The 56870-nt window shown below is 75.3% G+C and carries 53 protein-coding genes, 2 pseudogenes and 1 riboswitch (1 of these 56 running past the window's edge); of the genes and pseudogenes, 20 read left to right on the forward strand and 35 right to left on the reverse strand.

All coding sequences use genetic code 11. From position 1 onward, the window contains the following. Positions 1-182, reverse strand: a pseudogene (locus tag AB0G08_RS06780) (hypothetical protein); the annotation flags it as partial. A gap of 165 nt (positions 183-347) precedes the next feature. On the opposite strand from AB0G08_RS06780, the pseudogene AB0G08_RS06785 reads away from it, so the two are divergent. Continuing rightward, positions 348-695: pseudogene (locus AB0G08_RS06785) on the forward strand (GNAT family N-acetyltransferase); the annotation flags it as partial. A 168-nt stretch (positions 696-863) separates the two neighbouring features. Next, positions 864-1706 (forward strand): SAM-dependent chlorinase/fluorinase, encoded by an 843-nt coding sequence (locus tag AB0G08_RS06790; RefSeq protein WP_358084684.1) that lies wholly within the window; start codon positions 864-866, stop codon positions 1704-1706. 159 nt (positions 1707-1865) lie between these two features. Here the strand turns inward: AB0G08_RS06790 and AB0G08_RS06795 are convergent, their stop codons facing one another. Then, positions 1866-3074: a hypothetical protein gene (locus tag AB0G08_RS06795; protein WP_358084215.1), complete on the reverse strand. Its 1209-nt coding sequence runs from the start codon at positions 3072-3074 to the stop codon at positions 1866-1868. Positions 3075-3184: 110 nt separating this feature from the next. Between AB0G08_RS06795 and AB0G08_RS06800 the strand changes: the two genes are divergently transcribed. Further along, positions 3185-4105, forward strand: a complete 921-nt coding sequence (locus AB0G08_RS06800; protein WP_358084218.1) for a zinc finger domain-containing protein — start codon at positions 3185-3187, stop codon at positions 4103-4105. Between the two features lie 204 nt (positions 4106-4309). Then, positions 4310-7957 carry a hypothetical protein gene (locus AB0G08_RS06805; protein ID WP_358084221.1) on the forward strand — a complete coding sequence of 1216 codons (3648 nt, stop codon included), beginning with the start codon at positions 4310-4312 and terminating at the stop codon, positions 7955-7957. Between the two features lie 123 nt (positions 7958-8080). Here AB0G08_RS06805 and AB0G08_RS06810 read toward each other — a convergent pair whose 3' ends face one another. The 7 genes from AB0G08_RS06810 to AB0G08_RS06840 form a co-directional block, all read right to left on the reverse strand. Beyond that, positions 8081-8860 carry a hypothetical protein gene (locus AB0G08_RS06810; RefSeq protein ID WP_358084224.1) on the reverse strand — a complete coding sequence of 260 codons (780 nt, stop codon included), beginning with the start codon at positions 8858-8860 and terminating at the stop codon, positions 8081-8083. Positions 8861-8883: 23 nt separating this feature from the next. Further along, the gene (locus AB0G08_RS06815; protein ID WP_358084227.1) at positions 8884-9756 is read right to left on the reverse strand and encodes a PspA/IM30 family protein; all 873 of its coding nucleotides are present in this window, start codon (positions 9754-9756) and stop codon (positions 8884-8886) included. Between the two features lie 204 nt (positions 9757-9960). After that, positions 9961-10395: a helix-turn-helix transcriptional regulator gene (locus tag AB0G08_RS06820; RefSeq protein WP_121396018.1), complete on the reverse strand. Its 435-nt coding sequence runs from the start codon at positions 10393-10395 to the stop codon at positions 9961-9963. A 145-nt stretch (positions 10396-10540) separates the two neighbouring features. Then, entirely contained in the window at positions 10541-11098 is a 558-nt protein-coding gene (locus AB0G08_RS06825; protein WP_358084231.1) for a CinA family protein, read from the reverse strand. A gap of 231 nt (positions 11099-11329) precedes the next feature. Continuing rightward, positions 11330-11923 carry a CDP-diacylglycerol--glycerol-3-phosphate 3-phosphatidyltransferase gene (gene pgsA / locus AB0G08_RS06830; RefSeq protein ID WP_358084235.1) on the reverse strand — a complete coding sequence of 198 codons (594 nt, stop codon included), beginning with the start codon at positions 11921-11923 and terminating at the stop codon, positions 11330-11332. Between the two features lie 77 nt (positions 11924-12000). Next, on the reverse strand, positions 12001-13560 hold the full coding sequence (rimO, locus tag AB0G08_RS06835; RefSeq protein WP_358084238.1) for a 30S ribosomal protein S12 methylthiotransferase RimO: 1560 nt from the start codon (positions 13558-13560) through the stop codon (positions 12001-12003). Between the two features lie 87 nt (positions 13561-13647). Then, the gene (locus AB0G08_RS06840; protein ID WP_358084241.1) at positions 13648-14571 is read right to left on the reverse strand and encodes an ornithine cyclodeaminase family protein; all 924 of its coding nucleotides are present in this window, start codon (positions 14569-14571) and stop codon (positions 13648-13650) included. 92 nt (positions 14572-14663) lie between these two features. Beyond that, positions 14664-14727: riboswitch (guanidine-III (ykkC-III) riboswitch) on the forward strand. Between the two features lie 63 nt (positions 14728-14790). Between AB0G08_RS06840 and AB0G08_RS06845 the strand changes: the two genes are divergently transcribed. Next, a complete protein-coding gene (locus AB0G08_RS06845; protein ID WP_358084244.1) occupies positions 14791-15105 on the forward strand; it encodes an SMR family transporter in 315 nt (104 codons plus the stop codon). 90 nt (positions 15106-15195) lie between these two features. After that, positions 15196-15438, forward strand: a complete 243-nt coding sequence (locus AB0G08_RS06850; RefSeq protein ID WP_358084247.1) for a hypothetical protein — start codon at positions 15196-15198, stop codon at positions 15436-15438. Between the two features lie 167 nt (positions 15439-15605). Here AB0G08_RS06850 and AB0G08_RS06855 read toward each other — a convergent pair whose 3' ends face one another. Further along, on the reverse strand, positions 15606-18053 hold the full coding sequence (locus AB0G08_RS06855) for a DNA translocase FtsK 4TM domain-containing protein (RefSeq protein ID WP_358084249.1): 2448 nt from the start codon (positions 18051-18053) through the stop codon (positions 15606-15608). Positions 18054-18167: 114 nt separating this feature from the next. On the opposite strand from AB0G08_RS06855, the gene AB0G08_RS06860 reads away from it, so the two are divergent. Next, positions 18168-18647 (forward strand): YbjN domain-containing protein, encoded by a 480-nt coding sequence (locus AB0G08_RS06860; protein WP_358084252.1) that lies wholly within the window; start codon positions 18168-18170, stop codon positions 18645-18647. Then, positions 18644-20290, forward strand: a complete 1647-nt coding sequence (locus AB0G08_RS06865) for a YbjN domain-containing protein (protein ID WP_358084255.1) — start codon at positions 18644-18646, stop codon at positions 20288-20290. The genes AB0G08_RS06860 and AB0G08_RS06865 overlap by 4 nt, the downstream gene beginning before the upstream one ends. A gap of 70 nt (positions 20291-20360) precedes the next feature. On the opposite strand, the gene AB0G08_RS06870 is transcribed toward AB0G08_RS06865, so the two are convergent. From AB0G08_RS06870 to AB0G08_RS06890, 5 genes are all read right to left on the reverse strand, one after another. Further along, positions 20361-22049, reverse strand: coding sequence for a ribonuclease J (locus tag AB0G08_RS06870; RefSeq protein WP_357872224.1), 1689 nt, complete (start codon positions 22047-22049; stop codon positions 20361-20363). Between the two features lie 52 nt (positions 22050-22101). Then, the gene (gene dapA / locus AB0G08_RS06875; RefSeq protein ID WP_358084257.1) at positions 22102-23028 is read right to left on the reverse strand and encodes a 4-hydroxy-tetrahydrodipicolinate synthase; all 927 of its coding nucleotides are present in this window, start codon (positions 23026-23028) and stop codon (positions 22102-22104) included. Positions 23029-23074: 46 nt separating this feature from the next. Beyond that, positions 23075-23818, reverse strand: a complete 744-nt coding sequence (gene thyX, locus AB0G08_RS06880; RefSeq protein ID WP_357872338.1) for an FAD-dependent thymidylate synthase — start codon at positions 23816-23818, stop codon at positions 23075-23077. Positions 23819-24382: 564 nt separating this feature from the next. Beyond that, positions 24383-24886, reverse strand: a complete 504-nt coding sequence (locus AB0G08_RS06885) for a DUF2752 domain-containing protein (RefSeq protein ID WP_357872341.1) — start codon at positions 24884-24886, stop codon at positions 24383-24385. 83 nt (positions 24887-24969) lie between these two features. Then, positions 24970-26199, reverse strand: a complete 1230-nt coding sequence (locus AB0G08_RS06890; RefSeq protein ID WP_358084259.1) for a crosslink repair DNA glycosylase YcaQ family protein — start codon at positions 26197-26199, stop codon at positions 24970-24972. 78 nt (positions 26200-26277) lie between these two features. Between AB0G08_RS06890 and AB0G08_RS06895 the strand changes: the two genes are divergently transcribed. Further along, a complete protein-coding gene (locus AB0G08_RS06895; RefSeq protein ID WP_358084261.1) occupies positions 26278-26829 on the forward strand; it encodes a GNAT family N-acetyltransferase in 552 nt (183 codons plus the stop codon). On the opposite strand, the gene AB0G08_RS06900 is transcribed toward AB0G08_RS06895, so the two are convergent. Beyond that, positions 26728-28035 (reverse strand): glycosyltransferase 87 family protein, encoded by a 1308-nt coding sequence (locus tag AB0G08_RS06900; RefSeq protein WP_358084264.1) that lies wholly within the window; start codon positions 28033-28035, stop codon positions 26728-26730. The genes AB0G08_RS06895 and AB0G08_RS06900 overlap by 102 nt on opposite strands. Before the next feature lie 35 nt (positions 28036-28070). On the opposite strand from AB0G08_RS06900, the gene AB0G08_RS06905 reads away from it, so the two are divergent. Continuing rightward, a complete protein-coding gene (locus tag AB0G08_RS06905; RefSeq protein WP_358084267.1) occupies positions 28071-28718 on the forward strand; it encodes a GNAT family N-acetyltransferase in 648 nt (215 codons plus the stop codon). A 148-nt stretch (positions 28719-28866) separates the two neighbouring features. Continuing rightward, entirely contained in the window at positions 28867-29247 is a 381-nt protein-coding gene (locus AB0G08_RS06910) for a VOC family protein (protein ID WP_358084270.1), read from the forward strand. 78 nt (positions 29248-29325) lie between these two features. On the opposite strand, the gene AB0G08_RS06915 is transcribed toward AB0G08_RS06910, so the two are convergent. The 7 genes from AB0G08_RS06915 to truB form a co-directional block, all read right to left on the reverse strand. After that, complete coding sequence (locus AB0G08_RS06915; protein WP_358084273.1) at positions 29326-29808, reverse strand: GNAT family N-acetyltransferase; 483 nt, start codon at positions 29806-29808, stop codon at positions 29326-29328. Positions 29809-29855: 47 nt separating this feature from the next. Continuing rightward, complete coding sequence (dapB, locus tag AB0G08_RS06920; RefSeq protein ID WP_358084276.1) at positions 29856-30629, reverse strand: 4-hydroxy-tetrahydrodipicolinate reductase; 774 nt, start codon at positions 30627-30629, stop codon at positions 29856-29858. A 72-nt stretch (positions 30630-30701) separates the two neighbouring features. Next, the gene (locus AB0G08_RS06925; protein WP_358084279.1) at positions 30702-32126 is read right to left on the reverse strand and encodes a pitrilysin family protein; all 1425 of its coding nucleotides are present in this window, start codon (positions 32124-32126) and stop codon (positions 30702-30704) included. Positions 32127-32175: 49 nt separating this feature from the next. After that, the gene (locus tag AB0G08_RS06930) at positions 32176-34560 is read right to left on the reverse strand and encodes a polyribonucleotide nucleotidyltransferase (RefSeq protein WP_358084281.1); all 2385 of its coding nucleotides are present in this window, start codon (positions 34558-34560) and stop codon (positions 32176-32178) included. A gap of 226 nt (positions 34561-34786) precedes the next feature. Beyond that, positions 34787-35056, reverse strand: a complete 270-nt coding sequence (gene rpsO / locus AB0G08_RS06935) for a 30S ribosomal protein S15 (protein ID WP_121396038.1) — start codon at positions 35054-35056, stop codon at positions 34787-34789. Positions 35057-35237: 181 nt separating this feature from the next. After that, positions 35238-36167, reverse strand: a complete 930-nt coding sequence (locus tag AB0G08_RS06940) for a bifunctional riboflavin kinase/FAD synthetase (RefSeq protein WP_358084284.1) — start codon at positions 36165-36167, stop codon at positions 35238-35240. Between the two features lie 57 nt (positions 36168-36224). Then, positions 36225-37109, reverse strand: a complete 885-nt coding sequence (gene truB, locus AB0G08_RS06945) for a tRNA pseudouridine(55) synthase TruB (protein ID WP_358084286.1) — start codon at positions 37107-37109, stop codon at positions 36225-36227. Between the two features lie 242 nt (positions 37110-37351). On the opposite strand from truB, the gene AB0G08_RS06950 reads away from it, so the two are divergent. Both AB0G08_RS06950 and AB0G08_RS06955 read left to right on the forward strand, forming a co-directional pair. Then, a complete protein-coding gene (locus AB0G08_RS06950) occupies positions 37352-37663 on the forward strand; it encodes a hypothetical protein (protein ID WP_358084289.1) in 312 nt (103 codons plus the stop codon). Positions 37664-37858: 195 nt separating this feature from the next. Beyond that, positions 37859-38791: a hypothetical protein gene (locus AB0G08_RS06955; RefSeq protein WP_358084291.1), complete on the forward strand. Its 933-nt coding sequence runs from the start codon at positions 37859-37861 to the stop codon at positions 38789-38791. Between the two features lie 3 nt (positions 38792-38794). Here the strand turns inward: AB0G08_RS06955 and AB0G08_RS06960 are convergent, their stop codons facing one another. The 11 genes from AB0G08_RS06960 to rimP all read right to left on the reverse strand — a co-directional run bounded on the left by AB0G08_RS06960 (position 38795) and on the right by rimP (position 50040). Continuing rightward, positions 38795-40120 carry an MATE family efflux transporter gene (locus AB0G08_RS06960; protein WP_358084293.1) on the reverse strand — a complete coding sequence of 442 codons (1326 nt, stop codon included), beginning with the start codon at positions 40118-40120 and terminating at the stop codon, positions 38795-38797. A 46-nt stretch (positions 40121-40166) separates the two neighbouring features. After that, the gene (locus AB0G08_RS06965) at positions 40167-41144 is read right to left on the reverse strand and encodes a DMT family transporter (protein ID WP_358084296.1); all 978 of its coding nucleotides are present in this window, start codon (positions 41142-41144) and stop codon (positions 40167-40169) included. An 882-nt stretch (positions 41145-42026) separates the two neighbouring features. Then, positions 42027-42236 carry a DUF6186 family protein gene (locus AB0G08_RS06970; RefSeq protein WP_357872344.1) on the reverse strand — a complete coding sequence of 70 codons (210 nt, stop codon included), beginning with the start codon at positions 42234-42236 and terminating at the stop codon, positions 42027-42029. Further along, positions 42236-42643, reverse strand: coding sequence for a hypothetical protein (locus tag AB0G08_RS06975; RefSeq protein ID WP_358084299.1), 408 nt, complete (start codon positions 42641-42643; stop codon positions 42236-42238). Before AB0G08_RS06975 ends, AB0G08_RS06970 begins: the two co-directional genes overlap by 1 nt. An 86-nt stretch (positions 42644-42729) precedes the next feature. Further along, positions 42730-43707, reverse strand: coding sequence for a bifunctional oligoribonuclease/PAP phosphatase NrnA (locus tag AB0G08_RS06980; RefSeq protein ID WP_358084688.1), 978 nt, complete (start codon positions 43705-43707; stop codon positions 42730-42732). A gap of 101 nt (positions 43708-43808) precedes the next feature. Then, on the reverse strand, positions 43809-44306 hold the full coding sequence (rbfA, locus tag AB0G08_RS06985; RefSeq protein ID WP_358084302.1) for a 30S ribosome-binding factor RbfA: 498 nt from the start codon (positions 44304-44306) through the stop codon (positions 43809-43811). A 157-nt stretch (positions 44307-44463) separates the two neighbouring features. Further along, a complete protein-coding gene (locus tag AB0G08_RS06990) occupies positions 44464-44757 on the reverse strand; it encodes a DUF503 domain-containing protein (protein ID WP_101414636.1) in 294 nt (97 codons plus the stop codon). An 87-nt stretch (positions 44758-44844) separates the two neighbouring features. Then, a complete protein-coding gene (gene infB / locus AB0G08_RS06995; RefSeq protein ID WP_358084304.1) occupies positions 44845-47853 on the reverse strand; it encodes a translation initiation factor IF-2 in 3009 nt (1002 codons plus the stop codon). A 93-nt stretch (positions 47854-47946) separates the two neighbouring features. After that, a complete protein-coding gene (locus AB0G08_RS07000; RefSeq protein ID WP_091620735.1) occupies positions 47947-48279 on the reverse strand; it encodes a YlxR family protein in 333 nt (110 codons plus the stop codon). A 16-nt stretch (positions 48280-48295) separates the two neighbouring features. Beyond that, the gene (gene nusA / locus AB0G08_RS07005; RefSeq protein WP_358084307.1) at positions 48296-49339 is read right to left on the reverse strand and encodes a transcription termination factor NusA; all 1044 of its coding nucleotides are present in this window, start codon (positions 49337-49339) and stop codon (positions 48296-48298) included. Continuing rightward, the gene (gene rimP, locus AB0G08_RS07010) at positions 49336-50040 is read right to left on the reverse strand and encodes a ribosome maturation factor RimP (protein ID WP_357872274.1); all 705 of its coding nucleotides are present in this window, start codon (positions 50038-50040) and stop codon (positions 49336-49338) included. Before rimP ends, nusA begins: the two co-directional genes overlap by 4 nt. A gap of 229 nt (positions 50041-50269) precedes the next feature. Between rimP and AB0G08_RS07015 the strand changes: the two genes are divergently transcribed. The 7 genes from AB0G08_RS07015 to AB0G08_RS07045 all read left to right on the forward strand — a co-directional run bounded on the left by AB0G08_RS07015 (position 50270) and on the right by AB0G08_RS07045 (position 56532). Then, the gene (locus tag AB0G08_RS07015) at positions 50270-50719 is read left to right on the forward strand and encodes a hypothetical protein (protein ID WP_358084310.1); all 450 of its coding nucleotides are present in this window, start codon (positions 50270-50272) and stop codon (positions 50717-50719) included. Then, complete coding sequence (locus AB0G08_RS07020; RefSeq protein ID WP_358084313.1) at positions 50716-51162, forward strand: ferritin-like domain-containing protein; 447 nt, start codon at positions 50716-50718, stop codon at positions 51160-51162. Before AB0G08_RS07015 ends, AB0G08_RS07020 begins: the two co-directional genes overlap by 4 nt. Positions 51163-51226: 64 nt before the next feature. Beyond that, the gene (locus AB0G08_RS07025; RefSeq protein WP_357872283.1) at positions 51227-51814 is read left to right on the forward strand and encodes a PadR family transcriptional regulator; all 588 of its coding nucleotides are present in this window, start codon (positions 51227-51229) and stop codon (positions 51812-51814) included. Then, positions 51811-52569: an ABC transporter ATP-binding protein gene (locus tag AB0G08_RS07030; RefSeq protein WP_358084316.1), complete on the forward strand. Its 759-nt coding sequence runs from the start codon at positions 51811-51813 to the stop codon at positions 52567-52569. The genes AB0G08_RS07025 and AB0G08_RS07030 overlap by 4 nt, the downstream gene beginning before the upstream one ends. After that, positions 52566-55268, forward strand: coding sequence for an FtsX-like permease family protein (locus AB0G08_RS07035; RefSeq protein WP_358084318.1), 2703 nt, complete (start codon positions 52566-52568; stop codon positions 55266-55268). The genes AB0G08_RS07030 and AB0G08_RS07035 overlap by 4 nt, the downstream gene beginning before the upstream one ends. Before the next feature lie 28 nt (positions 55269-55296). Beyond that, entirely contained in the window at positions 55297-55797 is a 501-nt protein-coding gene (locus tag AB0G08_RS07040) for a nitroreductase/quinone reductase family protein (RefSeq protein WP_358084321.1), read from the forward strand. 9 nt (positions 55798-55806) lie between these two features. Then, positions 55807-56532 carry a nucleotidyltransferase domain-containing protein gene (locus AB0G08_RS07045; protein ID WP_358084325.1) on the forward strand — a complete coding sequence of 242 codons (726 nt, stop codon included), beginning with the start codon at positions 55807-55809 and terminating at the stop codon, positions 56530-56532. 3 nt (positions 56533-56535) lie between these two features. On the opposite strand, the gene AB0G08_RS07050 is transcribed toward AB0G08_RS07045, so the two are convergent. Next, a protein-coding gene (locus AB0G08_RS07050) for a VIT1/CCC1 transporter family protein (protein WP_358084328.1) crosses the window boundary here: on the reverse strand, positions 56536-56870 show its 3' portion. The gene runs 382 nt beyond the window's last position; only the last 335 of its 717 coding nucleotides appear in the window; its start codon lies beyond the right edge, outside the window — the gene reads right to left on this strand; it ends in the stop codon at positions 56536-56538.

The following is a 56870-nucleotide window of genomic DNA, read 5'->3' on the forward strand; positions in this document are numbered from 1 at the left end:
GGCGGCGTCGCCGTTGCTCCGGGCGCGCCGGTCGGGCCCGGCGACGGCACGTCGGCCGGGGTCGGCGCCGGGGCGGCCGGGGGCGCGGCGCGCGGCGGCTCCTCCGCGTCGTCGCCGCAGGCGGCGGTGAGGGCGGCGGCGATCACGAGGACCGCGACGGCGGGCAGGCTCCGGTTGGTCACCCCTGGCAGTCTGCCCAACCGGCTCCCGTCCCGGCAGTGGCCGGTCGGTCAGTGCCATTGTCCCATTTCTGCCACCCCGCCCCGGTCGGCCGGGTGGCGCGGCCGGCACCGGTACGATCCCGACCCGGTCGACGAGGGGAGCCGAGGATGACCGGGACGAACGGGATGACCGGGGTGACCGTACGGCCGGCGCGGGCCGGGGACCGCGCGGCGGTCGACGCGCTGCACGAACGCGAGTGGGGTGGGCCGTACGTCGTCGCCCACGACACCCGCCACGACCTGCGTACGCTGCCCACGCTGGTGGCGACCGACGGGGCCGGGGCGGTGGTCGGGGCGCTCGCCCACCACGACGACGCCGACGGGCTGGAGGTGGTCAGCGTGGTGGCCGCGACGCCCGGCGGCGGCGTCGGCACGGCCCTGCTGGCGGCGGCCGAGGAGGTGGCCCGGGCCGCTGGCCGGTCCCGGCTCTGGCTCGTCACCACGAACGACAACCTGCGGGCGCTGCGGTTCTACCAGCGGCGCGGCCTGCGGCTGGTGCGCGTGGACCGGGGCGCGGTGGACCGGGCGCGCCAGCTCAAGCCGAGCATCCCGGCAATCGGCGAGGACGGCATCGCGCTGCACGACGAACTGGTCCTGGAGCTGCGCCTCAGCGCGGACGAACCGGTCCCCGCCGGCCGTCCGGTGCACGGTCGGCAGGCCGCCGACCCACCCGCCGGCGCGGCCCGCGCCCCGTGGATCTCGCTGACCACCGACTATGGCCTCGCCGACGGATTCGTCGCCGCCTGCCACGGGGTGATCGCGCGGCTGGCGCCGCAGGCCCGGGTCGTCGACGTGACCCATCTCGTCCCGCCGGCCGACGTACGCCGGGGCGCGGCGGTGCTCGCGCAGGCCGTGCCGCACCTGCCGGAGGGGGTGCACGTGGCCGTCGTCGACCCGGGCGTGGGCACGACCCGCCGGGGTGTCGCGCTGGCCACCCCGCGCGGGCTGCTGGTGGGGCCGGACAACGGCCTGTTGGTGGAGGCCGCCGAGGCGCTGGGCGGGGTGCTCGCCGCCGTCGAGCTGACCGATCCGGCCTGGCTCGCGCCCGAGGTGTCCCGCACGTTCCACGGCCGCGACGTCTTCGCGCCGGTCGCCGCGCGGCTGGCGCTGGGCGCGCCGCTGGCCGGGATGGGCCCGGCGGTCGACCCGGGGTCCCTGGTCCGGCTGCCGGCGCCGGTGCTCCGCCGGGAGGCGGACGGCTTCACGGCCGAGGTGCTGACCGTCGACCACTTCGGCAACGTCCAGCTGGCCGCGCCGGCCGACCTGCTGGCGCCGCTGCCGGCCCGGGTCCGGGTGCGGCCGGGCAGCGGTCCGGAGCCCGGCCGGGAGGCCGTGCACGGACGTACCTTCGGCGACGCCGCGGCGGGCGGGCTGGTGGTGCACGCCGACTCCGCCGGCCGGGTCGCCGTGGCGGTCAACGGCGGCCGGGCGGCGGACCTGCTGGCGGTGGCTCCCGGCGACCTGCTGCGGATCGCGGCCGGCTGAGCGCCGGCCCCGGCCCGCGGAGCGCCGCGGTGGCCGGGACCGGGCCGGCGCTCCAGCTCGGCCGCCGGGGCCGGCCACCCGGGCCGCCGGGCCGGCCAGCCGGTCACCGGGCCGGACCGGAGGCGCCCGGCCGGCCCGGTGGGCGCACGGGGGCGGTGGTCAGCAGAGCGGCACCGTGCCGCCGTAGACCGCCGAGACGTACGCGTGGCTGACGTACTGGCCGCTGGCGAGGCGGTTCCACCGGTTGGTGGTCCGGTACGGGCCGACCACGGTCTGCCCGGTCACGTAGCACTCGATCGGCACGTTGGCGTACCGGGCGGCCAGGCCCCGCACCGCGTACCCCGTGCCGGCGCCGGCACGGACGTTGAGCGGACCGTCACCGACCACGCCGCGCGGGCCACTGCCGGTCCACAGGTACGCCACGTCCACCCAGGCGTTGGTGGTCAGCTGCAACCCGTCTGAGAAGGTCCCGTCGGCGAGGTCGACGCCGGCCGGGTTCAGCACCACCCGGCCGAACTGGTCCCGCCCGCCGTTGTAGCCGTACTGGTAGGCCGCCTGCGCCTGCGGCCGGCCCTGCGGGAGGTCCTTCCAGTTCTCCCGCACGGCGCTGAGGTTCCAGTAGTCGTCGCGGGTGTTCCACGGGCCGACGTCCCAGACCGGGGCGTACTCGCAGCGGCTGCCGGTGGTGGTGCAGACGCGGGCGGTGTAGTCGCCGGTGTTCGCCGGGGCCAGGCCGCGCCGGGAGGGCAGCGCGACGAAGTGGTCCCCCGCCACGATCGTGTGCCCGTTGGCGGTCACTTCGCCGACCAGCCCGATCCGGGTCGCGTACACCCGGTAGGTGAGGCCGGGCGTGGCGGCGGAGACGGCGGCGCCGGCGTCGGCGGTGAGCCGCACGGCGCGCACCTCGGCGGTGGCGCCGGACCGGCTCGCGGTGAGCACCACCCGGGTCTGCACGCGCGTGACCGGCCGGTCGAAGACCGCCCCGCCGGTGGCCTCGCGCCACTCGGTCCAGCCCGCCGCCCGCCAGCCCCGCACCTGGGCCTCGGCGGTGGCGCCGGCGGCGGCGCGGGCGTCGACGGTGGCGCGGACCCGGGTGGCGGGCCGGGCCAGGGTGCGCGGCGGCGCGAGGAAGATCCCCTCGGCGGCCACGCTGCGGGGCGCGCGGGCCGGCGCGGGGCGGGGGTCGGCCAGGCGGAGCCCGGCGCGGGTGTGCCGGACGTTGACGTCCTCGGCGTCGACGCGGGAGAGGTCGGTCGTCCACCGCTCGCCGTCGGCGGCGGCGAGCGCGGGGCTCGGGGAGGGTAGGAGGGCGAGGGCGAGGATCACGGTCAGGGCGGCGGTACGGGTGCGACGTTGGGGCAGAATCATGGGCATTCTCCTCAGAACTCCCTGATCCTCCCCTTGTCAGTAGATCGACAGGAACCTCCATACAAATAGCGACACATGCGAATTCGGCTCGGACGAGGAAGGATGGACGGGTGCCCGAAGGCGACACCGTCTGGAACACCGCCCGCGTGCTGCACCGCGCCCTGGCCGGCACCCGACTGACCGGCAGCGACTTCCGGGTGCCGCAGCTCGCCGCGACCGACCTCGCCGGCTGGACCGTGCGGGAGTCGGCCAGCCGGGGCAAGCACCTGCTGCTGCGCCTCAGCGCCCCACCCCACGCCGCGCCACCGCCCGACGCCCCGACCGGACCGGAGGGCGGCGCGGCCCCGGCGCCGGCCGGTGCAGTCTCGGCGCAGGACGGTGGCGCTGCCGGCGGCGCGGCCCCGGGAGACGACGGCGGGGCGCGCTGGACGCTGCACTCCCACCTGCGGATGGACGGCGCCTGGCGGGCGTACGGGCCGGGGGAACGGTGGACGGCCCGGCCGGCGCACCTGATCCGCGTCGTGCTGCGCAGCGCGCGGGCGGTCGCCGTCGGCTACCACCTGCACGAGCTGGCGCTGGTGCCGACCGCCGAGGAGGAGTCGCTCGTCGGGCACCTCGGCCCCGACCTGCTCGGCGCGGACTGGGACCCGGCGGAGGCGGTACGCCGGTTGGCCGCCCACCCGGACGCCACCATCTCCGAGGCGCTGCTGGACCAGCGCAACCTGGCCGGCGTCGGCAACCTCTACAAGTGCGAGGTGCTCTTCCTGCGCGGCGTCTCGCCGTGGACCCCGGTGCGCGCGGTGCCGGACCTCGCCGGCACCGTGGCCCTGGCGCAGAAGCTGCTCGCCGCCAACCGGGGCCGCTGGACGCAGAGCACCACCGGGTCGTTGCACCGGGGGCAGACCAGCTACGTCTACGGCCGGCGCGCCCAGCCCTGCCGTCGCTGTGGCACCGCGATCCGCAAGGAGGAACTGGGCGAGCGGGTCACCTACTGGTGCCCCGTCTGCCAGCCGGAACACCCCACCGGCTGACGCGGCCGGCCGGCGTGTCGGGCGGGACACTCCGGCGGGGCGGCGGCGAGTCGCATCCCCGCCACAGATACGGACGATTGGGTACTTCCTAACCCGCCGTCGAGGTCGCATGCTGCGGTTGACTCCTCACGCATCGTCAACGAAGCGCGACCGGGTCCGCCACGCCGCCGTGGCGGCCACCGCGCCCGGACACCGGGGAGAGCCATGGAGCTGTTCCGCAGACTCCGGATCCCGTGGGCGGAGCGGGCGACGGCCCGCGCCGGGGACGACGCCGCCGACGGGACCGGGCCGACGCCCGTCCCGGCGGCCCGGCGCGCGGCGGAGCCCGTCGTCGCGCCCGCCAGCCTCGACCCCGCCGCCGTCCCGCGCCACTTCGGTCCGGTGCCGAACCACGCCCGCAGCCCGCTGCCGGTCGTCGACGCCGACGGTCGCGTGGTGCCCGGCACCGGCATCCGCAAGTTCGTCGACGCGCTGCCCCGCCCCGGCGCGCCCGGCCGCACCGAGCTGGGCGCCCACCTGCCGGTGGCGGTGCCGGACACCGTCAGCTACCCGGGCTGCGACTACTACGAGATCGGCCTGGAGCAGTACGCGCAGCGGCTGCACCGGGACCTGCCGGCGACCCGGCTGCGCGGCTACCGGCAGCTCAACCTCGGCACGGACACGCACGGGCACAACACGGTCGTGCCGGCGGGGCGTCCCTGGCACCTCGGCCCGCTCGTCCTGGCCCGGCGCGGCCGGCCGGTCCGGGTCAAGTTCATCAACCAGCTCCCCACCGGCCGCTCCGGAGAGCTCTTCCTGCCGGTCGACGACAGCGTCGACGGCGCCGGGGCCGGCCCGCTCGACGGTCCCGCACCCTATCCGCAGAACCGGGCGGTGCTGCGGCTGGCGGGCGCGCACGCCGGCTGGACCAGCGCCGGCAACCCCTGGCAGTGGGTGACCCCGGCCGGCGAGATCACCCCGTACCCGACGGGGCCCGGCCTCGCCCACGTGCCCGACATGCCGCCGCCCGGCGCGGGCGCGACGACGCTCTACTACCCGAACGAGCAGAGCGGGCGGCTGTGCTGGTTCCACGACAACACCATCGGCCTGTCCCGGCTCACCGTCTACTCCGGGCAACTCGCGCTCTACCTGCTCACCGACCCGGCCGAGGAACGGCTCGTCGCCGACGAGGTGCTCCCCGCCGACCAACTACCCCTGGTGATCGAGGACAAGACCTTCGTGCCGGAGGACACCCAGCTCGCCGGGGAGGACCCGACGTGGGACCGGGACCGCTGGGGCTCCCGGGGAAGCCTCTGGCACCCGCACGTCTACCAGCCCCGGCAGAACCCGCACCGGGCCGACGGGACGAACCCGACCGGCCGGTGGGACTACGGCCCGTGGTCGCGTACGGGCGACGACGCCGGGGAGCGGGAGCACGGCGGCGTGCCCCACCGGGCGGGGCCGGTGCCGAACCCGCACCACGACCCCGTCGCGGCACCCGACGAGCCGCCGCTCGCGCCCGGCGTCCCGCACCCCTCGGCGGTGCCGGACGCGTTCGGCGACACCATGCTCGTCAACGGGATCGCGTACCCGTACCTGGAGGTCGAGCCGAGGACGTACCGGTTCCGGATTCTCAACGCCTGCCTGGACCGCGGCCTGAACCTCCAGCTCTACCGGGCCCGCGCCGACGGCCCGATGTGGGATCCGGACGGCGCGCTGGCCGACCCCGACGCCGGCGAGGTGCCGATGGTGGAGGCGGTCCGCGCGCCGGACCGGCCGGCCGGCTGGCCGACGGACGGGCGGGACGGCGGGGTCCCGGACCCGCGCGCCGCCGGCCCGGAACTCGTCCAGATCGGCAACGAGTGCGGCCTGCTCCCCGCGCCGGTGGTGGTGCCGAACCAGCCGGTCGGCTACCGGTACGACCGGCGCGACCCGACCGTGCTCAACGTCGACGCGCACGCGCTGCTGCTCGCCCCGGGGGAGGTCGCCGACGTGCTGGTGGACTTCTCCGCCGTCCCGCCCGGCGGCACGCTGATCCTCTACAACGACTGCCCGGCGCCGCTGCCCGGCTTCGACCCGCGCGCCGACCACCACACCGGCGCCCCGGACCGCAGCGCCGAGGGCGGGGCGCCGCCGACCCGCCCCGGGTACGGGCCGAACACCCGCACCCTGCTCCAGTTCCGGGTCGCCGGCACCCCGGCGCCGCCGTACGACCTGGCCCGGCTGCGCGAGCGCCTGCCCGGCGCGTACGCGGCCAGCCAACGCCCGCCGATCGTGCCGCAGCCGGCGTACGACGCGGCGTTCGGCACCCGCACCGCGCGCGACACGGTGGTCCCGGTGCACGCCGCGACGGTCAGCTTCCTCCCGGCCGGCGCCGCCGCCCCGGTGCACCTGCCGATCGAGGTCAGGGCGGTGCAGCAGGTCTTCGAACCGGAGCACGGCCGGCTCGTCGGCCGGCTCGGCGTCGGCCACCCGCACGCCGGGCCGCTCTCCCCCACCGTCCTGCCGCTCGGGCCGACCGACCCGGCCACCGAGGTGCTGCACGTCACGGACCCGGCCGTCGCGGTGGGCGGCCCCGCGGACGGCACCCAGCTCTGGCGGATCCGCGGCAACAGCCGGCAGACCCAGCCGGTGCGGTTCACCGGCTGCGACGTGCAGCTGGTCAACCGGGTCGGCTGGGACGGCGCCACCCGAGCGCCGCACCCCGCGGAGCGGGGCTGGAAACAGGTCGTCCGGGTCGACCCGCGCGAGGACGTGATCGTCGCGATCCGGCCGGTCGCGCCGCCCCTGCCGTTCAAGATCGGCGACAGCGTACGGCTGCTCGACCCGCTCCGGCCGGCCGGCGCCCGGACCGGCTCGACCCCGGTCAGCCCGATGGACGGCCGGCCCGCGGTGGTGGTGAACCAGCTCGTCAACCTCGGTTGGGAATACCAGTGGCACAGCCAGCTCGGCGGCCACCGGGACCAGGGCATGACCCGGCCGCTGGTGCTGCGGGTGTCGCCCCGGGCGCCGACCGGGCTGACCGCGACGCCCGCCCCCGGCTCGGCCACCGCGCTGCCGGCGATCGCGCTGACCTGGACGGGCAACGGCAGTCGCCCACCGGCCACCAGCCACCTGCTCCAGCGGGCCACCGACGCCGCCTTCACGCAGGGGCTCACGGCGATCACCGTGGCGGCCACGGCGACCCGCCACACCGACGCCACCGTCACCCCCGGGGTGACCTACCACTACCGGATCCGGGCGGAGAACGCGGTGAGCTGCTCCACGTGGTCGAACAGCGTGCCGGCCTCGGTGCAGCTCACCGCGCCGACGGGGCTGACCGCGGCGATCCCGCCGGCCGCGCCGCTGCGGATCGCGCTGCGCTGGGCCAACCGCTCCTTCGCCACCGGGATCGACGTGCAGCGGGCCACCAACCCGACGTTCAGCAGCGGACCGGGCACCACCGCGATCGGGGTCGGCGACAACCACCTCGACGCCGCCATCGCCCCGGACACCACCTACTACTACCGGGTGCGGACCACCTATCTCGGCGCCGCGTCGGCCTGGTCGACGGTGGCCCGGGCGACCACCCCGCCGGCGCCGGGCCCGCCCACCGGGGTGACCGCCACGGCGACGGCGTCCGGGCCGGACACGGCGACGGTGATCCTCGCCTGGGCGGCGAACACCCCGGCCGCGCCGGGCGCGGGGTTCGTCGTGCAGCGGGCGCTGGACCCGGCGTTCAGCCGGGCAGTGGCGGCCTTCACCGTCACCGGGCGGGGCTTCACCAACACCGGCCTGGCGCGCGGCGTCACCTACCACTACCGGATCCGGTCGTTCAACGTCGTCGGCAGCTCCCCGTTCACCGGCCCGGTCCCGGTGACCACGCCCCCGTGACCGGCCCGCGTGGCCGCGCGGCCCGCGCCGATCATGCAGTTGTGGTGGGGTGCGAAACGCCCGAACGGGTGCCGAGCCGGCACCACAACTGCATGATCGACCGGGATCGTGCGGCGGGGCGCGTCAGGGCGTGCGCAGTGGGGCGCCGACGCCGCGCAGCTCGGTCAGCGCCGAGGCGACGCCGTGCAGCAGGTCGGTCGCCTCGGTGAGCCGGGAGGCGGCCGGGTGCGCGGCGTCGGGGTGGGCGTCCCCGGCCACGTAGCCGGCGGCGGCCACGACCAGCCGCTCGTACGCGGTGACGCCCTGCTCCAGCTGTGCGGTCAGGGCCCGGTGCGCCTCGGCCAGCGGCGGCCGGGCCTCGGCCGGGGCGAGCCGCAGCGTGCGCTCGACGCTGGCCACCCGGTCGGCGAGGTCCCGCAGCGACCGGTCGGCCTCGGCGGCCTCCAGCACGGCCGGCGACGCCAGCCCCGTCAGCCGGCCGGTCATCCCGGCGAGGGTCAGGGCGGCCCGGTCCAGCCGGGCCCAGGGCTCGGCGGCACTGGTGCCGCGCAGCGCCACCCGGGAGCGCACCCGGCGGACCTCGGCCAGCACGCCGGGGCCGACGGGGAGCCGCTCGACGGCGGCGACCAGCCGGGCGCGGGACCGCGCGGCGGCCTCGGCCGGGTCGAGCGCCGGCGGTGCCGGCTGGGCGGCCAGCGCCCGCAGGTCGACCCAGCGCCAGGCGGCGAGCACCAACGCGCCGCCCGCCCCGGCCGCCCAGGCCGCGTCGGGCAACCCCAGCCCGGCGTACGGGGTCAGCACGGCGGCGGCACCGCCCAGGCCACCAGCCGTGACGCTCCACCGGCGTGCGGACCGCCGCAACCGGCTCAGGCTGCGGAAGTACCGCGTGCGCTCGTCTGCCACCTCTGCCTCCTCGACCCGGCCGCTCAGCCGGCGGCGGTGGTGTCCCCGGTGCCGCGCTCGCGGCCCATGCTGGCGCGGATCTCGTCCAGCCGGGCGGCGGCCGCCGGGTCGGCGGCCGGCGCGGCGGGCTGGGCCTGCTGCGCGGCCGGTCGTTCCTCCCTGCCGCCGAGCTGCTCGCCGGCCATGCTCGACCGGATCTGCTCCAGGCGGGAGGAGCCGGCCGAGTCGAGGGTCGCCTTCTGGATCTCCAGCATGCGGCCCTCGACGGAGTTGCCGGCCAGCTCGGCGCGGCCCATCGCCGTGGCGTACCGCTGCTCGATGCGGTCGCGCACCTCGTCGAGCGAGGGCGTGTTGGCGGGGGCGGTCAGGGCCGACATCGACTCCAGCGAGCGGGCCACGCTCTCCTGCATCTTGGCCTGCTCCAGCTGGCTGAGCAGCTTGGTGCGCTCGGCGAGCTTCTGCTGGAGGATCATCGAGTTGTTCTCGACCGCCCGGCGGGCCTGGGCGGCGGCGGCGAGCGCCTGGTCGTGCAGGGTCTTGAGGTCCTCCGTGGCCTGCTCGGCCGAGACCAGCTGGGTGGCGAGGGTCTGCGCGGACTGCTCGTAGCGGCCGGCCTCGGCCTCGTCGCCCCCGGCGCGGGCCTTGTCGGCGAGGACCAGTGCCTGGCGGACGTTGGCCTGCAACCGCTCGACCTCGGACATCTGCCGGGACAGCTTCATCTCCAGCTGCCGCTGGTTGCCGATCACGGCGGCGGCCTGCTGGACCAGCGCCTGGTGCTGGCGCTGGGCCTCCTCGATGGCCTGCTGGATCTGCACCTTCGGATCGGCGTGCTCGTCGATCCTGGCGCCGAAGAGCGCCATCAGGTACTTCCACCCCTTGACGAACGGGTTCGCCATCTTTGCGTTGTCCCCTCAGTAGCGTCGCTCCGCCTCGACCGCGCCAGGTGCTCCCGGCCGGCTCCGGCGCGGCAGTGGCTCCATCGTCCCAGCCGGACGCCACCCGGGCATCCGTACCGGCGAGCGAAGCGAGCGCCGACGCCGTCCGCGATCAAGGGTACGCGGCGCCGTCGAGGCCGACCACGTGGCGAGAAAGGGGGTGGCTCAGGCGGCGCAGACCACGTCGCGCTCGCTGCCCCGGACCCGGGAGCTGCGCAGGGTGGCCTTGAGCGGGGAGTCCTGGCGGACCTGGACGGCGACCGTGCCGTCCGAGCTGACCTGGTGGACGCCCCGACCGGTGCTCCTGCGCACGGCGACGGGCGCGGCCGGCTCGTCCTGCACCGGCACCAGCACGCCGGGCATCTGCTCGGCGAGGGCGACGGTGTCGCTGACCTCGCGCAGCAGCTCGGACAGGCGCGCACCGAGGGCGTCGCAGATCGCCGCCAGCAGCTCGCTGGAGGGCTCCTTCTGGCCACGCTCGATCTCGGAGAGGTAGCCGAGGCTGACGTTGGCGGCGGAGGAGACCTCGCGCAGGGTGCGGTGCTGCCCCTGCCGGCGCGCCCGCAGTGCGTCACCGATCACGCGGCGTAGCAGGACCATTCGCACCTCCCCCTGAGGGACACCACTCGTCCACGCGGCCCGTCCGGCGTGTCGAGCCGGACCGGTCGCCGGAGCCTTCCCGCAACCGTACCCGTTACGGGCCCCCACGACATCCCACCCCGCCCCTCGGATCGCGGCAGAACGGTCACCGGCGCCCCGCGCCAGCCGCCTCGGCCCGCCCGCCGTCGGCCTCCGCCGCGTCGGTGTCGCGGATCCGCGCGGCGAGCAGCCGCAGCGCCTCGACGACCGCGGCGGAGCGGATGTGGTCGCGTCCGCCGTCCAGGTCGAGCTGCCGGACGTCGGTGCCGGACGGCCCGGCCACCGCGACGTAGACCAGCCCGACCGGCTTGCCGTCCTGCGGTTCCGGGCCGGCCACCCCGGTGGTGGCCAGGCCCCAGTCGGCGCCGCACTGGCGCCGCCCGCCCTCGGCGAGGGCCACCGCCACGTCCGGGTCGACCGGCCCCCGGTCGGCCAGCAGGTCCTCCGACACGCCGGCGAGCCGCGCCTTGAGCTCGGTGGCGTAGACCACCAGTCCGCCCCGGAAGACCCCGCTCACCCCGGCGATCTCCACGATCGAGGCGGCCAGCAGGCCGCCGGTGAGCGACTCGACGGTGGCCAGGGTCTGGTGCCGCTCCGAGAGGCTGTGCACCACCCCGGCCGCCGGACTCCCGACCGGCCGTGCTCCGTCTGCGTCGATGTCCATGTCCCGGATCCTTTCCCCGCCCCGCCTGCCCTACTCATCCTCCCCCGACCGGCGGGGGGCGCGGGCGGGCACCCCCGGCGGCCCGCCCGCCTTCGCCGCGACGGCACCGGCGTCGGGACCGCGACGTCACCGGCCGCAGCACCGCATCGGCGTCGGCGTCGGGAGCGCGACGGGACCGGACCGGGACGGGACGGGACGGGACGGGACGGGACGGGACGGGACGGGCGCGGGTCAGGCGGTGGGGCGACGGATCCGGAGGGCCTGGGCGACGTAGTCGAAGCCGGTGAGCACCGTCACGCCGACCGCGGCGCCCATGATCCACGGGCCGACGGCGGCGAGCGCGGCCGGCATCGGCCACAGGTACCACGTGATGGCCAGGATCTGGAGCGCAGTCTTGATCTTGCCGCCCCGGCTGGCCGCGATCACGCCGTGCCGGATTACCCAGAAGCGCAGCGCGGTGATGCCCAGCTCGCGGACGAGGATCACGGCGGTCACCCACCAGGGCAGCTGGTCGTACCAGGAGAGCAGCAGCAGCGCGGCCCCGGTGAGCGCCTTGTCCGCGATCGGGTCGGCGACCTTGCCCACCGAGGTGACCAGGGCGAACCGGCGGGCGATCCAGCCGTCCACTAGGTCGGTCGCGGAGGCGACGGCGAAGACCAGGCAGGCGACCATCCGCCAGCCGGCGTGCGTCATCGCGGAGATGACCACGGACGCCGCGAAGACCGGCACCAGGGCCAGCCGCAGCGCGGTGAGCGCGTTGGCCGCGTTCAGCACGGGCACCCGGGCCACCACCGGCGCGGGCGTCGAGTCCGTCGCCCCGGTCACCGTCGCACCCCGCTCCGGCCCTCGCGGCGCACCTGGCACCCCACCACGTGGCTCCCCCGCTCCGTCCGGGCCCGCCGTCACCGTGTTGCGCCGGGCGCAGCCGAGATCATCTCATCCGGGACCGCGACGAGGTCCACCCCTTCGGTGCCCGTGACCGTGGCCCGCACCAGGTCGCCCGGGCGCAGCGCGGCCAGGTCCACCCCGGCGCCGGACGGGGCGACGAGGGTGGTCGAGCCGTCGACCTCGGGGGCCTGGTGGGCCGCCCGCCCCTCGACCACGCCGTCGTCGACCGAGTCGACGAGCACCTCGACCGTCGAGCCCAGGCGTTCCTCGGCGCGCTGCGAGCAGAGCTCGTCGGCGAGCGCGCTGAGCCTGTCGTAGCGGCGCTTGACCGTGGCGGCGGAGACCTTGCCGGGCAGCCCGGCGGCCTCGGTGCCGTCCTCGTCGCTGTAGTCGAACACCCCGATCGCGTCGAGCCGGGCCTCGGTCAGGAACCGGACCAGCTCCTGGTAGTCGGCACGGGTCTCGCCGGGGAAGCCGACGATGAAGTTGCTCCGCGCGCCCGCGTCGGGGGCCAGCGCGCGGGCGCTCGTCAGCAGCTCCAGGAACCGGTCGGTGGAGCCGAAGCGGCGCATCCGGCGCAGCACCGGCTCGCTCGAGTGCTGGAACGACAGGTCGAAGTAGGGCGCCACGCCGGGCGTGGTGGCGATCGCCTCGACCAGGCCGGGTCGGGTCTCGGCCGGCTGGAGGTAGCTCGCCCGCACCCGGACGATGCCGTCGATCGCGGCGAGCTGGGGCAGCAGCTTCTCCAGCGCCCGGGGGTCGCCCAGGTCCTTGCCGTACGAGGTGGAGTTCTCGCTGACCAGCACCAGCTCGCGTACGCCGGTCCGGGCCAGCCATTCCGCCTCGGCGAGCAGCTCGTCGGGCGTACGGGAGACGAAGGCGCCGCGGAAGGCGGGGATGGCGCAGAACGCGCAGCGCCGGTCGCAGCCGCTGGCCAGCTTGAGCGAGGCGACCGGGCCGGTGTCGAGCCGGTGGCGCAGCACCTGGCGCAGGTGGGCGGGGGTGTGCTCGTCGGTCTCCGTGACGCCCCGGACCGGGGTGCCGTGGCCGGGCAGCGACACCCCGCTGTCCCGCCGGGAGACCGGGGTCAGCGGGAGCAGCTCACGCCGGTCGCGCGGGGTGTGCGCGCCGATCCGCTCGCCGGCGACCACCGCGTCCAGCCGGGCGGCGATGTCCGGGTAGTCGTCGAAGCTCAGCACCGCCTGCGCCTCGGGGAGGCTGTCGGCCAGCTCGCGGCCGTACCGCTCGGCCATGCAGCCCGCGGCGACCACCTTGGCACCGGTGTCGGCGGCGGCCAGCAGGGTCTGGATGGAGTCCTGCTTCGCCTTTTCCACGAAGCCGCAGGTGTTGACGACCACCACGTCGGCGCCCTCGCCGTCGGTGGTGACCTGCCAGCCGTCGGCGTGCAGCCGGGCGGCCAGCTCCTCCGAGTCGACCTCGTTGCGGGCACAGCCCAGGGTCAGCAGGGCGACCCGGCGGCCGTCGGTGGCCGACGGCTCCAGGTCGTGGCGCGGCGACGGCGGCGCCAGACGCGCCGCGCTGGAGTCGGAGGAAGGGGAGGTGGCAGACACCATCCGAGGGTACCGGGCGGGCGGGGGGCGGCCGTCAACGGCGGGCCGCCCGCATCGCCCCGCCGCACACTCCCCGCCGGCCCGGCCGGCTCAGACCACCGCCGCGCCGACGCCGACCAGCCAGTCGAGCAGGAAGACCTCCGTGCCGGCCAGGCCGGTCGAGCAGAAGACCGAGACCTGGTCCGCGCCGGTCCGGCCGGGGACGGCGCCGGCCAGCACCGCCCCCAGGTCGCGCAACCGTCCGGCGTACGCGGGCAGCGTCGCCAGCATCGGCGGGTCGTACGCGGCGGCCTGCGCTGGCGAGTCGGTGACCAGCAGGTCGGCGGCGTCCAGCAGGTCGGTGCCGAACTCGTGCCGGTCGACCTGCTTGAAGCCGACCGCGTTGACGTGGGTGCCGGGAGCCAGGTCGGCGGCGTCGAGCACGGGGGTGACGGCGGTGGTGGCGAGCACCACGACGTCGCGGTCCCGGACGGCCGCCCGCGCCGAGGCCACGGCCCGCGCCGGCACGCCCAGCTCGGCGCGGACCCGGGCGGCGAACGCCTCCCGCCGGGCGGCGGAGCGGCTGTGCACGGTGACCTCGCGCAGCCGACGGACGGTAGCGGCGGCCCAGACCTGGGTCCACGCCTGCCCGCCCGAGCCGATCACGCCCAGCGTGGCGGCGTCCGGCCGGGCCAGGGCGTCCACGGCGACCCCGCCGAGCCCGCCGGTACGCCGGGAGCCCAGCTCCGCCCCGACCGCCACCGCCCGGACGGCCCCGGTAAGCCCGTCGTGCAGCACGACCACCTGCTCGCCCTCCGGATGCCCGAACGTGTCGTACGAGCGGAAGCCGTACCACTCGTCGGTGAGGTGGCCGGCGGTGAGCACCATCCTTCCCCCGCCCAGCGGCGCGGCGGCCCGGGGCGGGGCCACCAGGCGGCCGGCGTACGCGGCGAGCAGGGCGTCCCGCATCGCGGCCACCGTGGTGGGGGCGTCCAGCGCGGCGGCGACCTCGGCATCGGAGAAGAGCAGCGGCATGGACCCGATACTGCAAGTTGAAGCAAGGTTCACGTCAACCGGTGGTGGTCCGACTCACCCCGGGCGCCGTCCGGCCGGTGCTAACGTCGGTCGTGGCGGCCCGCGGGCCGCCCCGGACGAGTGGTGGGCGTACCCGGTCAGGCCAAGACGCCCCGTGTGTGTACCGAGCCCACTCGTCCCGGCCCGACGGTCCGGGCAGCAACGCAGAGGTGATCCGCCATGGCCTGGATCGTGTTGGTGATCTCCGGACTTCTCGAGACCGCGTGGGCGGTCGCCCTCGACCGCAGCGCCGGCTTCACCCGGCTCGTCCCGTCGCTGGTCTTCGGGGTGACCCTGGTGCTCAGCATGGCCGGCCTGGCGTACGCGCTGCGCGAGATCCCGGTCGGCACCGGCTACGCCGTCTGGGTCGGCATCGGCATGGTCGGCACCGCCCTGGTCGGCATGCTGGCGCTGGGCGAGCCGGCCAGCCTGCCCCGGATCGCCTGCCTGCTGCTGGTGGTCGCCGGCGTCGTCGGCCTGAAGGTCCTGCACTGACCGGCGTCGCGCCGGGCGAGGCGTGACGAACCACCACAGTGGGTAGAGCTGTGCCTGGCACCGGAAAGGCTCTCACCCACGGAGGCAGACATGGCCAACATGCACTCGACCGCCCGCCCGCGCACCAACGCCGCCCGCATCTGCACGATCCTGGGCTTCGTCTTCGCGGTCCTCGCGCTCCTGCTCAACCCACTCATCTTCGGCGTGATCGGGCTGGTCCTGGGCATCGTCGGCGCCGTGCTGGGCGACAAGCCGCTCGGCTGGTACGCCGCGGCCGCCAACGTGGTCGCCATCGTCCTCAGCCTGTTGATCGTCAACGCGATCGTCAACTGACCCCCCGCCGCTCCCCCAGCGGAGAACGGGCCCGCCGGCGAGCCGGCGGGCCCGTCGCGTGCGCGGCGCCTTTCCGCCAGCGGGCCTCGGCGGGGCTGGTCGTCGCCTTCCCGCCACCGGCGCTGGCGGGGCTGGTCGTCGCCTTCCCGCCACCGGCGCCGGCGGGCCTAGTCCTCGCCGCCGCGCAGGCCGGCCAGGACCTCCTCCAGCTCGTCCGGCTTGACCAGCACGTCGCGGGCCTTGGAGCCCTCCGACGGGCCGACCACGCCCCGGGTCTCCATGAGGTCCATCAACCGGCCCGCCTTGGCGAAGCCGACCCGCAGCTTGCGCTGGAGCATCGAGGTCGAACCGAACTGCGAGGTGACCACCAGCTCGACCGCCTGCACCAGCAGGTCGAGGTCGTCGCCGATCTCCTCGTCGACCTTCTTCTTGTTGTCCTGCGCCGGGGCCAGCACGTCCGGGCGGAACTCCGGCTCGCGCTGGTCCTTGCAGAACTTCACCACGTCGGCGATCTCGCGCTCGGTCACCCAGGCGCCCTGGATCCGGATCGGCTTCGAGGCGCCCATCGGCAGGAACAGGCCGTCGCCCCGGCCGAGCAGCTTCTCCGCGCCCGGCTGGTCGAGGATGACCCGGGAATCGGCCAGCGAGGAGGTGGCGAACGCCAGCCGGGACGGCACGTTCGCCTTGATCAGGCCGGTGACCACGTCGACCGACGGGCGCTGGGTGGCCAGCACCAGGTGGATGCCGGCCGCGCGGGCGAGCTGGGTGATCCGGACGACCGAGTCCTCCACGTCGCGCGGGGCGACCATCATCAGGTCGGCCAGCTCGTCCACGATCACCAGCAGGTACGGGTACGGGCGCATCTCCCGCTCGCTGCCCGGCGGCGCCTTGATCTCGCCGTTGCGCACCTTGCGGTTGAAGTCGTCGATGTGCCGGACCCCGTTGGCGGCGAGGTCGTCGTAGCGCATGTCCATCTCGCGGACGACCCACTCCAGCGAGTCGGCCGCCTTCTTGGCGTTCGTCACGATCGGGGTGACCAGGTGCGGGATGCCCTCGTAGCCGGTCATCTCGACCCGCTTCGGGTCGATCAGCAGCAGCCGCACCTCGTCCGGGGTGGCCCGGGTCAGGATGGACACCAGCAGCGAGTTCAGGCAGGACGACTTACCCGCGCCGGTCGCGCCGGCGATCAGGATGTGCGGCATCTTGGCGAGGTTGGCCACCACGTAGCCGCCCTCGATGTCCTTGCCGAGCGCCACCACCATCGGGTGGTGGTCGCTGGTGGCCGCCCGCGACCGCAGCACGTCGCCGAGCGCCACGTTCTCCGGATCGGTGTTCGGGATCTCCACCCCGACCGCGCTCTTGCCCGGGATCGGGCTGAGGATCCGCACGTCGGGCGACTTCACCGCGTACGCGATGTTGCGGGAGAGCTGGGTGATCCGCTCGACCTTGACGCCCGGGCCCAGCTCCACCTCGTAGCGGGTGACGGTCGGCCCGCGGGTGAAGCCGGTGACGGCGGCGTCCACGCCGAACTGCTCGAAGACGCCGGTGAGCGCGACGATCACCTCGTCGTTGGCCTTGCTCCGGGACTTCGGGGCCGCGCCGCTGCCGAGCATGTTCGCCGGCGGCAGCGTGTAGTCGCCCGCGAGCCCGGTCAGCGCGAGCTGCTCGGCCCGGGTCGGGGCGGGCGAGTGCTCCGGCGGCTCGGCCGGCTTGCGGCTGGCCGGGACCCTGCCCGGGGGCTTGCGGGGCAGCACCAGGGTGTCCTGGAGGTCCACCCCGTCGAGGCCCTCGTCGAACTCCTCCGGGTCGAGCGGCGGCGGGGCCGCCCGCTTCGTCGCGCGCTTGCGGGGAGCGGGTTTGGCGGGCGCCTCGTCCGTCTCCTCCCCGACCGGCGGGGCGATCCGGGTGCCGAACAGCAGGCCGAGCCGCTCCGGGACCTTGTTGATCGGGGTCGCGGTGACCACCAGCAGGCCGAAGACCAGCAGCAGGATCAGCAGCGGCACCGCCACCCAGGCGGTGACCGCGCGCTCCATCAGGCTGCCGACGCCGGCGCCGACCAGGCCGCCGGCGAAGTCGCGCTGGCCCGCGTCGGCCGGGTCCTGCCCGATGTGCAGCATCGCGGCGGTGGCGACCAGCATCGAGGTCCAGCCGACCAGGCCCCGGCCGCGGTGCTCGGGATCGACGGGCTCGCGCATCAGCCGCCAGGCGCCGATCATCAGCAGCACCGGCACCACGACCGAGATCGCCCCGAGGAAGAGCCGGAAGGTGTCGGCCAGCCGCGCGCCGACCGGGCCGGCGCCGGAGAACCAGACGGCCACCGCGCTGAGCAGGGCGAGGCCGAAGACCAGCAGGCCCGCGCCGTCGCGGCGCTGCTCCGGGTCGAGGCCCCGGGCGGAGCCGGCCTGCCGGAACGCCCAGCCGAGGCCGTGCGCCAGCCCCATCCACAGCGCGCGGGCGGCCTGCCCGACGACCAGCCCCGGACCCGGCCGGGCCGCCGGCCGCCGCCGGGGCGCCGCGCGGCCGGTCTTCTTCGCCGGCTGACGGGCACGACTGTTCGTGGTGCCACGCGGCGACGCGCCGCGTCGCCGGCTCGCCTGAGAGGTACGGCCCGCCATAGCATCAACCTAATGGCGTGACCCGGCAGATCGCCGCCTTTCCGGGTCGTGTCCGCGTGTCGCAGCGCGGGCCCCGCCGCGTCGCGTGATATCTGCCTCAGAAGGGATGCCCCCATGGCGTCGCCGGGAATCGAGGACGGTCGGGACGGCCCCCTGTCCGGGCACCCGGGGGCGCTGGAACCGCTGACCGGCGAGCTGATCGCCGCCGTGCTGCGCAGCCGGGGCTACCGCGTCGGGGCCGACGCCGACGGCGACCTGGTCGGCCGCTGGGACGACAGCCTGATCTGGTTCCTGCGCCCCGGCACCGCCGGGGAGGTGCTCCAGGTCCGCACGCTGACCGCGCCGACGTTCCCGATCGAGTACGTGCCGGCGCTGCACGCCTTCTGCAACGCCTGGAACCACGACCGGCTCTGGCCCAAGGCGTTCGTGCACGTCGAGGACGACGGGCGGGCCCGGGTCTGCGGCGAGGTCATCACCGACCTGGAACGCGGCGTCACCGCGCACCAGCTCGACCAGCTGCTCGACTGCGGCATCGCCACCGGCTGCCAGCTCGCCACCGAGGTGGCCCGGCTGCCCGGCGGGGTGGTGGCGTGACGGGCCGCGGCGGGGACCTGGCCGGTCGCGGCCTCGACCCGTTCGGGCTGCCCGGCTGGTGGAGCGGGCTGCGGCGCGGGGGCCGGGCGCCGGACCCCGCGCTGGCCGGGGCGCTCGCCGACGCCCGGGACACCCCCGACGGCGAGGCCCGCAGCAGCGAGCTGGAACGGATCGCCGCGCACGCCGACGCCACGGGCGACGACCGGACCGCGCTGGCGGCCCGGTTCGCGCTGATCGAGGCGTACCTCCTGCACGGGGAGCGGTGGCGGCTGGTCGAGCCGGTGCGCCGCTGCCTCGCCGCCGCGGACCGCCGCCCCGACCTGCTGGCGGGAGACGAGGCCGAGCTGCTGCGGCGCTACCTGCGGCACGCGGTCGAGGCCCTGCTCGGCTCGCCGCGGGTCGGGCTGGACCAGGCGCGCGCCATGCTGGACGACCTCGCCACGCGCGCCGCCGACGACCCGGCGGCGGTCGCCGAGCTGCGCTGCCGCATCGCCGACCATCTCGGCGACGAGCCGACGGCCCGCCGGTGGTACGACAAGTGGTCGACGGCCGACCCGGGGCCGGTCGGCGGCTGCCCGGACTGCGCGTCGGCCCGCCGGGCGGAACTGCTCGCCGGGTGGGGCGACCATCCGGCCGCGCTGGCCGCCCTCGGGGACGCCCCGCACGGCGCCGTCGACTGCACCGAGCAGCCGGAGCGGACGCTGGCCGCCGGGCTGCTGTCCTGGCTGCGGGCCGGCCAACCGGAGCGGGCGGCCGAGGCGCACGTCCGGGCGTACCGGCGGCACCGGCGGGAGCGGGCCGCCTTCGGGTTGCTCGCCGCGCACCTGCGGTGGTGCGCGCTGGCCGGGCACCCCGCCCGGGGCCTCGACGTCCTCGCCGAGCAGCTGCCCCGGCTGGACCGGCCGCACGACGACCTGTCCGCGATGGAGTTCGCCGCCGCCGGGGCGCTGGTCTGCGCCCTGGCCGTGGAGGCGGGGCTCGGCGGGCGGACGGTGCACCGCCCGGCGTGCGGGGTGCGCCCGGCCGCCGAGCTCGACGTGGCCACGCTCGGCGCCACCCTGCTCGGGGTGGCCACTGCCCTGGCCGGCAGCTTCGACGCCCGCAACGGCACCGGCCACCAGTCCGGCCGGATCGCGTCCTGGCTGGCCGAGCGGCCGGCCGCCGCACCGGTGCCCCTGCCGCCCGACGAGGCCGGCGACGACGCCGACGACCCGCCCGACGAGGAGCCGCCGGACGGGGAGCCCCGCCCGCTGAGCGTGGCGTTGATCACCGCCGCGCTGGACCGGCGCGGGGACCGGTACGCCGTGGACGACCGGGGCGCCGTGACGGGCCGCTGGGGCGAGGCGCTGATCCAGTTCCGGCGCGCCGGCGAGCGGGGCGAGATCCTCCAGGCCCGGTCCGTGGCGAACCGCCGGCTGCCGGCCGACCGGCTCGTGGAGGCGTACGCCTTCTGCAACGCCTGGAACCACGACCGGCTGCTGCCGAAGGCGTACGTGCACGAGGAGGAGGGCGAGCTGATGCTGGCGGGCCACGTCGCCACCGACCTGGCGCACGGGGTGGCCCCCGCCCAGCTCACGGTCCTGCTCGACGCGGCCGTGGAGACCGCCGTCGCGTACGCCGAGGCGGTGGCCGCGCTGCCCTGACGCCGACGGCCCGGCGCACGGCGACGCCCGCCGGCACACGGGGTGCGGGCGGGCGTCGCGGCGTCGCGGGTCAGACCTCGACGACGGTGGGGACGATCATGGGCCGACGCCGGTACGCGTCGTTCACCCACCGCCCCACGGTGCGCCGGACGATCTGCTGGAGCTGGTGCGGGTCGGTGATGCCGTCGGAGGCCGCCCGGTTCAGGGCCTCGGTGACCAGCGGGATCACCGGGCTGAACGCCTCCGGGTCCTCGGAGAAGCCCTTCGCCGACAGGGTCGGGCCGCCCACCACCTTGCCGGTCACCGAGTCGACCACCACGGTGGTGGCGATGAACCCGCCGTCGCCGAGGATCCGGCGCTCGGTGAGCAGCGACTCGCTGACGTCGCCGACGGCGAGGCCGTCGACGTAGACGTAGCGGCTCTTCACGTGCCCGACGAGGCTGGCCCGGCCCTCGACGAGGTCGACGACGTCGCCGTCCTCGCAGAGCACCACCCGGTCGGGGGCGACGCCGGACTCGATGCCGAGCCGGGCGTGCGCGCGCAGGTGCCGCCACTCGCCGTGCACCGGCATCAGGTTGCTGGGACGCACCACGTTGAGCAGGTAGAGCAGCTCGCCGGCGGGGGCGTGACCGGAGACGTGCACCTTGGCCACGTCCTTGTGCACCACCACGGCGCCGGCCCGGGCCAGCCGGTTGATCACCCGGTAGACCGAGGTCTCGTTGCCGGGCACCAGCGACGAGGCGAGCACCACCGTGTCGCCGGGGGCGATGGTGATGTGCCGGTGGTCGCCGCTGGCCATCCGGCCCAGGGCGCTCATCGGCTCGCCCTGCGAGCCGGTGGACATCAGCACGATCTGCTCGGGCGGCATGTTCGTCGCCTCTTCGATCCCGATGACCAGCCCGGCCGGGATGTTGAGCAGCCCCAGGTCGCGGGCGATGCCCATGTTGCGGACCATGGAGCGGCCGATGAGGGCGACCTTGCGGCCGTGCTCGGCGGCGGAGTCGAAGACCTGCTGCACCCGGTGCACGTGCGAGGCGAACGACGCGACGATGATCCGCCCCTTGGCCTTCGCGAAGATCGAGTCGAGCACCGGCCCGATCTCCCGCTCGGGCGTGACGAAGCCGGGGATCTCCGCGTTGGTGGAGTCCGAGAGCAGCAGGTCCACGCCCTCGGCGCCGAGCCGGGCGAACCCGGCCAGGTCGGTGATCCGGCCGTCCAGCGGGAGCTGGTCCATCTTGAAGTCGCCGGTGTGCAGCACCAGGCCCGCCGGCGTGCGGATGGCCACCGCGAGCGCGTCGGGGATCGAGTGGTTGACCGCGAAGAACTCGCACTCGAACGGGCCGAGCCGCTCCCGGCCGCCCTCGCGCACGGTCAGCGTGTAGGGCTGGATCCGCCGCTCGGCGAGCTTCGCCTCGACCAGGGCGAGGGTGAACTGGGAGCCGACCAGCGGGATGTCGGGCTTGTGCGCGAGCAGGTAGGGCACCGCGCCGATGTGGTCCTCGTGGCCGTGGGTCAGCACGATCGCCTGGACGTCGTCGAGCCGGTCCAGGATCGGACCGAAGTCGGGCAGGATCAGATCGACCCCGGGCTGCTCGACGTCGGGGAAGAGCACCCCGCAGTCGACCACCAGCAGCTTGCCGTCGTACTCGAAGACGGTCATGTTGCGACCGATGGCGCCGAGCCCGCCGAGCGGGATGATCCGCAGCCCACCCTCCGGCAGTGGCGGGGGCAGTTCCGTCTCGAAGTGCGCCTCGGTCACGCGTCCACCTCATTCTGCGACGCCGGCATCCGGCGTCCATCGTGTCGTTGGGTCATTCGGGCAGTTCCAGGCCCGCCGCCGCGCTGTCGGCGCGGAGCTGGGCGATCTCGTCGTCGGTCGCGTCGACCAGCGGCGAACGCACCGGCCCGGCAGGCTTCCCGGCGGCCGCCAGGCCCGCCTTCACCAGGATCACGCCCTGGGTACGGAAGATGCCGGTGAACAGCGGCAGCAGCCGCCGGTGCAGGCTCAGCGCGGTGGCGGTGTCCCCCGCGTCGTACGCCTCGATCATCCGCTTGGTGAGCGCGCCGGTGAAGTGGGTCGAGGTGCCGACCACGCCGACGGCGCCCACGGCCAGCGAGGGCAGGGTGAGCGAATCCTCGCCGCTGTAGAAGGCGAGGTTCGTCCGGCTGGTGACCCAGCTCGTGGCGGTCAGGTCGCCCTTGGCGTCCTTCACCGCGACGATCCGGCCGTGTTCGGCCAGGCGCACCATCGTCTCGGTGTCGATCGGCACGCCCGCGCGGTGCGGGATGTCGTAGAGCATCACCGGCAGGCCGGTGGCGTCCGCGACGGCGGTGAAGTGCCGCAGCAGCCCGCTCTGCGGCGGCTTGTTGTAGTAGGGGGTGACCACGAGCAGGCCGTGCGCGCCCGCCTTCTCGGCGGCCGCGGAGAGCTCGATGGTGTGCCGGGTGTCGTTGGTGCCGACCCCGGCAACGACCTTGGCGCGGTCACCGACGGCCTCCACCACGGCCCGGATCAGCTGTTCCTTCTCCGCCTCGGTGGTGGTCGGCGACTCGCCGGTGGTGCCGTTGACCACCAGCGCGTCGTTGCCCTGCTCGTCGACCAGGTAGCTGGCGAGCCGCGCGGCGCCGTCGAGGTCGAGCGAGCCGTCGGCGGTGAACGGGGTCACCATGGCCGTGAGCACTCGCCCGAAGGGGCGGGACACCGCCCGGGCGGGCGTGTCAGGGTGGTCGTGCGTCATGCCACCAACCTAGCGGACGACCACCGACGCCCCGCCGGGGAAGGCCTCAGGACAACTCGGCGTGCGGGCTCGCCGCGACCTCGGTGCCGTCGGGCAGGGCCGAGATAACGAAGTCGGCGAAGACGTTCGGGGCGACGCCTTGGAGCTGCCGCAGGCACTCCACCGCCAGCTCGCGGATCTCCACGTCGGCGTGCTCCGTCGCGCGCATGGCGATGAAGTGCCGCCAGGCCCGGTAGTTGCCGGTGACCACGATGCGGGTCTCGGTGGCGTTGGGCAGCACCGCGCGGGCCGCCTGGCGGGCCTGCTTGCGCCGCAGCGTGGCGTTCTCCACGTCGGCGAAGCGCCGCTCCAGCCCCTCCAGCAACTCGTTGTACGCGCGCACGCTCGCCTCGGCGGCCTCCACGAACTTCTTGTGCAGCTCCGGGTCGTCGGCGATCACCGAGGGCTCGACCATGGCGGCGTCGCGCTCCGGCACGTACCGCTGGGAGAGCTGGGAGTACGAGAAGTGCCGGTGCCGGATCAGCTCGTGGGTGAAGGAGCGGGACACCCCGCTGAAGTAGAAGCTGACCGAGCCGTGCTCCAGCACGCTCAGGTGGCCGACCTCCAGGATGTGCGCGAGGTAGCCCGCGTTGGTGGCGGTGGCCGGGTTCGGCTTCTTCCAGCTCTGGTAGCAGGCCCGGCCGGCGAACTCGGCGAGGGCCTGGCCGCCCTCGGCGTCGGTCGACCACGGCACCTCGTCGGGAGCCTCGAAGTGGGTCCACGCGATGAGCTTGACCTGGGGCTGCACCATCTCCGGCATTCCTGGCACTGTAGTGGCCCGGCGGTCGCGGGGGAAAGTTGGGCTCACGGGCCGAACGGGTCGTTGAGCTGCGAATCGTGGACAGGCGCCGGTTCACCTGATCGGCGGGTGTCCAAGATCTCGGCGCACCCCGCCACCCGCGCCCACCGGCCACCCGTCACCCCGCCCGCTGGCATCCGCCCGCTGGTCCGCTCGGCGTGCGCCCCAGCCGGGACCTGTCCCCCACGCCCCTGTCGAGCTGCCCCAGGAATGAGGGCAACCACGGTCGAGCGGTCCCCGGACCGGCGCGCCACCTGGCCAATCCGGGAGATGGGCAGCTCGACAGCGCCAGGCGGCGACTTCGCGCGATCACGGTCCCACGAACGGGGCAGCTCGACAGCGCCAGAACCGGCACCCCACACGCGGTCCACGCGTCCCACAAACGGGGCAGTCCGACGACGGCAGAGCCGGTAACCCCCACGCGGTCCGCAGCCGCTCGGCACGCTACTCAGTCGGCTCTTTCGGCACCTGGACGCGACGGCCTGACTGGGGCAGGCCGGGTCGTGGGCGGAGGGGTCAGACGTAGAGCGAGGTGAACGGGGCCCAGGGGAGGTTACGCAGCACCGAGAAGGCCAGCCAGGCGGCCAGGAAGACGCCGATCGCCCGGGAGCTGATCCGTAGCTCGGGCAGGCGCCAACCGAACGCCTGCCGGCCCGCCCAGGCGACGAAGAGGTAGGCCAGGAAGGGCAGCGCGAAGACGAAGAGGAAGTGGTGCCGGGCGGCGGCCGGGAGGTCGGCGTGCAGCACGTACCAGAGCGCGCGGGTGCCGCCGCAGCCCGGGCAGTCCAGCCCCGTGGTGAGCTTGAGCAGGCAGGTCGGTGCGGCGTCGGGCGCCGAGCGCGTGGGGTCGCTGAGCAGCGCGTAGCCGATGCCGGCGGCGACGCAGCCGAGCGCGGCCAGCGGCACCGCCCAGCGCGGGGAGCGCTCGTAGAGACGGACGACGAAGCGGGTGAGCCGGTCCGGCTCGGGCACCGGGTAGTGCGGCACCTGGCCCGCGGGCCACCCGCCGCCAGGCGGCACCGGAAGCTCCTGGGGCGGGGCCTCGACCCCGCCGGCCTGCGGAGGCGGCTGAGGGGCCGGTCCGTCAACGCTCGTCACGTCGCTCACCGTACACCGGCCACGCCCGCGAGCGCGGCGGCCAGCGGGACGGCCAGGTCGCCGGCGGCGGGCGGGGCCACCGCGTCCAGGCCCAGCCAGCCGGCGAGGCGGTGCAGCTCGGCGGCGAGCGCCAGCGCGGTCTCGCCCTGGTCGACGCCCGGCTCGCCCCAGGCGGCCGGCACCAGCAGCACGCCGGCCTTCCGGTCGGCCTTCAGGTCGACCCGGGCGGTGAACCGCTCCCCCTGCAGGAACGGCAGCACGTAGTAGCCGTGCACCCGCTGCGGCGCGGGCACGTAGATCTCGATGCGGTAGCTGAAGTCGAAGAGCCGCTCGGTGCGGGCCCGCTCCCAGACCAACGGGTCGAACGGGCTGACCAGGGTGTTGCCGCGCACCCAGCGGGGCAGCCGCGCCCCGGCGTGCAGCCAGGCGGGCCGCCGCCAGCCCTGCACGGCGACCGGCAGCAGCTCCCCCGCCTCGACCAGGTCGGCGATGGCCTGCCGGGCGCCGGCCACCGGCAGCCGGAAGTAGTCGCGCAGCTCCGGCTCGGCGGCCACCCCGAGCGACCGCGCGGCGATGCCCACCAGCGCGCGGTAGGCCTCCGCGTCGGTCGGCGTGGGCGCGTCGAGCACAGCCGCCGGCAGCACCCGCTCCGGCAGGTCGTAGCGGCGGGCGAACGACGTGGTGCGGTCGGCGGCGGTGACCTCCCCCGCCCAGAACAGGTATTCCAGCGCCCGCTTCACCGCCGACCAGTTCCACCCCCAGTTGCCGGTCTCCCGGGGCGCGTCGTGCTCGATGTCGGCGGCCGTGAGCGGCCCCCGGGCGGCCACCTCGTCGCGCACCCAGGCGACCAGGCCGGGCTGCTCCTGGGCGATCCGCCGCATCCCGCCCCAGGACTCCGAGCGGGCCCGGGCCATCCGCCAGCGCAGCGCCGGGTGCAGCCCGACGGGGACCAGCGACGCCTCGTGCCCCCAGTATTCGAACAGCTCCCGGGGGCGGCGGTAGGCGGCGTCGTCGAGCAACGCGGTCGGGTAGGGCCCGAGCCGGCTGTAGAGCGGCAGGTAGTGCGCCCGTTGCAGCACGTTGACCGAATCCATCTGGATCAGCCCGACCCGGTCGAGCACCCGACGCAGGTGCCGGCGGGTGGGCGCGCCGGTGGGCGCGGGGTCGGCGAAGCCCTGGGCGGCGAGCGCCACCCGACGGGCCTGGGCGAGCGAGAGCGATTCCGGTGCGGCCATCGTCGGGCACCCTAATCCACCGGTACGACACCGGTGCGGACGCTGGACCGATCACCCGCCGGGGCATAGAACGGACGCATGCTCACGATTCGCCGCGAGGAACCCGACGACGCCGAGGCGCTCGCCCGGGTGCACATCCACGGCTGGCAGGCCGGCTACGCCGGGATCATGCCCGAGGAGGTGCTACGGCGGCTCAACGTCACGGCCTGGGCGCAGCGCCGCCGGGACCTGGGCACCGCCGACCCGGAGCACCCCTTCACCACCCTGCTCGCCGAGGTCGACGGGACGCTGGCCGGGTTCACCACGTTCGGGCCGTACCGCAACGACCAGGACCGGGCCGACCTCGACCCCACGCACGGCGAGGTGCTGGCGATGTACGTCGAGCCGGCCCGCTGGGGCGACGGCACGGCGCGGGCGCTGCTGGTGGCGGCGCGGGCCGGGCTGGTCGAACGGGGCTGGTCCGACTACCGGCTCTGGGTGCTGGCGGACAACCACCGGGCCCGCCGGTTCTTCGAGCGGGCCGGGCTGTCAGCGGACGGTGAGCGGTCGACCTATCCGGTGCCGCTGGCCGGCGGGCGAGCGCCGGTCGGGCTGGTCGAGCTGCGGTACGCCGGGCGCCTCGACGGCTGACCCGGCCGGCGCCGCCCGGCGGCGGCTGGCCCGGCCGCCGTCGCCCAGGCGTCGGATGGGCAGGAACGCCAGCAGCGCCAGGCTGATCCAGACGTAGGTGTTGCTGCCGAGGAAGCCGTCGAGCCCGGTGAAGTCCTTCTCCCAGGCCCAGACGATCCGGCTGATCAGGAGGCCGTACCCGACCACCGCGGCGCCCAGCAGGACGCGGCGCCGGCGGCTGCCGGCGGGCGCGGCCATCCCGTTGTCGACCAGCAGAATCAGCGCGGGCAGCAGCCACACCAGGTGGTGCACCCAGGTGACCGGGCTGACCAGGCACATCACCGCGCCCGTCAGCGCCAGGCCGGTCGCCTCGTCGCCGACGGCCACGGCGGCGCGGGACCGCCAGGCCCACAGCGCCAGCGTGGCGAGCACCAGCGCCAGCCAGGCCAGGGTGCTCGGGTGCTCCGGATTCAGCCGGGCGACCACGCCGCGCAGCGACTGGTTGGAGACGAACGCCAGCTCACCCACCCGGCCGGTGTTCCACAGCGCCTCCGTCCAGAACTCCCGCGAGGCGTCGGGAAAGATCGCGGCGGCCAGCAGCGTCACGCCGGCCGCGGTGGCAATCGAGGTGACCGCGGCCCGCCAGCGGCCGGTGACCAGCAGGTAGACGATGAAGATGCCGGGGGTCAGCTTGATCGCGGTGGCCAGGCCGATGCCCACGCCGGCCCACCGGTTGCCGGCCGGCAGCAGCCGGAGCAGGTCGATCGCGACCAGGAAGAGCAGCAGCATGTTGACCTGGCCGAAGTTGACCGTCTCGCGCATCGGCTCGTACGCGGCGGCCAGGCAGAGCGCCACCGCGAGGACGAACCAGCGGGTCCAGCCGGCGCGGCGGGAGATCGGGTCGATCAGCCACCAGAACAGCACGGCGGTGACCAGCACGCTGGCGGCCACGCTGACCGCGATCGCCGCCGCCCACGGCAGGTACGCCATCGGCAGCATGACCAGGGCCGCGAACGGGGGATAGGTGAAGCCGTACTGGGTGCCGGGCTTGAGGAAGTCGTAGATCTCCCCGCCGTCGTGCACCCACCAGGTCAGCGCGCCGTAGTAGACCTTGAGGTCGAAGAAGCCGTGCCGCACGGCCGCGACGGACAGGAAGGCGGTCACCGCGACGGCGAGCGCGACGACGCAGACGACCTGCTGGATCGTCCGTCGGGGACCCTGCGCCACCATCGCCTCCCTGGCCCTGCGTAGGCTTCCGTCCCATGGCTCTCGGGTACGTCCGCCCGGCGCGTCCGGAAGACGCCGGCGAGATCGCACGCATCCAACTCGCGACCTGGCGGGTCGCCTATCGTCGGATCCTGCCCCGGCACGTGCTCGACAACCTGGACGAGGCGTGGCTCGCCCGGCGGTGGAGCGCGGCCGTGCAGGAGCCGCCCTCCGGCGCCCATCGGGTGCTGGTCGCCGTCGAACAGGCCGAGCAATCGTATCTGGTGGGGTTCGCCGCCTCCGGTCCGGCCGACGCCGAGGCCCTCGCCCCGGGCGAGCCGGCGGAGGTCCTCGGGCCGGACGTCGCCGCGGTGACGGACCTGCTGGTCGAGCCGCGCTGGGGTCGGCGGGGGCACGGCAGCCGGTTGCTCGCGGCGACCGTCGACCTGTGGCGCTCCGACGGGTTCACCCGCGCGCTGGCCTGGGCCTTCGACGCCGACGCGGCGACCCGGAAGTTCCTCACCAGCACCGGCTGGGAGCCCGACGGCGCGGCCCGCGCGCTGGACGTGGAGGACATGCTCGTCCCGCAGGTGCGCCTGCACGTGGCGGTGCCCACGGACGCGGACCCCGCGGACGCGACGCCCACCGAGGCGACGCTGCCGGACCCGACGCCGGGTGGACCGTCGGCGCCTCCCGGGGACTGACGCCACGGGCGACGGCCCCGGCCCGACCCGCACCGGATCGCGGTCCCCGGCCCGCCGGAGCCGGCGGAACGCCGGACACTGTCGGGGGCGTCGCCTACGGTGACCCCATGGTCGCGGTGACGGCGTCCACGAGAGGGAGGCAGCAGGCATGTTCGCGGACACGAAGGCGTGGAGCAGTTTCTCGGTCGACGACACCGGCCTGGCCGAGCGGTTCTACGCCGACACGCTCGGCCTGCGGGTGTCGCGCGACGACGCCATGGGCGGCCTGCTGACGCTGCACCTCGCCGGCGGCCGGGACGTGATGGTCTACCCGAAGGAGGACCACACCCCCGCGGCCTTCACGGTGCTCAACTTCCCCGTCGACGACGTCGACCGGGCCGTCGACGAGCTGACCGCGCGCGGGGTGCGGTTCGCGCACTACCCCGGCATGCCCCAGGACGAGAAGGGCGTCATGCGCGACAACGGGCCGACGATCGCGTGGTTCACCGACCCGGCCGGCAACATCCTGTCGGTGATCGAGGAGGGCTGACCCCGCCTCCCGGGCGGGGCGTCACCCGACGGTCGCCGTGCCGGCGCGGCGCGGCGGCGCCCGCCGCCCGGCGGGGCGTCAGGAACGCGCGGGCGCGAGGAGCTCGACGACCAGTTCGTCGTCCTCCATCGCCCCGGTGGGCACGAAGCCGAGGCTCGCGTAGAGGCGGGCGGCCTGGGCGTTGTCGGGGTGGTAGGAGAGCCGGACGGGGCGCCCGCCGTCCTGGCTGCCCAGCCACGGGGCCAGGGTGCGCACCGCCGCCCGGCCCACGCCCCGGTCCTGCTCGGCCGCGTCGACCACCATGCCGCCGATCCACCGGGACCCGTCGTCGTCGACGCCCCACATGACGTGCCCGACGACGGTCTCGTCCGCGTACACCGCCAGCGAGGTCCACACGTCGGAGCGCATGGTCAGCAGCAGGTAGCGGGCGGCCAGCGCCGCCACCCACGCGCGCTGGTCGTCGCGCGGGGCGACGTCGGCCACCGCCCGCCAGTTGTCGTCGTCCACCGGGCGCAGGGTGATCCGGCGCCCGGCCCGGTCGGAGAGTCCAGAATCGATCATCGGGGCAGCCTAGGGGCCGCCCGCTGCCGCCGCCACGGGTTTGCCCGTCAGTCGAGCAGGGCGTCCAGGCCGACGGTCAACCCGGGCCGGCTGCGGACCGCGCGGACGGCCAGCAGCACGCCGGGCATGAACGAGACCCGGTCGTACGAGTCGTGCCGGATGGTCAACGTCTCCCCCACGGTGCCGAGAAGCACCTCCTGGTGGGCGACGAGGCCGGTGGCGCGGACGGCGTGCACGCGTACCCCGTCGATGTCGGCGCCCCGGGCGCCCGCGACCTCGGCGGAGGTGGCGTCGGGCATCGGGCCGAGCCCGGCCTCGGCGCGGGCGGCCGCGACCAGCCGCGCGGTGTGCGTGGCGGTGCCGCTGGGGGCGTCCAGCTTGCGGGGGTGGTGCTGCTCGACGATCTCGACCGACTCGAAGTGCCGGGCGGCGCGGGCGGCGAACTGCATCATCAGCACCGCGCCGATGCCGAAGTTGGGGGCGATGACCACGCCCAGCTCGGGCTTGCGGGCCAGCCAGCCGCGCACCTGCTCCAGCCGCTGCTCGGTGAAGCCGGTGGTGCCGACCACCGCGTTGATGCCCTGGTCGACGCACCAGTTCAGGTTGTCCATGACGACGTCCGGGGTGGTGAAGTCCACGACCACCTCGGCCCCGGCGTCGGACGCGGCGAACAGGCCGTCGCCCTGGTCCACCATGGCCACCAGTTCCATGTCGGCGGCGGCGTCCACCGCCCGGCACACCTCGATGCCCATCCGTCCCCGGGCGCCCAGCACGCCGACCCGGATCGGCTCGTCCGGGCTCTTCTCCTGCTCGTCAGTCACGGGGCACAACCTATCCCAATCGGGACGCCCGCACCCGGGCGGACCGGCACCGGTCGGTGGTGCGGGGACGGGTCAGCGGGCGGAGAAGTCGTTCGCGCCGAACGGCCCGACCACGGCCAGCGACATCGGCCGGCTCAGCAGCTCGGCGGCCAGGGTGTTGACGTCGGCCACGGTGACCGCGTCGACCCGGCCGAGCAGCTCGTCGACCGGCATCAGGTGGCCGTAGAGCAGCTCGCCCTTGGCCAGCCGACTCATCCGCGAGCCGGTGTCCTCCAGGCCCAGCACGAACGAGCCCTTGCTCATCCCCTTGCCGCGGGCCACCTCGGCCTCCGTCAGGCCGTCGGCGGCCACCCGGGCCAGTTCCGCCCGGGTCAGGTCCAGCACCTCGTCGACCTTGCCCGGGGCGCAGCCGGCGTAGACGGCGAAGAGGCCGCTGTCGGCGTACTGGCTGGCGTAGGAGTAGACCGAGTAGGCGAGGCCGCGCCGCTCGCGGATCTCCTGGAACAGCCGGCTCGACATGCCGCCGCCGAGGATGTTGTTCAGCACGCCCAGGGCGAAGCGCCGCTCGTCGAGCCGGTCGATGCCGGGGCAGCCGAGGATGACGTGCGCCTGCTCGGTCTCCTTCGGCTCCACCAGGGTGGTGGCGGGCTTCGTGCGTACGGCCGGGGTGGCCGACCGGTGCGACGCGGGCGCCGCCGGGTCGGTGTCCAGCGGGGTGCCGCGCAGCGCCTGGCGGACCAGCCTGACCACCGTGGTGTGGTCCAGGTTGCCGGCGGCGGCGACGACGATCTGCGGGGCCGTGTAGCGACGGCGGTAGAAGCCCTGGATCTGCCGCCGGGTCATCGGGGTGACGGTCTCCTCGGTGCCGGAGATCAGCCGGCCCAGCGGGTGGTCGCCGTAGACGGCCCGGGCGAAGAGGTCGTGCACCTCGTCGCCGGGCTCGTCGTCGTGCATGGCGATCTCCTCGAGGATCACGCCCCGCTCGGTCTCCACGTCGGCCGGTTCCAGCACCGAGTCGGCGACCAGGTCGCACATCACGTCGATCGCCAGCGGCAGGTCCTCGTCCAGCACGCGGGCGTAGTAGCAGGTGTATTCCTTGGTGGTGAAGGCGTTGGTCTCGCCCCCCACCGCCTCGATCTCCGAGGAGATGTCCAGCGCGCTGCGCTTGTTGGTGCCCTTGAAGAGCAGGTGCTCCAGGAAGTGCGCCGCGCCGGCCTGCGGGCCGGTCTCGTCCCGGGAGCCGACCGCGACCCAGACGCCGAACGAGACGCTGCGCATCGCCGGGATCGCCTCGGTGAGCACGCGCAGCCCGCTGGGCAGCACGGTACGTCGTACCGTGCCGCCCAGCGGGTCGTCGCTGATGGTGCGGGTCACCGCCCGGGCGGCGCCGCCGGAGCGGGCCGCCCCGGCGCTGCGGGGGGAGGCCCCTGCGGGGCCCGGGACGGACGCCACCCCCCGTCGATCCGGCGGAAACGGCGCGCTGACGGCCCGACTCACGTGTTGCTCCCAGATCGACGAGGGGTGGGTGATGCGATGGTGCGGTGCGTCAGCTGCGCCGGGTGCGGCGGCGCGGACGCTCGCCGCCCTCGCCACCCTCGCCGCCGCCCTCGCCGCGCTCGCCGCCGCCCGGGCCACGACCGCCCCGGTCGCCGCCGCGCTCACGGTCGCCCCGGTCGCGCGGAGCCCGGTCGTCCCGGTCCCGGCCGGCCGGACGCTCGCCGCCAGCGGCCTCGCCGGCGGCCGGCGCCTCGGCGCCCTCCGGGCGGACCTTGTCCAGGTAGATCTTGCCGCGGGCGTCGATGTCCGCGATCTCGACCTCGACCCGGTCGCCGACGTTGAGGAAGTCCTCAACCCGCTCGACCCGCTTGCCGTCGCCCACCTTGGAGATGTGCAGCAGGCCGTCGCGGCCCGGCAGCAGCGAGATGAACGCGCCGAACGCGGCGGTCTTCACGACGGTGCCGAGGAACCGCTCCCCGGCCTTCGGCAGGGTCGGGTTGGCGATCCCGTTGATCCGGTCCACCGCCGCCTGGGCCGACGGGCCGTTGGTGGCGCCGACGTAGATCGTGCCATCGTCCTCGATCGAGATCTCGGCGCCGGTCTCGTCCTGGATGGCGTTGATGGTCTGCCCCTTCGGGCCGATCACCATGCCGATCTTGTCGACCGGGATCTTGACGGTGGTGACCCGCGGCGCGTACTCCGACATCTCGGCCGGGCCCTCGATCGCCGCCTGCATCACGCCGAGGATGGTCTGCCGGGCCTCGTACGCCTGCTGCAGCGCGGCGGCCAGCACGTCCGACGGGATGCCGTTGAGCTTGGTGTCGAGCTGGAGCGCGGTGACGAACTCCGGCGTGCCGGCGACCTTGAAGTCCATGTCACCGAACGCGTCCTCGGCACCGAGGATGTCGGTCAGCGTCACGTACTGGGTCTTGCCGTCCACCTCGTCCGAGATGAGCCCCATGGCGATGCCGGCCACCGGCGCCTTCAGCGGCACACCGGCGGAGAGCAGGCCCAGCGTCGAGGCGCAGACCGAGCCCATCGAGGTGGAGCCGTTGGAGCCGAGCGCCTCGGAGACCTGCCGGATGGCGTACGGGAACTCCTCGCGCGACGGCAGCACCGGGATCAGCGCCCGCTCGGCGAGCGCGCCGTGGCCGATCTCGCGCCGCTTCGGCGAGCCGACCCGGCCGGTCTCACCGGTCGAGTACGGCGGGAAGTTGTAGTTGTGCATGTAGCGCTTGCGGTTCTCCGGGGACAGGGTGTCCACCATCTGCTCCATGCGCAGCATGTTCAGCGTGGTGACGCCCAGGATCTGGGTCTCGCCACGCTCGAACAGCGCCGAACCGTGCACCCGGGGCAGCACGCCGACCTCGGCGGTCAGCGGGCGGATGTCGCGCGGGCCGCGGCCGTCGATGCGGACCTGCTCGCGCAGCACCCGGTTGCGCACCTCGGACTTGGTGAGCGACCGGAAGGCGGCGCTGAGCTCCTTCTCCCGGCCCTCGAAGCGACCGCCGAGCTCCTCGGCGACCTTGGCCTTGATCCGGTCGAGGGCCTCCTCGCGGTCGGCCTTGCCGGCGATCTGGAGGGCCTCGGCGACCTCGGCGCGGGCCACGTCGGCCACCGCCTCGTAGACGTCGTCCTGGTAGTCCAGGAACACCGGGAACTCGGCGACGGGCTTGGCGGCCACCTCGGCCAGCTCGGCCTGCGCGCGGCACAGCTCGCGGATCGCCGGCTTCGCGGCCTCCAGGCCGCTGGCCACGATCTCCTCGGTCGGCGCGGTCGCGCCGCCCGCGATCAGGGTCACGGCGTTCGGCGTCGCCTCGGCCTCGACCATCATGATCGCGACGTCGCCGTCCGGCAGCGAGCGGCCGGCCACGACCATGTCGAAGGTGGCCCGGGCCAGCTCCTCCAGGGTCGGGAAGGCGACCCACTGGCCGTCGATGTGCGCGACGCGGGTCGCCCCGATCGGGCCGGAGAACGGCAGGCCGGAGAGCTTGGTCGACATCGAGGCGGCGTTGATCGCCACGACGTCGTAGGGGTGCTGCGGGTCGAGCGCGAGGATGGTCTCGACGACCTGGACCTCGTTGCGCAGGCCCTTGACGAACGACGGGCGCAGCGGCCGGTCGATCAGCCGGCAGGTGAGGATCGCGTCCTCGCTGGGGCGGCCCTCGCGGCGGAAGAACGAGCCGGGGATGCGGCCCGCGGCGTACATCCGCTCCTCGACGTCGACGGTCAGCGGGAAGAAGTCGAACTGCTCCTTCGGCTGCTTGCCGGCCGTGGTGGCGGAGAGGACGACCGTCTCGCCGAGCTGGGCGACGACGGAGCCGGCGGCCTGACGGGCCAGCCGGCCGGTGGAGAAGGTGATCTCACGGGTGCCGAAGGACCCGTTGTCGATCACGGCGGTGCGGGATTCGGTGCCGAGGTTGGTCTCGGTCATGGTGCTGTCGTGCTCCTTCGCATCGGGGGCCCACGACGCGGGGAGCTGCTCAGACGGCCGGTCTTCGATCGAAGCGCCCGGGTGACCGGCGGGATGCCGGAGTGCCCGGGGGCCACTACCGGAGACCGGTACGCTGACCGGCTCCCTTCTCGGGTGGTCGCGCGGCCCGGTTTTCGTGTGGTGGCGGAGCGGGGGAGCGGCCCGGTCGGGCCACTCCCCCGTCACGTCACCGGCGCAGACCGAGCCGCTCGATGAGCGACCGGTAGCGGTTGATGTCCTTCTTCTGGACGTAGTTGAGCAGCCGACGGCGACGGCCGACCAGCAGCAGCAGCCCACGGCGGCTGTGGTGGTCGTGCTTGTGCACCTTCAGGTGCTCGGTCAGCTCGGCGATCCGCTTGGTGAGGACCGCGACCTGCACCTCCGGCGAACCGGTGTCGCCGTCGGCGGTCGCGTACTCCGCGCGGATCTTGGCCTTGGCTTCCTGGTCGAGCGCCATGTTCTCCCTGTTTCGTGGGTTGTTCGATGATGTCCGTCGGATCGGTCTGTGGACCGGAAACGGACCGGTACCTCGCACCCGCGGCGTCGTGCAGGCACGCGAGGCCCCACGTCGGTCAGCCGACGTCCCCGCCAGACTACCAGCCCCGCCGGGCGGCGGCCTGTCAAGGGCCGCGAAGCGGTCAGTCGAGCACGCGCCGGGTCCGCTCGACGTCCTGGTTCATCTGGGCGATCAACGGCTCGATCGCGTCGTAGCGGATCTGCCCGCGCAGGTGCGCCACGAAGTCCAGCGCCAGCCGCTCGCCGTAGAGGTCGCCGGTGAAGTCGAGCACGTACGCCTCCACCCGCCGCTCCCGCCCGGAGAACGTCGGGTTGGTGCCCACGGACACCGCGGCCGCCAGCGGCTCGGCGTGGCCCCGGCGCACCAGCCGCGCGGCGTAGACGCCGTCGGCCGGCACCGCCGCGTACCGGTGGCAGAGCAGGTTGGCGGTGGGGAAGCCCAGCTCGCGGCCGCGCTGGTCGCCGCGGACCACCACGCCCTCCACCCGGTGCGGGCGGCCGAGCGCGGCGGCCGCCGCCGCCACGTCCCCCGCGTCGACGCAGGAGCGGATGTACGTGGAGGAGTAGACCGTGCCCGCCTCGGCGACCAGCGGGGCCCCCTCCACGGCGAAGCCGAAGGTGCGCCCGAGCCGCTCCAGCAGCGCCACGTCGCCGGCGGCCTTGTGCCCGAAGCGGAAGTTGTCCCCCACCACGACCAGGGCGGCGTGCAGGTGCTCGACCAGGATGTCGTGCACGAACGCCTCGGCGGGCAGCCGGGAGAACTCCGGGGTGAACGGCACCACGCAGAGCACGTCCACGCCGAGCGCCTCGATCAGCTCGGCCTTGCGGGCGGTCTCGGTGAGCACCGCCGGATGCGAGCCGGGGCGCACCACCTCGGCCGGGTGCGGGTCGAAGGTGACCACCACCGACTGCACGCCCAGCTCGCGAGCCCGGGACACGGCGTGCCCGATGGTCGCCTGGTGTCCCTTGTGCACCCCGTCGAAGACGCCGATGGTGACGACCGACCGCCCCCAGCCGCCGGGCGCCGCGTCGTACCCCCGCCACCGCTGCATGTCGCTCCTCCCCTGCCTCTCCGGCGGCCCGCGCCGGCCGCCGCTCCCGCGCCCCCGTCAGGCGGGGGCGAACACGATCTCCGCGCGGGCCCGGCCGTCCCGCTCGCTGACGATAGCGATCAGCCCGCCGTCCGGGCCGAAGACCGCGTAGGGGCCGGAAATTCCCGCCGGGTCGAGCGGCCCGCCGTGGGAGAGGACCTTCGCCTCGTCGGCGCCGGCGTCGCGGCGCGGGAAGAACCGCTCGGCCGCCGCGGCCAGCGGCAGGTTCACCACCTCGGGGGCGCGCTCCGCCAGCTCGTCGAGGGTGGCGGCCTCCGCGAGGGCGAAGGTGCCGACGGCGGTACGGCGCAGCGCCGTCAGGTGGCCGCCGACCCCGAGCGCCAGGCCCGCGTCCCGGGCGATCGCCCGGATGTACGTGCCGGAGGAGCAGGTCACGTCGATGTCCACGTCCACGACGTCCGGCTCGTCCCGACGTACCGCCAGCAGCTCCAGCCGGGACACGGTGACCCGGCGGGCGGGCAGCTCGACGCTCTCGCCCTCGCGCACCCGCTTGTACGCCCGCTGCCCGTCGATCTTGATGGCGCTGACCGCGCTCGGCACCTGGTCGATCTCGCCGGTCAGCGCGGCCAGGGCCGCCCGGACCGACTCGTCGGTGACCTGGTTGGCCGGGGTGGTGGCGATCACGTCGCCCTCGGCGTCGTCGGTGACGGTGGCCTGGCCGAGCCGGACGGTGGCGGTGTAGCTCTTGCCCGCGCCGATCACGTAGGTGAGCAGGCGGGTGGCCCGCCCGACCCCGATCACCAGGACGCCCGTCGCCATCGGGTCGAGGGTGCCGCCGTGCCCCACCCGACGGGTCCGCGCCAACCGGCGGATCCGCGCCACCACGTCGTGCGACGTCATGCCGCCGGGCTTGTCGACCACGATCAGACCGTCTGTGCTCACGACACCCAAGCCTGCCAGACCGGGCCGGACGCCCCGCCGCCGCCGTACGTCCGGTCGGTCGCTCCTGGACCGGTCGGGCAGTTTTCCGCCTCCGGGATCGGGCGGGAGCACGCCGTCGCCCGGCAGGTGCGAAGATCGCTCGCCCCCTCCGCGTACCCACCCCTGGATGACCCATGAGCACCAGCTCCGAGCACCTCGGACAGGCAGCCCGGCCGCAGCCTGAGCCCACGAGACCACCGGCCGTGGCGGCACCAGAGCCCACCGGGACGTCGCCCGCCCATGAACACCGCGCCCGCGTCGACCTGCCGGAGTGGATGCGTAACCCCACGCCGCCACGACGGACTCCCGGCCGCATCGCCGCGGAACTCCTCGATCGGCTGCCGGTGCTGCGCGCCGCCCGCCGGTCGCTGTGGCGGCGGCACGACCCCACCCAGCGGACGGAGTCCCGCCCGGTGGTCACGGTGGTCGTGTTCCTCGCCACCGTGACGGGGACGATCGCCCTGGTCGGCTGGTTCTTCTACTGGCTGTACCTGAGCCTGCGCGACACGATCTGACGGGACACGATGGACACCGATCCGCCCACCGCCGGTTCCGGGCTCGCCGGTCGGGTACCGCCGGCCGACCGGCACCAACCGGCCGGACAACTCCCCCCGGCTGCCCTGACGCCGCCCGTCGGCGCGACACCGGCCGCCGACCAGGCACCTCCCGCCAATGGCGTCGAGGGCCGACGGGATGTCGCATTCGCCGAGGTGGAGCAGGTCAGCCTGCCCGATTGGATGCGGTCGACGGGGGCCGAGCACCAGCCGGCCGGGCTGGACAGGATGCGCTTCTTCTGGGCCAGGCACAACGGCCCGCTCACGGTCGGTGTCGCGCTCGCGCTCGCGCTGCTGATGCTCGGCGCGGGCGGATGGATGGTCGTCCGGGTGGGCGAGGGGCTTCGGGCCGCGACCGCCGCGCCGACGCCGAGCGCGTCGCCCGAGCCGACCAGCGCCGTCGGCACCCCACGCGATCTCTTCGCCGGTACCCCCGCGGCGTCCTTCGCCCGTCGGGAGAAGGCGATCGTCCTGCCTGCGGCCACCGCCCAGGGCCCGTTCGACAAGATCCAGGTGCGGGCCGCGCTCGACTCGGTACGGAAGGCGCTCATCGAGAGCCGGCTGGAGACCGCGATGCTGGTCGGCGACATCGAACCCTTCCTCGGCCTGCTGGCGCCGGACTCCCGCGCGGAGATGCGGCCGCACTTCGACAACGCCCGCTTCCTGCACGTCGCCACGAGGATGGAATCCCGGGCGGACTGGGAGTACGACATCCGCGCGCAGGGACGGATCAGCTACCGCGCCAGGACGGTGGCCGGGGTCCGCCTGCTGGAGGTGACCACCGAGTTCGTCTGGGCGTACCCGTTCGACGTGATGCGCCGCGCACCGGCCGGCGCCGGCCTGGTGGCAGTCCGCGACCGGGTGGTCTGGCAGGTGCCTCACCCGAAGGACGTTCCGGCGTCGTCCCGAGGGCTCTGGCTGGCCTCCGCGAGGGCCGTCACCTGGAACGCCGACTGCGCCTGGCTGCGCGACGGCTGGCTGAACGTGATGCAGTGGCTGCCGGACCTGCACGGCCCTCGCGTGCCGGGCGGTGATCCGGGCGACTTCTTCGACCTGGCCGCCCCGATGACGACCACCTCGAGGTGCTGAGGCTCAGCGCACCGCGCCGACCACGGCCCAGCCCCCGGAGCGCAGCCGCAGCAGCAGCGCGACCAGCCGGATCACCACGAACAGCGTGAGCCCCGCCCAGATGCCACCGAGCCCGAGGTCGAGCCCGTAGGCCAGCCAGATCGCGGGCAGGAAGCCGCCGAGCGCGGCCACGATGGTGAGGTTGCGCAGGTAGCGGACGTCCCCGGCGCCGATCAGCACGCCGTCGAGGGCGAACACCACACCGGCCAGCGGCTGCATCGCCACGAACCACGGCCAGGCGAGCATGGCCTGGTCGCGTACCTGCGGATCGGAGCTGAACCAGCCCGGGACCACGCCGGCGCCGGCGGCGATGAGCACGGCGAACGCCACGCCGCAGACGCCGCCGAGCAGCCCGATCCGGCGCGCGAGGTCCCGGGCCGCCGCGTCGTCGCCGGACCCGAGGGCGGCCCCGACCAGCGACTGGGCGGCGATGGCGAGCGCGTCGAGCACCAGCGCGGTGAAGAACCACAGTTGCAGGGCGATCTGGTGCGCGCCGACGGCGGCGGTCCCGAAGCGGGCGGCGACGGCGGTGGCGGAGAGGAAGCTGGCCTGGAACGCGACGCCCCGGATCAGCAGGTCCCGGCTGAGCGCCAGCTGCTGCCCGATCAGCCGGGGCCGGGGCCGCAGCGAGACCCGTTCGGCGACCAGCGCCCCGGCGAAGAGCACCCCGCAGATGGTCTGGGCGACCACGTTGGCCACGGCGGAGCCGACCAGGCCCAGCCCGGCCGGATAGACCAGCAGCGGGCAGAGCACGGCGGAGAGCAGGTTCGGGCCGAGCACGAACACCAGCGGGCGACGCACGTCCTGCACGCCGCGCAGCCAGCCGTTGCCGGCGGCGGCGAGCAGCAGGCCGGGCGCGCCGAGCGCCGCGACCCGCAGCCACTGCGCGGCGGCGTCGGCCACCTCGCCCGAGCCCCCGGCGAGGGTACGCGCCAACGCCCCGCCGCCGACCTGCATGCCGAGCGCGACCAGCACCCCCACCCCGAGGGCCAGCCAGGACGCCTGGACGCCCTCGGCGACGGCGGACGCCCGGTCGCCCGCCCCGAACCGTCGGGCCGACCGCCCCGTGGTGCCGTACGCGACGACGGTGCCGAGCCAGGCGATCAGCGTCAGCACCGTCCCGCCGACGGCGAGAGCGGCCAGCGGCACCCGACCGAGGTGCCCCACCACCGCCGTGTCCACGAGCACGTAGATCGGTTCGGCGGCCAGCACCACCAGCGCCGGCAGGGCCAGCGCGGCGATCCGGCGAGGCGTGGCGGCCCGGGGTCCGAGGGCGACGGAGTGGCTCATCGCCGCCGATCCTGGCACGGCTCGGTAAGGATCGCAAGGAAGACGATCACTTACCGAAGGTCGGCCTGCCGGGAGTCAGGTGGACGACGCTCACGGCGCCGAGCAGGAGCACTCCCCCGACGAGCACCGGCCCGGGCAGCGACTCCCCGACCAGCCAGGCCGCGAGCAGCACGGCGGTGAGCGGCTCCGCCAGGGTGGACAGCGCGGCGGCGCTGCCGGTGGTGGTGCGCAGCCCGGCGTAGAACAGGGCGTACGCCACCGCCGTGGTGACCACCCCCAGGTGGACCAGCAGGCCGATCGGCGCGAGCCGGGCCGGGACGCCGATCCCCTCGGCCAGCGCGATCGGGGCCAGCGCCAACGCGCCGACGACGGCGGAGACGGTGGTGAGCGTCATCGGCGCGACGCGCTGCGCGGCGTGCCGGCTCAGCACGGTGCTGGCGGCGTAGCCGACGCCGGAGCCGAACGCCGCGAGCAGGCCGAGCAGCGGGCGCGGCGCCGTCGCGCCCGGCTCCCCGACCGACACCGTGATCAGCACGAGTCCGGCGACGCCGGCCACCAGGGCGCCCAGCATGGTCCGCCCGGGCAGCCGGCGCGCGCGCAGGGACTCCCACCCGAAGATGAGGACGGGGGCGAGGCCCAGGCTGACCACGGTGGCCACCCCGACGCCGCCCGCCGCGACGGCGAGGAAGTACAGCGCCTGGTAGACCCCGAGCCCGACCCCGATCAGGACGAGGGCCACCGGTTGCGACCGCAGCGCCGCGAGCACCGGTCGCGGCCGGTGCGCCACCAGGGCGACCAGCACCAGCGCGCCGATGGCGAGGCGGTAGAAGCCGACGCCCGTCGGGGTGAGCGTCGTGGACTCGCGGACGAGGTGCACCGCGACACCGGTGGTGCCCCAGAGCACGGCGGCGCCAGTGACGTGGAGCAGCCCCCGGCGGGCGCCGACGCTCGGCGCGGGGCGGGGGCGGCGCGGGGTGGACGGGGACGTGGACGTGGACGACGGGAGAGAAGACGATCGGGTCACGGGTGCGCTCCAGGCAGGATCGGGCCACTGACAGGGGTTACGTCAGTCGGAGCGCACGCACGACGGAGAGGCGGCGGGCGTTTCCACCCGGGTCCCGCGGGGGTCGCCGTTCAGGCGGGCCGCCCCGCGAGTGGACCGGCGGCCGTCCCACAGGGGGAGGCGGGCCGGTGGCGTGGCGCTCCGGTCAGGAGCGCGGCGGGGGCAGAGCGCCCCGGAACGACCTCATGCCCGAACCCTAGCGGAGAGCCGGCCCGGCGTGCCTCGGCATTGCGGGTGGCGGTGGTCGGGGGCGCGGCCCGGACGGCCTCGTCGAGCAGGTCGCCGCTGCTCGGCGGCGACCCGGGCGACGGCCGGGAGCGGGAGACGCGGACGCTCGCGGTCCAAGGCGCAGGGCCGGGTGGGCGGTGACGCTGTCGGCGCGGGGCCGGGTGGGCGGTGACGCTGTCGGCGCGGGGCCGGCGGCGTCACCGCCGGTCGGCGTCGGTCACTGACGGGTGTCCATGGACGTCTGCAGCGCGCGGCGCATCTGCTCGCGGGCCTCGTCGGTGGTCTGCGACTTGGGCTTGCTCGGCATGGTGGTCCCCTTCCAGGGCGTGGGCCGCCGACGGGCGGCAGCCCTCACGGGCGGTGGTGCGCAGCGCCCGGCAGCGGTCCGGGGTCACCGGAGCGGCTGTGGGCAGCGGAAGCCCGGGTCGGTCCGACCCTGGAGGGAGGCGCCGCCGGGTGTGGCGACACCGCCCACGGCCCGCGCCGCCACACGACGCCGGCCGATTCCCAAGCTATCGTTCAGTTCCACATACTGCCCGCTGTTCCCGCGATTTGGACTCGTGTTCGCGTCCGGGCCGGCGCGCGGCAGGATCCACGGGAACGCGGGGCGCCCGGTCAGCGGGCCAGGAAGTGCCAGCCCAGCCACCACCAGAAGCCGAACACGCCGATCCGGCCGACCGGCACCGGGCCCACCTCGTAGCGCATCACGTAGGCGCAGACCTCGCCGAGCGTGGGGATCCGGGAGCCCTCGCGACGGGCCGCCCACTCGACGGCGGCGAAGAGCAGCAGGGAGGCCAGGAAGCCACCGATGGCCAGGGTCCGCATCATCGCCGCACCAACCCCCAGAACGCCGACAGCCAGCCCAACCAGGCCGCCGAGCGGACCAGGTGGTCCTCCAGCAGCGGATCGGCCAGCCGCGAGAAGGTGGGAAAGTCGTCCCCGGCCGCCAGCACGAACGTGGTCCCCTCGAAGACCCCGAAGACCACCACCGGCAGGGCCCACCAGGCCGCCGGGGCGTCCAACCGGCGTGGGGCGGGCCGCCGGGGCACCCGGTTGCTCAGGCCCAGCCAGATCAGCACCCCGCCGGTGCCGAGGGTCCAGAGATTGGCCTCCGTCGAGAAGGACGGGAACCGGCCGCCGACCAGCGAGAGGCAGACGAGCACCGGCACGGTGACGGCGGGACGGTCCCAGGCGCGGGGCGCCTCGACGGTGAGGTCGTGGGGCTGTTCCATCCCGCGATTCTCCCCGTACCGGCCGTAACCGGGAAGACGGACACTCCCCGAGCTCTCCCCGATCTTCCGCGCCCGGCCCAGGCGGATCAGTGCCGGCCGGGGCCGGTCAGCGCGCCGTCGAGCTCCGCGCGGATCCGGTCGACGACCTCGTCGACCGTCCCCGAACCGGTGAAGCCGGCGGCGAAGCGGTGCCCACCGCCGCCCAGCGCGACCGCCACCCGGCTGACGTCCACCGCGCCCTTGCTGCGCATCGACACCGCCCAGTCGCCGGTCGACGTCTGCTTGACCACGCAGCTGACGTCGGCCTCGGCGGTGCACCGGACCGAGTCGATCAGCGCCTCCAGCACGTACGCCCGCTGGTCGTGCCGGGCCAGGTCGTCCTGGGTCGCGTACGTCCACACCAGACCGTGCCCGGCGGCCGCGGCGGGCTCCAGGCGGGCCCGGCCGAGCACCTCGCCGAAGAGTCGGACGGCGCCGAACGGCCGGGTGTCGAAGATCCGCCGGGAGATGTCACCGGGCCGGATGCCGGTCGCCAGCAGGCGGGCCGCCAACTCGTGCACCGCCGGGGTGGTCGCCTCGAACCGGAACGAGCCGGTGTCGGTGCTCAAAGCGACGTAGAGGCACTCCGCGATCCCGGCGTCCAGCGGGACACCGAGCCGGGCGAGCAGCCCTTCGGCGACCACCGAGGTGGCCGCCGCGTGCGGGTCCACCAGGTTGGTCCGGCCGAAGCGGGTGTTCGACGCGTGGTGGTCGAGCACCAGCGCGGCGCCGGCGGTCTCCAGCCGGTCGACCAGCTCACCGAGCCGCGACTCGCTCGCCGCGTCGAAGCAGATGACCAGGTCCGGGTCCGGATATGCCTCGGCCGCCGGCACCAGCAGGTCGAGCCCGGGCAGCCCCCGGAACGGCTCCGGCACCTCCGGCGGACCGGGGAAGGTCGCCTGCATCCGCCGCACACCCAGCCGACGCAGCCCGAGCCCGAAGCCGAGCATGCTGCCCAGCGCGTCCCCGTCCGGGTTGACGTGGCAGATCAGCAACACCCGCCCGTCCGGCGGCAGGTCCCGCACGGCCGCGACGCCGGCGGCCCACTCCGCCTCGGTCGGGCCGGAGTCGGCCGGTGGCGTCGCCTCGGCGAGGGCGCCACCGGCCGGTCCGCCGGAGGGCTGCGTCACCGCGGGTCCCCGCCCCGGGGCGGGGTCTCGTCCTCGTCCTCGTCGCCGTCCCCGTCGCGCGCCTCGCCGTCCTCGTCCTCCTCCAGCCGGTACGGCTGGGGCTCGCCCGCGTACTCGGCCCGGGCGGCGAGGCGCTGCACCTCGGCGTCGGCGTTGCGGGCCTGGGCGAGCAGGTCGTCGATGTGCTTGACCTGGTCCTGCACGTCGTCCAGGACGAAGGTCAGCGTCGGCGAGTGCCGCAGCCCGAGCGCCTTGCCGACGGTGCTGCGCAGCATGCCCTTGGCGCTCTCCAGCGCCGCCGCCGTGCCCGCCTGGGCCGCCGCGTCGCCGAGCACCGTGTAGAAGACGGTGGCGTCGCGCAGGTCGGCGGTGATCCGGGCGTCGGTGATCGTGATCATGCCGAGCCGGGGGTCCTTGATCTGGCTGCGCACCACCGACGCGACCAGTTCACGCACCCGCTCCGCGTGCCGGCGTACCTTGGCCGGATCCGACATCTTCGCCACCTCCACGGCGTCCCGCTCCCGGCCGCCGTCCGGCGACGCGGAGCGCCCCGGAGCCGACGGCCCAACAAACTCGAACACTACCCGCGCGGCCACCCGCGTCGCGCGGCGCCGGCTGCGTACCGGCTTCCGGCGGACGGGCGCCGCCGGGTCAGTCCTCTTCGCCGTACAGCCGCCGGCGCACCGAGAGCAACTCGGTCTCCGGCCGGCCGGCCACCAGGCGCTCGCAGGAGTCCAGCACCTCGCGGACGTGCGACGCCTCGGCGGCCACCACGGCCACGGCTATCTCGGCCCGACCGTGCAGGTCGAGCGCTCCCACTTCGGCGGCCGAGACCTCGAAGCGGCGCAACGCCGCGACGATCGGCCGTACGTATGATCTCTTGGCCTTGAGCGACCGGGAGTCGCCCGGCAGCAGCAGGTCGAAGACCGCGGTTCCGGTGAACATCGCCCCGGACGATACCCGTACGGACCCCCACATGATCAAGGGGTTTACGCCTTTCGGCGTAAACCCCCCGATCAGTGGTTCAGCGGATCAGGCGCGAACCTTCTCCCGCATCTCGAAGGTCTCGATGATGTCGCCGACCTGGACGTTGTTGTAACCACCCAGGGTCAGACCACACTCGAAGCCCTCGCGCACCTCCGTGGCGTCGTCCTTGAACCGCTTGAGCGAGCTGACGGTGAGGTTGTCCGCCACCACCGACCCGTCCCGCAGCAGGCGCGCCTTGGCGTTGCGCCGGATGATGCCCGACCGGACGATGCAGCCGGAGATGTTGCCGATCTTGGACGAGCGGAAGACGTCGCGGATCTCCGCGGTGCCCAGCGCGACCTCCTCGTACTCCGGCTTGAGCAGGCCCTTGAGCGCCGCCTCGATCTCCTCGATGGCCTGGTAGATCACGGTGTAGTACCGGATCTCCACGCCCTCGCGGTCGGCGATCTCGCGGACCTTGTTGGCGGCCCGCACGTTGAAACCGATGATCGTGACCGGCTCGGACGAGGCGCTCGCGAGCATGACGTCGCTCTCGGTGATCGCACCCACGCCCCGGTGGATGATCCTGAGCTGGACCTCCTCCGGGATGTCGAGGTTGAACAGCGCGTCCTCGAGGGCCTCCACGGAACCGGAGACGTCGCCCTTGAGCACCAGGTTGAGCGAGGTCTTCTCGCCCTCCTTGAGCTGCTCCATGAGCGTCTCGAGAGTCGCCCGGCCGCGGGAGTTGGCGAAGGACGCCGCCCGCCGCCGTGCCTGCCGCTGCTCGGCGATCTGCCGCACCGTGCGGTCGTCCGCCGCGGCGAGGAACGTGTCACCGGCACCCGGCACCGCGGTCAGACCGAGGACCAGCACCGGACGCGCCGGACCCGCCTCGGCAACCTGGTTGCCGTTCTCGTCGAGCATCGCCCGGACCCGGCCGTGCGCCCCACCGGCGACGATGGAGTCGCCCGCCCGCAGGGTGCCCTTCTGCACCAGCACCGTCGCCACCGCACCGCGGCCCTTGTCCAGGTGCGCCTCGATGGCCACACCCTGCGCCGGCCCGTCGATCGGAGCCGTCAGCTCCAGCGACGCGTCGGCGGTCAGCAGGACCGCCTCGAGCAGCTCGTCGATGCCGATGCCCGGCTTCGCCGCCACGTTGACGAACATGGTGTCGCCGCCGTACTCCTCGGCGACCAGGCCGTACTCGGTCAGCTGCTGGCGGACCTTGTCCGGGTTCGCCTCCGGCTTGTCGACCTTGTTGACCGCCACCACGATCGGCACGTCGGCCGCCTTGGCGTGGTTCAACGCCTCGATCGTCTGCGGCATGACGCCGTCGTCGGCCGCGACGACCAGCACCACGATGTCGGTGACCTGGGCACCACGGGCACGCATGGCGGTGAACGCCTCGTGACCCGGGGTGTCGATGAAGGTCACCGCGCGGTCCTCGCCCTCGTGCGGCACGTGGACCTGGTAGGCACCGATGTGCTGGGTGATGCCACCCGCCTCGCCGGCCACGACGTTCGCCTTGCGGATCGCGTCGAGCAGCTTGGTCTTACCGTGGTCGACGTGACCCATGACGGTCACGACCGGCGCACGGCTGACCAGGCGGTCCTCCGCGATCTCGGCGTCGAGGTCGATGTTGAACTGCGCGAGCAGCTCGCGGTCCTCGTCCTCCGGGCTGACGATCTGCACGTCGAAGCCGAGGTGCTCACCCAGCAGCAGCAGGGTCTCGTCGGAGCACGACTGGGTCGCCGTGACCATCTCGCCCAGGTTGAACATCTCCTGGACCAGCGAACCCGGGTTGGCGTTGATCCTGTCGGCGAAGTCCGACAGCGAGGCGCCACGGGAGAGCCTGACGACCTGACCCTGACCCCGGGGGGCACCCGAGCTCATGGTCGGAGCCGACAGGTTGTCGAACTCCTGTCTGCGCTGCTTCTTGGACTTGCGGCCACGCGTCGGCCGGCCACCCGGACGCCCGAAGGCACCCGCGGCGCCGCCGCCACGGCCACGACCGCCACCACCCGGACGACCACCGCCGCCGGCCGGAGCACCCGGACGGAAACCGCCGCCCGGAGCGCCGCCGCCGCCACCGGGACCGCCACGGAAGCCACCGCCACCGCCGCCACCACCGGGACCGCCACGGAAGCCACCGCCACCGCCGCCACCACCGGGACCGCCGCGGAAGCCACCGCCGCCGCCGGCGCCACCGGGACGACCCGCGCCGCCACCGGGACCGCGACCGGCGCCACCGGGGCCGGGGCGACCGGTAGCGGGACGCTGGCTCGGCATGGAGGCCGGGCTCGGACGGGGCGGCATGGAGGCCGGGCTGGGGCGCGGCGGCATGCCGGCCGGGCTGGGCCGGGGACCACCGGCACCGGCGGCCGGGGGCCGCTGCTGCTGCTGGCTGCCCTGGATGCCGAACGGGTTGTTACCGGCGCCGCGCGCCGGCGGACGCCCGCCCGGACGACCACCCGGGCCCGGCGCCGGTGCGCCGGGACGACCGGCGGCCGGGGAACCCGGGCGGGGCGGCATGGCACCCGGACCCGGTCGGGGACCGGGACGGTTGCCACCGTCCGCCGGGGGCTCCCGGCGGACGTTCTCACGCTGCTGCTGCCGAGCGGCCTGGGCGGCCTTGACCGCCGCCTCCTGCTCGGCCTTCAGCGCGGCGGCACGCGCCTCGGCGGCCGCCACCTCGATGTCGTGGGCACTCGCCGGCTTGGCGACCGGGGCCGCGGGCTGCGGCGGACCGGGCACCGGGCCCTTGGGCTTCGGACCGGGCGTCGGCGCGGCCGGCCGCCGGGGCGGCATCGGCTTGGCCGAGACCCGGGGCCCACCGGGGGCCGGGGAGGGCGTCGGGGTCGGGGTCGGCGCCGGGGCGGCCGCCGGTGGGGCGGCCGGTGCCGGCGAGCCGGCGGAGGCGACGAACGCGCTGCGCAGCCGTCGGGCGACGGGCGCCTCGACGGTGCTGGACGCGGACTTCACGAACTCGCCCATCTCCTTGAGCTTGGCGAGAACGGTCTTGCTTTCGACCCCGAGCTCTTTTGCAAGCTCGTGTACGCGGGCCTTACCTGCCACTGCACTCCTCACTCCGAGGTCGTGCGGGCAGCACCCGCAGCGACCTCACTCGTGCACTTGAAGCCTGGTCATTTCAGGGACTTCATCGTGTGCTCATGTCGGTCGTCCTACCCTGCTAGCGACCCTCGCCCGGTCGGGCTGACCGGACGTAGTGGTTGGCGCATCGACGTGCTCCGCGAGCTCACCGTGGTCGGGGACCCCGGTGATGCGCAACGCACGCCCAAAAGCGCGTCGCCGCACCGCTTGCGCGAAGCAGGCCGGATCCGGGTGCATGTTCGCTCCCCGACCCGGCAGCCTGCGGGCCGGATCGGGCCGAAGGCTGTGACCAGCCTCGTCGCCGACCGCGACGATCCGCAGCAATTCGCTGGCCGGCGCACGTCGCCGGCAACCCACACAGGTGCGCTCCGGCAGCGCGCGTCGTACCACTGGAGAAAGTCTACCCCTAGGCGCCCGAGATCGCGCCGCCCGGCTCCGGGACGTGATCAGCCCCGCCCCGGCCGGCGGCGCCGGACTGCTCGGCGTCGGACCGGATGTCGATCCGCCAACCGGTCAACCGGGCAGCAAGTCGGGCGTTCTGCCCCTCCCGACCGATGGCGAGGGAGAGCTGGAAGTCCGGCACGGTGACCCTGGCGGTGCGGCTGGCGAGGTCGACCACCTCGACCCGCAGGGCCTTGGCCGGCGACAGGGCGTTGCCGACGAACGTCGCCGGGTCGTCCGACCAGTCGATGATGTCGATCTTCTCGCCGTGCAACTCGCTCATCACCGCGCGGACCCGCTGCCCCATCGGCCCGATGCAGGCGCCCTTGGCGTTGACGCCCTGGGTGGTGGAGCGGACCGCGATCTTCGTACGGTGACCCGCCTCACGTGCGATCGCGCCGATCTCGACCGTGCCGTCGGCGATCTCCGGCACCTCGAGCGCGAAGAGCTTCTTGACCAGCGCCGGGTGGGACCGGGAGAGGGTGATCTGCGGCCCGCGCATCCCCTTGGCCACGTGCACCACCACGCAGCGGATCCGCTCGCCGTGCGCATAGCGCTCGCCGGGCACCTGCTCGGACTGGGGCAGGACGCCCTCCAGCTTGCCGAGGTCGACGCTGACGATGCCCTTCTCGCTGCGCGCCTCGTGGGCCTGCACGACGCCGGTGACCAGGTCACCGTCGCGGCCCACGTACTCGCCGAAGTGCACCTCGTCGGTGGCCTCCCGCAGCCGCTGGAGGATCACCTGCTTGGCGGTCATGGCGGCGATCCGGCCGAAGTCGTGCGGGGTGTCGTCCCACTCCCGCACCACGGAGCCGTCGTCGTCCAGCTCCTGGGCGTAGACCAGGGCCGCGCCGGACTTGCGGTCGATCTCCACCCGGGCGTGCGACTCCGCACCCTCGGTGTGCCGGTAGGCGGTCAGCAGCGCGGTCTCGATCGCCGCGAGGATCGTGTCGAACGGGATCTCCCGCTCGCGCTCGAGTGCGCGCAGCGCCGCGAGGTCGATGTTCACCTCTCCTCGTCCTCCACATCATCTTCGTCGTCGAAGTCGTCGTCGGTGTCGTCCATGTCGTCGGGTTCGTCCGTCTCCTCGATCTCCTCGAGGCGGTGGAACTCGACCTGCACCCGGCCGGGGCCGAGCTCTGCGTACGTCCAGGCGGCGCGGCCGGCGTCGGTCTCCAGCACCACGCGCTCGTCGTCGGCCTCCACCACCCGGCCGGTGACCTGCCGGTCGCCGGCGGGCTGCTCGGCGGGCCGGCCGGGCAGGGCGCCCGCGCCGCGGGCGGTCACCTTCACCAGCCGGCCGACGTTGCGCCGCCAGTGCCGGGGCAGGGTGAGCGGCCGGTCCACGCCGGGGGAGCTGACCTCCAGCTGGTACTCCCCGGCGACGATGTCGCCCCCGGCCTCCTCGGCCGCGTCGAGGGCCGCGGAGACGGCCCGGGAGACCTCGGCGACGGCGTCCAGCCTGATCCCGCCGTCGGCGTCCACGATCACCCGCACCACGTGCCGCCGGCCGGCGCGGGAGACGGAGAGCTCCTCCAGGTCGTAGCCGGCGGCGGTGACCACCGGCTCGATCACCTCACGCAGCCGGGCCCGCCGGGCGGCGAGGTCGCCGCGCGGGCCGCCGGCACGCTCCCCGCCCCGTGGGGCGTCGGCGCGTCGGGGCCTCCCCGCCGGACCCGTCGACCTCGTGGCACGGCCACGCTGCGTCATCTCCGCACCCTCCTGCTGATCGACGGCACCCGGTCGGCCGCCATGCCGGCACGCCACCGGAGCTGACGCGCCGGTGGCTGCGCAGAGCGTAACGCGCCTGCCGGGCGCCGGGCCGGGCGGCGCACCGACGCCGGTGACCCACGTGCGGCCGGTGATGGTGTTGACTTGTCCGGTGGCGACGGGCAGAACGACACGACGCGGCGGAACAACCGGGCATTCCCGGCGAAACGTGCTGCGCGCCGGGGCACTCCTGGCGCTCGGCGGGGCGGCCGCGCCGCTGACCGGCTGCGGCCTCCTCGACCGCGACGACGACCCCACCCCCGGGCCCGACCCGCTCACGCCACTGCTCGACGAGGCGCTCCGGCTCGCCGCCGGGCACCAGGCCGCCGCCGCCGCGCACCCCACGCTCGCCGGCCTGCTCACCCCGATCGCCGAGGCGCACCGCGCGCACGCGGCCGAACTGGCCCGGGTCATCGGCGTCGCGCCGCCCTCGGGCTCCGCCCCGGCCTCGCCCGCCGAGCCGGGCGACCCGGCGGCGGCGCGGGCCGCGCTGCGCGAGGACGAACGCGCCGGCCGCGAGGCCGCGACCAGGGCCTGCGCGGCGGCGCCGGCCGAGCGGGCCGCGCTGCTCGCCTCGATCGCCGCCGCCCGGGCCACGCACGTGGAGGCGCTGAAGTGACCGCACCGACACCGTCCGGGCCGGCCGGGGCGCTCGCTGCGGCGCTCTCCGCCGAGTACGCCGCGATCTGGGCGTACGGGCCCATCGGGGTGCGCCTCACCGGCGCCGCCCGGACCGCCGCGCGGGAGGCCGAGGCCGCGCACCGGCGCCGCCGCGACGGCCTGATCGTGCAGCTGAGCGCCGGCGGCGGGAGCGTCCCGCCGGACCGGGCCGGCTACACGCTGCCGTTCCCCGTCACCGACCAGGCGAGCGCGCTGCGGCTGGCCGTCGAGGTGGAGGAGCGCACGGCCGCGTTCTGGCGGGCGGCGGTGCCGGCCACCACCGGCGCCGACCGGGACCGGGCCCTGGCCGCCCTGGTCGAGTACGCCCTGCGGGCCACCCGCTGGCGGCGGGCGGCCGGGATCACCCCGCTGACGGTGCCGTTCCCGGGCCGGCCCGCCTGACCGGTCGGCCCGTCGGCCCCGCTCCGGTTGCGGGTCGCATACCAGGTATGCATACTCCGTTGCCATGTCCATCCGTCACGGGCTGCTCGCCCTGCTCGAACGCGGCCAGATGTACGGCTACCAGCTCCGCGCCGCGTTCGAGGAGTCGACCGGCTCGACCTGGCCGCTGAACATCGGGCAGGTCTACACCACCCTGTCCCGCCTGGAGCGGGACGGGCTGGTCCGGTCGCTGCCCGAGAGCGAGGCGGGGCAGCGACCGTACGAGATCACCGACGCCGGGCGGGCGGACCTGGCCCTGTGGTTCGCCACCCCGATCAGCCGCACCGACCGGCCCCGCGACGAGCTGGCGATCAAGCTGGCCCTCGCGCTGACCACCCCCGGGGTGGACGTCCGGTCGGTGGTGCAGACCCAGCGCAGCGCGACCATGCGGGCGTTGCAGGAGTTGACCCGGTTGAAGTACGCCAGCGACCGCCCCGAGGACCTGCCGTGGCGGCTGGTGCTCGACGCCATGGTCTTCCAGGCCGAGGCCGAGGTGCGCTGGCTGGACCACTGCGAGACGAGCCTCGTGCGCTACCGTCCGGCGGAGCCCGGCCGCGTCCCGCCGACGCCTGCCGAGGCGGTGGACCGGGCGGACGAGGAGGCGCGACGGTGAGCACGGGGAACGGGCCGGCGGGCGGGAGCCCGACCACGCCCGTGCTCGACGTGCGTGACGTGCACCGCACCCACGGCGCCGGCGCGGCGGCCGTGCACGCGCTGCGCGGGGTGAGCCTCGCCGTGCACGCGGGGGAACTCGTCGCCGTGATGGGACCGTCCGGGTCGGGCAAGTCGACCCTGCTCGCCCTGGCCGGCGGGCTGGACGGCCCGACCGCCGGCGAGGTCCACGTGGAGGGACAGCCGCTCGGCGCGCTGGACCGGCGGCGGCTGGCCCAGGTGCGGCGCCGCCGGATCGGCTACGTCTTCCAGGACCTCAACCTGCTCGGCAGCCTCAGCGCCGTGGAGAACGTCGCCCTCCCCCTCGAACTCGACGGGACGGGCGTCCGGCGGGCCCGCCGGCTGGCGCTGGAGGCGCTGGCCGAGGTGGGCCTGACCGAGCTGGGCGACCGGTTTCCCGACCAGCTCTCGGGCGGGCAGCAGCAGCGGGTGGCGATCGCCCGCGCACTCGTCGGCGAGCGCCGGCTGGTGCTCGCCGACGAACCGACCGGCGCGCTGGACTCGCAGACCGGTGAGGCGGTGCTGCACCTGCTGCGCCGGCGGGTCGACGCCGGGGCCGCCGCCGTGCTGGTGACTCACGAGGCGCGGCACGCCGCCTGGGCCGACCGGGTGGTCTTCCTCCGCGACGGGGTGCTGGTCGACACGACGGCCCCGCTGGGCAGCGTGGAGCAGCTGTTGAGCGGCAGCGGTCGGTGAGCCGGGGCCGGGGCGGCCGACTCGCCCGGGCGACCGGCTCCTGGTGGGCCGCGCTGCGCATCGCCCGGCGGGAGGCCCGGCGGGCCCGGGGGCGTACGGCGCTGGTGCTGGCGATGATCACGCTGCCGGTGCTGGTGCTGACCTTCACCGCGGTGAGCTGGCGGATGTCCGAGCTGACTCCCGCCGAACGGACCGACCGTCAGCTCGGCGCGGCCGACGCGGAGCTGAGCTGGGTGGTGCGGCACCCGATCGTGCAGAGCGCCTGGGGCGACGCCTGGCAGGCCGACCGGGAGGACGCGCCCCCGGCCGGGGTCGTCACCGCCGAGCAGGTGGCCGCCCTGCTGCCGGCCGGGAGCCGGGTGGTCCCGCTGCACCGCTGGGTGTCGTTCGACGCCCGGGTCGGCGAGCGGATCGACGACACGATCGCGGGACGCGCCGTGGACCTCGCCGACCCGCTCGGGCGGGGGCTGGTCCGGTTCCACTCGGGGCGGGCGCCGGCCGGGCCGGGCGAGATCGCGGTCAGCCCGGCGGCCCTGCGCCGCCTCGACGTCCGCCTCGGCGGCACCGTCACCTCCGGCGACGGCGCCCGCTCCTGGCGGGTGGTCGGGGTGGCCGAGTACCCCGACGACCTGGGCGCGGTGGTGACGCTGCACCCGTCGGAAGGGCGGATGGAGACCGAGCCGGACGCGAGCTGGCTGGTCGACCTGCCCGGTGCCGTCGACGAGGGACTGTTCCGCCGGCTCAACGGGCACGGCATCCGGGTCCACGCCCGCACTCCCGCCCCGGCGTCGGACACCGTCACCTTCGCACCGGGCAGATTCTCCTCGATGGACGTGGAGGGGATGAGCGTCTCCGTGCTCGTCGGCGGGCTGGGGCTGCTGGAGGTGGTGCTGCTCGTCGGGCCGGCGTTCGCGGTCGGCGTACGGCGGCGACGGCGGGAGCTCGCGCTGGTGGCGGTGGCCGGCGGGGACGACGCCCACCTGCGCCGGATCGTGCTGGCCGACGGCGTGGTGCTGGGCGCCCTCGGCGCCGCCGTCGGGGTCACGCTGGGCGTCGCCGCCGCGTTCGCCGGCCGCCCGCTGGTGGAGCAGCACCTCTACGGCGCGCGCTTCGGCGCGTACCGCTGCTGGCCGGAGGCCCTCGCGGCGATCGCCGCCGTCGCGGTGCTGGCCGGGGTGCTGGCCGCGCTGGCCCCGGCCTGGACGGCCGCCCGGCAGGACGTGGTGGCGGGGCTGGCCGGCCGGCGCACCCCGCCCGCGCACCGGCGGCGCTGGCTCACGGCGGGAGTGGCCCTGGCCGTCGGCGGGGCGGCGGTCGCCGCGGCGGGGGCGGCTCGGACGGCGCCGGCGGTGATCCTCGCCGGCCTGGTCCTCGGCGAACTGGGGCTGGTCTTCGCCACCCCGACGCTGGTCGGCCTGCTCGCCCGACTCGGTCGGTCGCTGCCACTGGCGCCCCGGATCGCCCTGCGCGACGCCAGCCGCAACCGGTCGTCCACCGCACCCGCGATCTCCGCCGTGATGGCGGCCGTCGCCGGGAGCGTCGCCATCGGCGTGTACCTGGCCAGCGACGACGCCAGATCGGCCACGATGTACCGGCCCGCCCTGCCCTCCGGCACCGTGCTGGTGACCAGCCACGGCCCGAACGAGCCGCCCGCCCTGCCCCGGGTCGCCGAGGCGGCCCGCGCCCACCTGGGGGTGCGGGCCGTGGCGCCGCTCGCGGAGCCCGGGTGCGGCCAGGAGACCGAGTCGTGCGTGGTCTCGCCGGTGCTGCCGCCCGAGCGCGCCTGCCCGTGGATGCCCGGCGACCGGCTGAGCCCGGCACAGCAGCGGCGGGCCCGCGCGGACGCCCGCTGCGCGGGACCGGAGGACCACCTCGGCGGGTACTTCCACGTGGTGGTCGACGACGGCACGGCGCTGCCGGTGCTCACCGGCGCCGCCCCCGCCGACGTCGCCGCCGCCACCGCCGTGCTGCGGGCCGGCGGCGCGGTGGTGACCGATCCGCGTTACGTGGTGGACGGGCGGGTCGGGGTCAGGGTGACCCGCCCCGGACAGGCCCGGCCCGACACCCCGACGACCACCACCGTCGCCGGGTACCCGCTGCCCACCGGGCTGGGCGCGCACCGGCTGCTGCTCTCCCGGCCGGCCGCCGAACGGCTCGGGCTGACCGTCCGCCCGCTCGGCTGGGTGATAACCGCCGACGGCGTGCCCGACGAGGACCGGCAGGACCGGTTCGTCGCCGCCGTGCGCCCGCTCGGCGCGCAGGTGGAGATCGAGCGGGGTGCCCTGGCGGACACGGGACGGCCGCTGCTGCTCCTGCTGGCCGCCGCCGCCGGGGTGGTCACCGTGGGCGCCGCCGGCATCGCCACCGGGCTGGCCGCGGCCGAGGGGCGGGCGGACCTGTCCACCCTCGCGGCGGTCGGCGCCGGCCCGGGGCTGCGCCGGCTGCTCTCGCTCTGCCAGTCCGGGGTGATCGCCGTGCTGGGCTCCGCGCTCGGCATCGTCGCCGGCCTCGGCTCCGCGACGATCATCCTGACCGCCCTCAACCGCCGGTACGCCGGCCTCTGGCCGGTCGCGGAGCCGTACCCCGTGGTGGTCCCGTGGACCACGCTCGGCGTCCTGGTGGTGGTGCCGCTGGTCGCGATGCTCGGCGCGGGCCTGTTCACCCGGTCCCGGCTGCCGGTCGAGCGACGTCTCGACTGACGGGCCGCGAGCGGGCACACTGGTCGCCGTGCCCGTACTGGGAGCCCTCACCCGCCGTGTCGGTCACCACCGCTGGTTCGGCGCCGCCGTCCGCCTGCTCGTCCCCGCCGACCGGCTGGTGGGGCGACTCACCCGTGGGCGCGTGGTCGCGCTCGGGCTCATCCCGTCGCTGGTCATCACCACCACCGGCCGCCGCTCCGGCAAGCCGCGCAGCAACCCGCTGCTCTACGTGCCCGACGGCGACGCGTACGTGGTGGTCGGCTCCAACTTCGGCCAGGCCCACCAGCCCGGCTGGGCGATGAACCTGCGCGCCGATCCCGCCGCCGAGGTGGCCGTGAAGGGCCGCCGCGTCCCGGTGCGCGCGCAGGTCGCCACCGGCGCCGAACGGGACCGCCTCTGGGCGCTGCTGGTCACCGAGTGGCCCGCCTACCGGGCGTACGCGCAGCGGGCCGGCGGCCGGGAGATCCTCGTCTTCCGGCTGGTGCCCACCGGGCGCGGCGTGCCGGACGGGGCGACCGCCCGCGAATAGGGTGGTGCGGTGACCGGCGCCGACGGCGGAGTCCACTCCGACGATCCACGGTGGGCGGTGGCCGAGCGCGTCGCCGACGCCGTGCGCCGCCGGTTCCCGGCCGACGTGCTGGCGGTCGCGGTGCACGGCCCGCTCGCCCACGGCGACGACGACGGCGGCGGCAACGGCGAGGTCGGGCTGCTGGTGGTGACGTACCGGCCCGGCGGCGGGCCGTCCCCGGCGACCCGCCGGGTCGACGGCGTGCTGGTCGACCTGACCGTGGCCGGCGCGGACGACTACCTGCGCCAGGCCCGGGTGATCTCCCCGCTCTGGCCGTTGACCGCCGACCGGTACGTCAGCACCCGGGCGCTGCACGATCCGACCGGCTGGCTGCGCACGCTCCGCGACGAGCACCTCGGTCGGCTGGCCCGGGCCCGGCCGGCCGAGTTCAGCACGGCGGCCCGCCGGGCCTGGTACCGGGGCGGCGCGGCGCACGCCCGGGCCGCCCGGCTGGCCGAGTGGTACGAGACCGACCAGGCGCTGCTGATGCTCGGCGAGGCGCGGCTCGCGGCGGCGACGGTCAACGGCCTGCTCAGTCGCACCTACTTCCGCGACCCGGGCGACGCGGTGCGCCGGACGGGCCTGGCGGGCGCGGACATGACCGAGGTGGGCGCCGTCCTGGCCCGCCAGGCCGACGAGCTGGCGGCCCGGGGCCGCCCCGTCGACGGCACGGTCGACGACCTGCTCGACGGCTGACCGTCAGCCGAGGCCGCCCTGGACGCCGATGAGGGCGCCGATGAGGTACGTGGCGCCGGCCGCCGCCGCGCCGAGCAGGAGCTGACGCAGGCCACCGGACCACCAGGGCCGGGCGGTGAACCGGGCGACGACCGCCCCGGCCACGAAGAGCCCGAGCCCGCCGACGGCGAGCGCCAGCCACAGGCTCGTCGCGCCGAACAGGTAGGTCAGCAGCGGCACCAGCGCCCCGAGCGAGAAGAACACGAACGACGAGATCGCGGCCGCCCAGGGGCTGGGCTGCTCGTCCGGGTCGACGCCGAGCTCCTCCCGCACGTGCACCCGCAGCGCCTCCTGCGGGT

It is taken from the genome of Micromonospora sp. NPDC023644 (assembly GCF_040640115.1).
Classification (GTDB): Bacteria; Actinomycetota; Actinomycetes; order Mycobacteriales; family Micromonosporaceae; genus Micromonospora.

Coding starts and splice junctions, on each gene's coding strand:
- AB0G08_RS07025 (WP_357872283.1), top strand. CDS start 51,227: ATGTCCATCCGTCACGGGCTGCTCGCCCTGCTCGAACGCGGCCAGATG.
- AB0G08_RS06845 (WP_358084244.1), top strand. CDS start 14,791: ATGGCCTGGATCGTGTTGGTGATCTCCGGACTTCTCGAGACCGCGTGG.
- AB0G08_RS06840 (WP_358084241.1), bottom strand. CDS start 14,571: ATGCCGCTGCTCTTCTCCGATGCCGAGGTCGCCGCCGCGCTGGACGCC.
- rimO (WP_358084238.1), bottom strand. CDS start 13,560: ATGGTGTCTGCCACCTCCCCTTCCTCCGACTCCAGCGCGGCGCGTCTG.
- AB0G08_RS06990 (WP_101414636.1), bottom strand. CDS start 44,757: ATGTTCACCGGAACCGCGGTCTTCGACCTGCTGCTGCCGGGCGACTCC.
- AB0G08_RS06855 (WP_358084249.1), bottom strand. CDS start 18,053: ATGGCGGGCCGTACCTCTCAGGCGAGCCGGCGACGCGGCGCGTCGCCG.
- AB0G08_RS06850 (WP_358084247.1), top strand. CDS start 15,196: ATGGCCAACATGCACTCGACCGCCCGCCCGCGCACCAACGCCGCCCGC.
- AB0G08_RS06795 (WP_358084215.1), bottom strand. CDS start 3,074: ATGATTCTGCCCCAACGTCGCACCCGTACCGCCGCCCTGACCGTGATC.
- rpsO (WP_121396038.1), bottom strand. CDS start 35,056: ATGGCGCTCGACCAGGAAGCCAAGGCCAAGATCCGCGCGGAGTACGCG.
- AB0G08_RS06825 (WP_358084231.1), bottom strand. CDS start 11,098: ATGGACATCGACGCAGACGGAGCACGGCCGGTCGGGAGTCCGGCGGCC.
- AB0G08_RS06940 (WP_358084284.1), bottom strand. CDS start 36,167: ATGCAGCGGTGGCGGGGGTACGACGCGGCGCCCGGCGGCTGGGGGCGG.
- AB0G08_RS06895 (WP_358084261.1), top strand. CDS start 26,278: ATGCTCACGATTCGCCGCGAGGAACCCGACGACGCCGAGGCGCTCGCC.
- AB0G08_RS06915 (WP_358084273.1), bottom strand. CDS start 29,808: ATGATCGATTCTGGACTCTCCGACCGGGCCGGGCGCCGGATCACCCTG.
- AB0G08_RS06970 (WP_357872344.1), bottom strand. CDS start 42,236: ATGCGGACCCTGGCCATCGGTGGCTTCCTGGCCTCCCTGCTGCTCTTC.
- AB0G08_RS06960 (WP_358084293.1), bottom strand. CDS start 40,120: ATGAGCCACTCCGTCGCCCTCGGACCCCGGGCCGCCACGCCTCGCCGG.
- AB0G08_RS06910 (WP_358084270.1), top strand. CDS start 28,867: ATGTTCGCGGACACGAAGGCGTGGAGCAGTTTCTCGGTCGACGACACC.
- rbfA (WP_358084302.1), bottom strand. CDS start 44,306: ATGTCGGATCCGGCCAAGGTACGCCGGCACGCGGAGCGGGTGCGTGAA.
- AB0G08_RS06905 (WP_358084267.1), top strand. CDS start 28,071: ATGGCTCTCGGGTACGTCCGCCCGGCGCGTCCGGAAGACGCCGGCGAG.
- AB0G08_RS06820 (WP_121396018.1), bottom strand. CDS start 10,395: ATGGTCCTGCTACGCCGCGTGATCGGTGACGCACTGCGGGCGCGCCGG.
- dapA (WP_358084257.1), bottom strand. CDS start 23,028: ATGACGCACGACCACCCTGACACGCCCGCCCGGGCGGTGTCCCGCCCC.
- thyX (WP_357872338.1), bottom strand. CDS start 23,818: ATGGTGCAGCCCCAGGTCAAGCTCATCGCGTGGACCCACTTCGAGGCT.
- AB0G08_RS06890 (WP_358084259.1), bottom strand. CDS start 26,199: ATGGCCGCACCGGAATCGCTCTCGCTCGCCCAGGCCCGTCGGGTGGCG.
- rimP (WP_357872274.1), bottom strand. CDS start 50,040: ATGACGCAGCGTGGCCGTGCCACGAGGTCGACGGGTCCGGCGGGGAGG.
- AB0G08_RS06815 (WP_358084227.1), bottom strand. CDS start 9,756: ATGGCGAACCCGTTCGTCAAGGGGTGGAAGTACCTGATGGCGCTCTTC.
- AB0G08_RS06975 (WP_358084299.1), bottom strand. CDS start 42,643: ATGGAACAGCCCCACGACCTCACCGTCGAGGCGCCCCGCGCCTGGGAC.
- AB0G08_RS06805 (WP_358084221.1), top strand. CDS start 4,310: ATGGAGCTGTTCCGCAGACTCCGGATCCCGTGGGCGGAGCGGGCGACG.
- AB0G08_RS06860 (WP_358084252.1), top strand. CDS start 18,168: ATGGCGTCGCCGGGAATCGAGGACGGTCGGGACGGCCCCCTGTCCGGG.
- AB0G08_RS06930 (WP_358084281.1), bottom strand. CDS start 34,560: ATGACCGAGACCAACCTCGGCACCGAATCCCGCACCGCCGTGATCGAC.